General features: G+C 47.1%; 46 protein-coding genes (1 of these 46 only partly in view). 22 read left to right on the top strand and 24 right to left on the bottom strand.

Annotated elements, in window-relative coordinates:
- Window positions 1-57: 57 nt before the first annotated feature.
- Together ACYVGR_RS15805 and ACYVGR_RS15800 are read left to right on the top strand one after the other, a co-directional pair.
- Window positions 58-1,500: a glycoside hydrolase family 125 protein gene (locus tag ACYVGR_RS15805; protein ID WP_460958433.1), complete on the top strand. Its 1,443-nt coding sequence runs from the start codon at window positions 58-60 to the stop codon at window positions 1,498-1,500.
- Window positions 1,501-1,556: 56 nt separating this feature from the next.
- Entirely contained in the window at window positions 1,557-2,084 is a 528-nt protein-coding gene (locus tag ACYVGR_RS15800; protein WP_460958301.1) for an ABC transporter permease, read from the top strand.
- Between the two features lie 93 nt (window positions 2,085-2,177).
- Here the strand turns inward: ACYVGR_RS15800 and ACYVGR_RS15795 are convergent, their stop codons facing one another.
- On the bottom strand, window positions 2,178-3,113 hold the full coding sequence (locus tag ACYVGR_RS15795; RefSeq protein WP_460958299.1) for a sugar phosphate isomerase/epimerase family protein: 936 nt from the start codon (window positions 3,111-3,113) through the stop codon (window positions 2,178-2,180).
- 27 nt (window positions 3,114-3,140) lie between these two features.
- On the bottom strand, window positions 3,141-3,971 hold the full coding sequence (locus tag ACYVGR_RS15790) for a ThuA domain-containing protein (RefSeq protein ID WP_460958297.1): 831 nt from the start codon (window positions 3,969-3,971) through the stop codon (window positions 3,141-3,143).
- Window positions 3,972-4,181: 210 nt separating this feature from the next.
- Between ACYVGR_RS15790 and ACYVGR_RS15785 the strand changes: the two genes are divergently transcribed.
- A complete protein-coding gene (locus ACYVGR_RS15785) occupies window positions 4,182-4,535 on the top strand; it encodes a PadR family transcriptional regulator (protein ID WP_460958295.1) in 354 nt (117 codons plus the stop codon).
- Between the two features lie 7 nt (window positions 4,536-4,542).
- Window positions 4,543-7,233: an ABC transporter permease gene (locus ACYVGR_RS15780; RefSeq protein ID WP_460958293.1), complete on the top strand. Its 2,691-nt coding sequence runs from the start codon at window positions 4,543-4,545 to the stop codon at window positions 7,231-7,233.
- A gap of 47 nt (window positions 7,234-7,280) precedes the next feature.
- Here ACYVGR_RS15780 and ACYVGR_RS15775 read toward each other — a convergent pair whose 3' ends face one another.
- The 5 genes from ACYVGR_RS15775 to ACYVGR_RS15755 all read right to left on the bottom strand — a co-directional run bounded on the left by ACYVGR_RS15775 (window position 7,281) and on the right by ACYVGR_RS15755 (window position 11,797).
- The gene (locus tag ACYVGR_RS15775; protein ID WP_460958291.1) at window positions 7,281-8,096 is read right to left on the bottom strand and encodes a helix-turn-helix domain-containing protein; all 816 of its coding nucleotides are present in this window, start codon (window positions 8,094-8,096) and stop codon (window positions 7,281-7,283) included.
- A gap of 279 nt (window positions 8,097-8,375) precedes the next feature.
- Window positions 8,376-9,416 (bottom strand): SDR family oxidoreductase, encoded by a 1,041-nt coding sequence (locus ACYVGR_RS15770; RefSeq protein ID WP_460958289.1) that lies wholly within the window; start codon window positions 9,414-9,416, stop codon window positions 8,376-8,378.
- A gap of 267 nt (window positions 9,417-9,683) precedes the next feature.
- Window positions 9,684-11,291, bottom strand: coding sequence for a PepSY-associated TM helix domain-containing protein (locus ACYVGR_RS15765; RefSeq protein WP_460958286.1), 1,608 nt, complete (start codon window positions 11,289-11,291; stop codon window positions 9,684-9,686).
- Between the two features lie 6 nt (window positions 11,292-11,297).
- The gene (locus tag ACYVGR_RS15760) at window positions 11,298-11,579 is read right to left on the bottom strand and encodes a hypothetical protein (protein ID WP_182460584.1); all 282 of its coding nucleotides are present in this window, start codon (window positions 11,577-11,579) and stop codon (window positions 11,298-11,300) included.
- On the bottom strand, window positions 11,579-11,797 hold the full coding sequence (locus tag ACYVGR_RS15755; RefSeq protein WP_460958284.1) for a hypothetical protein: 219 nt from the start codon (window positions 11,795-11,797) through the stop codon (window positions 11,579-11,581). Before ACYVGR_RS15755 ends, ACYVGR_RS15760 begins: the two co-directional genes overlap by 1 nt.
- A gap of 166 nt (window positions 11,798-11,963) precedes the next feature.
- On the opposite strand from ACYVGR_RS15755, the gene ACYVGR_RS15750 reads away from it, so the two are divergent.
- Complete coding sequence (locus ACYVGR_RS15750; RefSeq protein WP_460958282.1) at window positions 11,964-14,288, top strand: TonB-dependent receptor; 2,325 nt, start codon at window positions 11,964-11,966, stop codon at window positions 14,286-14,288.
- A gap of 6 nt (window positions 14,289-14,294) precedes the next feature.
- On the top strand, window positions 14,295-15,599 hold the full coding sequence (locus tag ACYVGR_RS15745; RefSeq protein ID WP_460958280.1) for a hypothetical protein: 1,305 nt from the start codon (window positions 14,295-14,297) through the stop codon (window positions 15,597-15,599).
- A 106-nt stretch (window positions 15,600-15,705) separates the two neighbouring features.
- On the opposite strand, the gene ACYVGR_RS15740 is transcribed toward ACYVGR_RS15745, so the two are convergent.
- Window positions 15,706-16,455, bottom strand: a complete 750-nt coding sequence (locus ACYVGR_RS15740; protein ID WP_460958278.1) for a LytR/AlgR family response regulator transcription factor — start codon at window positions 16,453-16,455, stop codon at window positions 15,706-15,708.
- A 12-nt stretch (window positions 16,456-16,467) separates the two neighbouring features.
- The gene (locus ACYVGR_RS15735) at window positions 16,468-17,628 is read right to left on the bottom strand and encodes a sensor histidine kinase (RefSeq protein ID WP_460958276.1); all 1,161 of its coding nucleotides are present in this window, start codon (window positions 17,626-17,628) and stop codon (window positions 16,468-16,470) included.
- A 64-nt stretch (window positions 17,629-17,692) separates the two neighbouring features.
- Between ACYVGR_RS15735 and ACYVGR_RS15730 the strand changes: the two genes are divergently transcribed.
- The 4 genes from ACYVGR_RS15730 to ACYVGR_RS15715 all read left to right on the top strand — a co-directional run bounded on the left by ACYVGR_RS15730 (window position 17,693) and on the right by ACYVGR_RS15715 (window position 20,638).
- Window positions 17,693-17,875, top strand: coding sequence for a hypothetical protein (locus ACYVGR_RS15730; protein ID WP_460958274.1), 183 nt, complete (start codon window positions 17,693-17,695; stop codon window positions 17,873-17,875).
- Window positions 17,876-17,879: 4 nt separating this feature from the next.
- Entirely contained in the window at window positions 17,880-18,221 is a 342-nt protein-coding gene (locus tag ACYVGR_RS15725) for a hypothetical protein (protein WP_460958272.1), read from the top strand.
- Between the two features lie 187 nt (window positions 18,222-18,408).
- Complete coding sequence (locus tag ACYVGR_RS15720) at window positions 18,409-19,863, top strand: Gfo/Idh/MocA family protein (protein ID WP_460958270.1); 1,455 nt, start codon at window positions 18,409-18,411, stop codon at window positions 19,861-19,863.
- Window positions 19,864-19,930: 67 nt separating this feature from the next.
- Window positions 19,931-20,638, top strand: coding sequence for a hypothetical protein (locus ACYVGR_RS15715; RefSeq protein ID WP_460958268.1), 708 nt, complete (start codon window positions 19,931-19,933; stop codon window positions 20,636-20,638).
- On the opposite strand, the gene ACYVGR_RS15710 is transcribed toward ACYVGR_RS15715, so the two are convergent.
- Window positions 20,628-21,158, bottom strand: a complete 531-nt coding sequence (locus tag ACYVGR_RS15710) for an RNA polymerase sigma factor (protein ID WP_460958266.1) — start codon at window positions 21,156-21,158, stop codon at window positions 20,628-20,630. The genes ACYVGR_RS15715 and ACYVGR_RS15710 overlap by 11 nt on opposite strands.
- 244 nt (window positions 21,159-21,402) lie before the next feature.
- Here ACYVGR_RS15710 and ACYVGR_RS15705 point away from each other — a divergent pair, with 244 nt between their 5' ends.
- From ACYVGR_RS15705 to ACYVGR_RS15695, 3 genes are all read left to right on the top strand, one after another.
- Window positions 21,403-21,708 carry a (2Fe-2S) ferredoxin domain-containing protein gene (locus ACYVGR_RS15705; protein ID WP_182460577.1) on the top strand — a complete coding sequence of 102 codons (306 nt, stop codon included), beginning with the start codon at window positions 21,403-21,405 and terminating at the stop codon, window positions 21,706-21,708.
- Window positions 21,709-21,787: 79 nt separating this feature from the next.
- Entirely contained in the window at window positions 21,788-22,477 is a 690-nt protein-coding gene (locus ACYVGR_RS15700; RefSeq protein WP_460958431.1) for a YjjG family noncanonical pyrimidine nucleotidase, read from the top strand.
- Window positions 22,478-22,573: 96 nt separating this feature from the next.
- Window positions 22,574-23,353 carry a 3-hydroxyacyl-CoA dehydrogenase gene (locus ACYVGR_RS15695; RefSeq protein WP_460958264.1) on the top strand — a complete coding sequence of 260 codons (780 nt, stop codon included), beginning with the start codon at window positions 22,574-22,576 and terminating at the stop codon, window positions 23,351-23,353.
- 170 nt (window positions 23,354-23,523) lie between these two features.
- Here ACYVGR_RS15695 and ACYVGR_RS15690 read toward each other — a convergent pair whose 3' ends face one another.
- From ACYVGR_RS15690 to ACYVGR_RS15670, 5 genes are all read right to left on the bottom strand, one after another.
- The gene (locus ACYVGR_RS15690; protein WP_460958262.1) at window positions 23,524-24,801 is read right to left on the bottom strand and encodes a GDSL-type esterase/lipase family protein; all 1,278 of its coding nucleotides are present in this window, start codon (window positions 24,799-24,801) and stop codon (window positions 23,524-23,526) included.
- A 186-nt stretch (window positions 24,802-24,987) separates the two neighbouring features.
- Window positions 24,988-27,939, bottom strand: coding sequence for a TonB-dependent receptor (locus ACYVGR_RS15685; RefSeq protein ID WP_460958260.1), 2,952 nt, complete (start codon window positions 27,937-27,939; stop codon window positions 24,988-24,990).
- Window positions 27,940-28,296: 357 nt separating this feature from the next.
- On the bottom strand, window positions 28,297-29,163 hold the full coding sequence (locus ACYVGR_RS15680) for an FKBP-type peptidyl-prolyl cis-trans isomerase (RefSeq protein WP_460958258.1): 867 nt from the start codon (window positions 29,161-29,163) through the stop codon (window positions 28,297-28,299).
- A gap of 56 nt (window positions 29,164-29,219) precedes the next feature.
- Window positions 29,220-30,227 carry an FKBP-type peptidyl-prolyl cis-trans isomerase gene (locus ACYVGR_RS15675; protein WP_460958257.1) on the bottom strand — a complete coding sequence of 336 codons (1,008 nt, stop codon included), beginning with the start codon at window positions 30,225-30,227 and terminating at the stop codon, window positions 29,220-29,222.
- A gap of 109 nt (window positions 30,228-30,336) precedes the next feature.
- The gene (locus tag ACYVGR_RS15670) at window positions 30,337-31,293 is read right to left on the bottom strand and encodes a fasciclin domain-containing protein (protein WP_460958255.1); all 957 of its coding nucleotides are present in this window, start codon (window positions 31,291-31,293) and stop codon (window positions 30,337-30,339) included.
- Between the two features lie 249 nt (window positions 31,294-31,542).
- Here ACYVGR_RS15670 and ACYVGR_RS15665 point away from each other — a divergent pair, with 249 nt between their 5' ends.
- The 4 genes from ACYVGR_RS15665 (at window position 31,543) to ACYVGR_RS15650 (ending at window position 36,486) form a co-directional block, all read left to right on the top strand.
- Window positions 31,543-32,280, top strand: a complete 738-nt coding sequence (locus tag ACYVGR_RS15665) for an isoprenyl transferase (RefSeq protein ID WP_182460571.1) — start codon at window positions 31,543-31,545, stop codon at window positions 32,278-32,280.
- A 109-nt stretch (window positions 32,281-32,389) separates the two neighbouring features.
- A complete protein-coding gene (gene bamA / locus ACYVGR_RS15660; RefSeq protein WP_460958253.1) occupies window positions 32,390-34,981 on the top strand; it encodes an outer membrane protein assembly factor BamA in 2,592 nt (863 codons plus the stop codon).
- Between the two features lie 154 nt (window positions 34,982-35,135).
- Complete coding sequence (locus ACYVGR_RS15655) at window positions 35,136-35,708, top strand: OmpH/Skp family outer membrane protein (RefSeq protein WP_182460569.1); 573 nt, start codon at window positions 35,136-35,138, stop codon at window positions 35,706-35,708.
- 109 nt (window positions 35,709-35,817) lie between these two features.
- Window positions 35,818-36,486: an OmpH/Skp family outer membrane protein gene (locus tag ACYVGR_RS15650; protein WP_460958250.1), complete on the top strand. Its 669-nt coding sequence runs from the start codon at window positions 35,818-35,820 to the stop codon at window positions 36,484-36,486.
- A gap of 308 nt (window positions 36,487-36,794) precedes the next feature.
- Here the strand turns inward: ACYVGR_RS15650 and ACYVGR_RS15645 are convergent, their stop codons facing one another.
- Entirely contained in the window at window positions 36,795-42,458 is a 5,664-nt protein-coding gene (locus tag ACYVGR_RS15645; protein WP_460958248.1) for an SdrD B-like domain-containing protein, read from the bottom strand.
- A gap of 1,024 nt (window positions 42,459-43,482) precedes the next feature.
- Here ACYVGR_RS15645 and ACYVGR_RS15640 point away from each other — a divergent pair.
- Complete coding sequence (locus tag ACYVGR_RS15640; RefSeq protein WP_460958246.1) at window positions 43,483-45,069, top strand: hypothetical protein; 1,587 nt, start codon at window positions 43,483-43,485, stop codon at window positions 45,067-45,069.
- Window positions 45,070-45,138: 69 nt separating this feature from the next.
- Here ACYVGR_RS15640 and ACYVGR_RS15635 read toward each other — a convergent pair whose 3' ends face one another.
- From ACYVGR_RS15635 to ACYVGR_RS15605, 7 genes are all read right to left on the bottom strand, one after another.
- On the bottom strand, window positions 45,139-46,068 hold the full coding sequence (locus tag ACYVGR_RS15635) for an aldose 1-epimerase family protein (protein WP_460958244.1): 930 nt from the start codon (window positions 46,066-46,068) through the stop codon (window positions 45,139-45,141).
- Between the two features lie 25 nt (window positions 46,069-46,093).
- On the bottom strand, window positions 46,094-46,561 hold the full coding sequence (rpsG, locus tag ACYVGR_RS15630) for a 30S ribosomal protein S7 (RefSeq protein ID WP_182460562.1): 468 nt from the start codon (window positions 46,559-46,561) through the stop codon (window positions 46,094-46,096).
- A gap of 137 nt (window positions 46,562-46,698) precedes the next feature.
- Window positions 46,699-47,130 (bottom strand): 30S ribosomal protein S12, encoded by a 432-nt coding sequence (gene rpsL, locus ACYVGR_RS15625; protein ID WP_460958242.1) that lies wholly within the window; start codon window positions 47,128-47,130, stop codon window positions 46,699-46,701.
- Window positions 47,131-47,275: 145 nt separating this feature from the next.
- Window positions 47,276-47,599 (bottom strand): DUF3467 domain-containing protein, encoded by a 324-nt coding sequence (locus tag ACYVGR_RS15620; RefSeq protein WP_460958240.1) that lies wholly within the window; start codon window positions 47,597-47,599, stop codon window positions 47,276-47,278.
- 59 nt (window positions 47,600-47,658) lie between these two features.
- Window positions 47,659-48,048, bottom strand: coding sequence for a DUF4870 domain-containing protein (locus tag ACYVGR_RS15615; protein ID WP_460958238.1), 390 nt, complete (start codon window positions 48,046-48,048; stop codon window positions 47,659-47,661).
- Window positions 48,049-48,268: 220 nt separating this feature from the next.
- On the bottom strand, window positions 48,269-49,507 hold the full coding sequence (locus ACYVGR_RS15610; protein ID WP_460958236.1) for a TlpA disulfide reductase family protein: 1,239 nt from the start codon (window positions 49,505-49,507) through the stop codon (window positions 48,269-48,271).
- 115 nt (window positions 49,508-49,622) lie between these two features.
- Complete coding sequence (locus ACYVGR_RS15605; RefSeq protein WP_460958234.1) at window positions 49,623-53,072, bottom strand: pyruvate carboxylase; 3,450 nt, start codon at window positions 53,070-53,072, stop codon at window positions 49,623-49,625.
- A gap of 474 nt (window positions 53,073-53,546) precedes the next feature.
- Between ACYVGR_RS15605 and ACYVGR_RS15600 the strand changes: the two genes are divergently transcribed.
- On the top strand, window positions 53,547-54,200 hold the full coding sequence (locus tag ACYVGR_RS15600) for a DUF1345 domain-containing protein (protein ID WP_182460557.1): 654 nt from the start codon (window positions 53,547-53,549) through the stop codon (window positions 54,198-54,200).
- 1 nt (window position 54,201) lies between these two features.
- Here the strand turns inward: ACYVGR_RS15600 and ACYVGR_RS15595 are convergent, their stop codons facing one another.
- Entirely contained in the window at window positions 54,202-54,372 is a 171-nt protein-coding gene (locus tag ACYVGR_RS15595) for a hypothetical protein (protein ID WP_182460556.1), read from the bottom strand.
- A gap of 388 nt (window positions 54,373-54,760) precedes the next feature.
- On the opposite strand from ACYVGR_RS15595, the gene ACYVGR_RS15590 reads away from it, so the two are divergent.
- The 3 genes from ACYVGR_RS15590 to ACYVGR_RS15580 form a co-directional block, all read left to right on the top strand.
- Complete coding sequence (locus tag ACYVGR_RS15590; RefSeq protein ID WP_460958231.1) at window positions 54,761-55,474, top strand: ferritin-like domain-containing protein; 714 nt, start codon at window positions 54,761-54,763, stop codon at window positions 55,472-55,474.
- Between the two features lie 15 nt (window positions 55,475-55,489).
- Window positions 55,490-56,236, top strand: coding sequence for a ferritin-like domain-containing protein (locus tag ACYVGR_RS15585; protein ID WP_460958229.1), 747 nt, complete (start codon window positions 55,490-55,492; stop codon window positions 56,234-56,236).
- A 248-nt stretch (window positions 56,237-56,484) separates the two neighbouring features.
- On the top strand, window positions 56,485-57,671 hold the 5' portion of the coding sequence (locus tag ACYVGR_RS15580; RefSeq protein ID WP_460958227.1) for a neutral/alkaline non-lysosomal ceramidase N-terminal domain-containing protein. The gene runs 169 nt beyond the window's last position; the window shows 1,187 of its 1,356 coding nt (coding positions 1-1,187); it begins with the start codon at window positions 56,485-56,487; its stop codon lies beyond the right edge, outside the window.

Below are 57,671 nucleotides of genomic sequence, written 5' to 3'. Positions count from 1 at the left end.
GCGAAAACTCCGTTTTTTCGCAGGCATCTTACCCTAAAACTAGTCATCCTCGTGTCGATATCCCGCCGTCAGTTTATCCAGCAATCTGCTGTAGGAACTGGCCTGCTATTGAATAACCAGTCGTTATGGGCAACACCCACAGCGGCTTTTCCTGTCGTTCGCACAGCCGCCAGCCAGCGAAAATTTACCAGCCCTTTGGTTGAGCAAACCATCGAGCGAATGCACAAAACCATTCGCGATCCAGAACTGGCCTGGCTCTTTGAAAATTGCTTTCCCAACACGCTCGATACAACTGTTCAGGCCAGCACTGTAAACGGCAAACCCGATACATTCGTTATTACGGGCGATATCGATGCGATGTGGCTGCGCGACAGCACCGCGCAAGTTTGGCCTTACCTGCCGTTGACGAAGTCTGACCCAGCCCTACGCCAACTCATTGCGGGCGTAATCCGGCGTCAAACGCAGTGTATTCGCTGGGACCCTTATGCGAATGCGTTTTATGCGGACGATAAAAAAGTAGGCGAATGGAAAAACGATCAGACAACCATGAAACCGGGTCTTCATGAGCGTAAATGGGAATTAGATTCGCTCTGCTATCCGATCAGGCTGGCGTATCATTACTGGAAAACGACTGGCGATACCAGCCCGTTTGATGCCGACTGGGTGCAGGCCATGCAGCTAACGTTAAAAACCTGCCGCGAACAGCAACGTAAAACCAACCGGGGGCCCTATCACTTCAGTCGCGAAACGGCCTGGTCTACCGATACCGTACCGGGTAATGGCTACGGGAATCCAACGCGTCCCATCGGGCTAATCCATAGCATTTTTCGTCCCTCCGACGATGCAACGGTTTATCCGTTTTATGTGCCGTCAAACTGGTTTGCAGTCGTTTCGTTCCGACAATTGGCCTCGATGCTCGATCAGCTTTTTCCTAATCCGAATGCTGGTTTAACGACGTTTTCAAACGACTGCCGAGCCTTGGCCAGCGAAGTAGAAACGGCGTTGAAAAAGCACGCGATCTATACCCATCCGATCTACGGTAAAATCTACGCGCTGGAAGTGGATGGCTACGGCAATTACCTGCTTCAGGACGACGCCAACGTACCCAATTTACTCGCGCTTCCGTATCTGGGCGCCATGCCTGCCACCGATCCGATTTACCGAAATACCCGACGGTTTGTCCTTAGCGCAAACAACCCGTATTTCTTCAAAGGGAAAGCGGCCGAAGGAGTCGGCAGTCCGCACACGTTGATCAACAATATCTGGACCATGAGCCTGACGATGAGAGCCCTAACCTCTACGGATGATCCGGAAATTCTTGCCCAACTCCGTCAGTTGAAGAAAACCCATGCAGGGACAGGCTTCATGCACGAATCGTTCGACAAGGATAATCCAGCCAATTTTACCCGCAAATGGTTTGCCTGGGCCAACACGCTCTTCGGCGAACTCATTCTGAAAATAGCGGCAGAACGTCCGCATTTGCTGCGTAAAGAATTGTAGAAGATGAAACTTTTTATTTTTGTCATTCCGACAAAATCAACCTTACCTCTATTTACATGAAAAACGCTCTACTGTCTTGTCTCATTCTAACGCTCATTCCCTCCTTTCTTTGGGCTCAACAAGCCTATGATGTTCAACCCGGCAAACCCGCTCAACTGAATGGGATCGACTACGGCTTTGAGATCAGCAATGAACGGCAAATTGAAATTGGTAAGGAGAATTTTATGCGCTACGAAGTATCAGTTTACGCCACCAATCGAAGCAACTGCACCAAAATCATTTTCCCAAGGCAAACCTTTCTGAGCACCGACGCTCCCAATCTATTAGCTACGTTCGATTGCCTGAATGCCACGGGCAAACGACTAACCTCCAAAAGTGAGACGGTTGTAGCGCGTCCATTCACGATACCCTATCAACAAAAGATAAAGAACTCAGATGGGAAAGAAGTGACCAGCACAACCAATATTCAGGCAGGTTTTATGCTCCGAAATGGCGAAACAGTCAGCAATTCATTCATTGCCATCGTTCCCGATGGCGAACGTCCGGTTATGAAAGTTCGGATTAAAGACATCCCGGATTTGTAAGAGGGATATATGATATAGGGTGTATGATGTATGGTTGCGAGCTGGCCATACATCATACACCCTATATCATATATTTTACCTTTCTCAACACAGCTACGCCAATGAAACCTGAGCTTTAGTTGCCTGACTAATCACAAACTGTCGGGCTTCATCATATTCTTCGGGGGTGCGTAAATGCTCCAAAAGCAACGGCACTTCTTGTGGTAACGACGTCACATTACGGATGTACGTCACGTAGTCCAGACTTCCTCGCCCCGGCATTGTTTCCATAAAATGGCCGTTTTGGGGAGCAATATCTTTGGCATGAGCCGACACAATCCAGCGGCCTAGCTTCTGAAAGGTTTCGTTGATAAGGGCTTTGTTATTGTAATAGCGTGTCGGGCTGTTGATAATGTTCGCCATATCGATGTGAGCCCCAAAGGCCGGTCGGTCAATAGCTTTGATGAATTTCAGATAGGAATCCGGGCCATCGGGTAAACTCCAGCCCATCATTTCCAGCGCAAATTTGGCTCGTTTGGGTTTTACGGCATCAATCACCTTTCGGCAATTTTCGACTGTTGCATCAAAATACGTCTTGGTTAAATCGCGGGCGTCGGGACCATCCCAGCGGGTAGGATTATACGAACCCGCAATATCGACACACGTTCGGGCGCCAACGGCTTCAGCTAAGGCTAGCCTTTCGGTCACGTACTCCAGATTTTTTCGGCGTTTGTCAGCATCCTGATCCAACATATTGACCCAGGCTCCGACTTCGGCCAGAATCACATTCTGGCCCGCAAACGCTTTCTCAATGGCCGCAATTTTCGCACTGTCTTTCAACTCAACAGCCGGAACATAAGCCGAACTGTATTGCAGTCGTCTGTGCTCCCGCGCCAACTCCTCGGGGTCCTGACTTTTCAGGAAAATCGGTCCGCCTAAACGCAGCGGCTTCTGGACCGACTTTCTCTCTGGCAAATAAGAACTAACAATGGAAGTACTGGCCAGAATGGCTGATGATTGTAAAAAGCTACGCCGTGAAATGCGGTCCATGAGGTTGAGTTTTTAGGGGCGAACAGGTTATTTTTTACCGTTTCCTAACCACATCAGCGCGTCGATCAGGAATTTATTCTGCGTTTCATTGTCGAAGGTAAACGACAACTCTTTGTTCGTTTTGTTTTCGTAGTCGATATCGTTATGCCCCATGTTCGAATAAATCATTTTGTACTTCTTATTCGTCCAGACAACCGGGTAATAGCCACTGTGCCAGATTTCATGCGGTTTCGGGCCTGTGCCTAGTGGAAAACTGGTCGAGTCGATGGACATCAGTATGTCGATATCCGGATTTTTGGTCAGATCATTCGTCCACCTATACCATTCGTTCGGAGCCGTTTTGAAGGTTTTTGGTAACTGCTTTGTTGATGGATGTTTCCGGTCTTCAACTCGTAAGATGGCCGAAGTAGGTCGCCAGGTATTGCTTTTGTACGATCCCGACCCCAGAAATTCATTATGATACCAATCCCAGTTCTGCGGGTATTTTGAAGGCGTCAGGGCAAATCCGGCAAAATGGAACCCCATCCATCCGCCACCATTTTCCATGTATTTCTGAAAAGCCGCTCGCTGGGCAGGTTCTTCGGGCCGGGTATCCAGAAACAAAACGACCTGATAATTCGCCAGGAATTTGGCATTCAGGTTGTTCCAGTTATCTGTCGAATCATACACAAAATTGTACTTTGCAGCCGCCTTCGGAAACCACCGATTGGCTTCATGCACGTAACTAATGTGGGCTTTGTCGTTTTGGGCCGTATAGAAGGCAATTACCTTGAATTTGGGTTTCCTGCTCTGCGCCTGTGCGTTAGCTATGAAACAAAATAAGCAAATGACAAGAAGCGAAATTATCCGTTTAAACATGGGTTGGTACTGGCTAAAGAATGGTATTTACTAAAGCCACAAACCAAAAAGTCATACTACTTCATTGTCCGTCGCTGGACATTCATTCGTCCGTTTCTGGACAACTGCTTACGCCTATTTAGGCCAATCTGCGCACTGAAGCATGTTTTTCATGGATGGCATAGGATTTGATTTAAAATATTGTATCTAATAGTTATCAGCTTCGTATTCATGAAAAAGACCATACTTGGTGAGTTGGAAGAACTGGTATTACTAATTGTGGCAACCAGCACAGAGGCTGTTTACGGAGTACCTGTTATGGAACAACTTCAACAGCAAACCGGCCGCGACTTCACCATTAGTGCTATACACACAACCCTTTATCGGCTCGAAGAAAAAGGGTTTCTATCGTCCTCGGTAGGTGGGGCCACGGCAGAGCGGGGCGGAAGGCGAAAACGTCTGTTTACCCTGACTGCGGCAGGTGGGCAGGTATTGCTGGATAGCCAACAGATACGCATCCGGCTCTGGCAGTCCATTCCTCAGGATAAACTTCAATTGCTTGGCTTACCAACCGACCTTTTCTGAACCTGCCATGAAAAAACAACGCAAGTCGCCATCTATACATCCGCCCCGTTGTGCAGACCGACTATTGGAATATTTCGTAGCCCCTCATCTACTGGAGTATGTACAGGGCGATTTACACGAAACCTTCTATAAACAGGTTACTCAGCTGGGGCTGGGCCGTGCCAAACGCAAGTATGTCTGGGCGGTATTGCACTGTCTGACACCTTTCTTTTTCAAACGACGAGAAACCAGCCCTGCCTGGACTGGGACCGCTTATAACCAGTATACTGAGTATCCTAAACCTTTCTTTACAGCCATGCTTTCAAACTACCTGACCATTGCTTTTCGCAATTTATGGCGGCATAAGGCATTTACTGCCATCAACATCGTCGGCCTGGCTACGGGACTGGCCACGTGCCTGCTAATCGTCCTTTTTGTGTTGCATGAACTGAGTTACGATCGCTACCATGCCAACGCCGACCGGCTATACCGTATGACCCTGATCAGTCAACTGGGGGAGGCCAATTTTCATTTTGCCTATACAAGCGAACCAGCTGGCCAAGCCTTACTCGACGAATGCGCTGGCGTGGAGGCTGTTACCCGGCTGCGCGACGATGGGGATATGCTGGTCAAAAACGATCACGACACGTTTAAAGAAGAGCGAGTTGCCTTCGTCGATTCAAACTTCTTCTCCTTCTTCTCACTTCCAATTCTGAAAGGCCATCGGATACGTCCGCTCGTTGATCCTAAAACGCTGGTTCTTACCGAAACCACTGCCCGGAAGTATTTTGGCAAGGCTGACCCCATTGGCAAAACGCTGTCGATGGGAAATCTGGGGCTTTTCCGCGTAACCGGCGTTTGTGCCGACGTTCCCTCGAACACCCACTTTCATTACGATATGTTCGGCTCGTTTCGGTCGGTTAATCAGGGAACGAAATGGGTAGCCAGCGGGGCCTACATTTATCTACGACTTCGTGAGGGCTATTCTATCCGGCAAGTAGAAGCCCAAAGTCAGGGATTTATTCGCAAATACGTAGCACCAGAACTAAAGGAGTTTTTCGGGCTGACTCTCCCTGAGTTCCTGCAAAAAGGCAATCGCATAAGCTTTAGCTTCCAGCCCGTAACCGACATTCATTTACACTCTAATCTGGATGATGAAATGGAGGCTAACAGCGACATCAAATACGTGTACATTTTTTCGGCGATTGCGCTATTTATCCTGTTGCTGGCCTGTATCAATTTCATGAACCTATCCACTGCCGGATCAGTAGGCCGTGCCAAAGAGGTTGGTATCCGGAAAGTGCTAGGCTCTGTTCGGAAGCAACTGGTCAGTCAATTCCTGACCGAGTCGGTTCTACTGACTACGTTGGCGCTCTTGCTAGCATTGGGGCTTGTAGTCCTGTTATTACCTGGCTTTAATGCACTGGCTGGCAAGCAGTTCACCGCCAGCACCATTTTCAATGGGCAGATACTTGCTGGTGCGGTCCTGGCCTGTCTGGTAATTGGTCTATTGGCTGGCAGCTACCCTGCCTTTGTACTCTCCTCATTCAAACCCATTACGGTGCTGAAAGGCAAGCTACAAGTCGACTTACGAAGTGGCTGGTTGCGAAATATCTTAGTAACAGGTCAATTTGTGGTATCGATTGCGATCATTATCGCCACAATTGTCGCCAATCAGCAGTTGCGATTCATACAAACCAAGAAAGTTGGTTTCGACAAAGAGCAGGTACTGGTCTTACACGATACGCAGGTGTTAGGGTCAAAATTAACGGCCTTTAAAGCTGAATTGGCCAAGTTATCATCCGTTAATCGGGTAGCGCTGGCTGGTTTTTTACCGGCTGGGACATCTCGACAGAGCCAGGATGGCATTCGGTTTCGGGATGGATCGCGAACAGGGAATCACCTAACGAAAAGTTATTTTGTCGACGAAGATTACCTGCCTACGTTAGGAATTAAGATGGCGCAGGGACGTAACTTTTCGAAGGCGTTCCCTACCGATAACACAGCCGCTCTACTCAACGAAGCCGCCGTTCGGGCCTATGGTTTCAAAAATCCTATTGGTCAACAATTATCGACGGTGGGTGATGGCGAACGCACTTATACAGTCATTGGCGTGGTAAAAGACTTCCATTTTGCCTCCATGCACCAGCGCATTGCACCGTTAATTCTATTTTATGGGGGCGATAATGGGCAATTAGCCTTACGCATCCAGACGGACGATATTCCTCGTCTTCTAAGCACTATCGAACAGATGTGGAAAGCCGAAACCGATAACCCGTTTGTCTATTCATTCTTAAACGAACGATTCAATACCATGTACCAGGCCGATCAGCGCATTGGCCAGCTATTTGGCATTTTTGCGGGATTGGCCGTGCTGATTTCCTGCCTGGGTTTATTGGGGTTGGCCGCTTTTACAACCCATCAACGCACCAAAGAAATCGGGGTTCGGAAAGTGCTGGGGGCATCCGTAGGTGGTATTGTTCGAATGTTACTCTCCTCCTACCTGAAGCTGATTCTCATTGCATTGGTGATTGCGTCACCTATTGCGGGCTACACCATGAGTCAATGGCTTCGGGATTTTGCCTACAAGATTGATGTGGAATGGTGGGTATTTGCGCTGGCCGGTGGAATGGCTACGATCGTCGCTATTCTGACCGTCAGCTATCAAGCCATTAAAGCGGCCATGATGAATCCTGTTAAAAGCCTTCGTTCCGAATGACCAATTTACGGCATGGCTTTACGCGCTTACAAGCCGTAAAGCCATGCTCAATGCTCCACCTGCATAAGCTGTCGGTTTTCGCCTAGCTGGGTCGGGGCAACGCCAAACATTTTTTTAAAAGCAAATGAAAAATGAGAAAGGTTTTCAAAACCTACTTCCAGATAAATATCAGAGGCTTTTCGCCCCTTTTTATCCAGTAAAAAATAGGCTTCCTGAAGTCGCTTTTTTTGCAACCATCGATTCGGCGTTTCCCGAAAAATTCGCTTGAAATCCTGCTTGAAAACGGTTAAGCTACGCCCTGTTAAATAGGCAAATCGTTCCAGATTGACGTTGAACCGAAAGTTGCGATTCATAAATGATTCCAGATCGACCTTTTCGGGCGTTGTGAAATCGAAGAAAATACCGGCTAACTCCGGATTCTTTTTCAATAGAATCAACAATAGTTCAGTCCGTTTCAGATCAAAAAAATCAGTGTCGACCGTCCCCGCTTCGGTAAAGTAAACCGCCAGCGATTGAATAAAATTATCGACCAATGCATTCTTACCCGGCCGAATGATGGCATTAGCCGATTGAGGGTGTTCTAATGGAATTTTATACCGTTCGTGGAATGCTTGTAAAAAGGGTTGGTCAAAGATCACAACAACCTTCTCAAACTTCCCATCGACAGGTTGTTTATTGTATTTGGCCAGATGATTTCGCCGAGCTATGCCGTACTCACCCGGTTTCAGTTTATGCTCTTTGCTTCCGTCATAAACCGTCAGGATTCCAGCCGTCAGATACAGGAAGAAATGCTCCGAAATAAACTGTTCGGGTGAAACCTCAGGGCCAATGTAACAGGACTTGATCGCGGTTGCTTTCATCATAATCTGTTCACTTAATGAACGTGAATAATGGAGGATTTACGAATAGAATTATACTAGTTTTTGTCATTCCGACGCCAGGAGGGATCTTCGGCAACTGGTTATTTACCGAAGATCCCTCCTGGCGTCGGAATGACAAAAACTAGTATAATAAATAACTGATAATCAGTCAATAATTTCAGATTTTATCCATTATTCACGTTAATGAATTATAGATATTGACTAATGTACAATGGATATCATTTGACAGTACCTACTATGCCGGGCAAATTGCTGAACTAGTTAGGCATCCGTTTTAAGCTGTCCAAACTGAATCAGGCTATTAGCTGTAGCCAGTAGTGCTTCCTCATTGCTCCGGGGATTCCAGCCGAGTAAGCGTTTCGCTTTTTCGTTACTAGTGGTTCGGTAACGCCCTAACATGGGTACTAGATTCCGCGCGATTGGACTAAACAGCGCAGCTATCCGTACACCCCAGTCTGGCATTCGTTTCGTCGAAATGTGCTTGAGCTTATCGCCCAGTCGGCTTTGTATTAACAGCGCAATTTCGGGCAAGGTCATGATATCACCCGCAATGGCCAGAAATCGCTGTCCTCTGGCGGCAGGACTGGTCATGGCCCGAATGTGTAAATCAGCCACATCCCGTACATCTACAATACCCAGCGTCATGTTCGGAACTCGTTTCATCGATCCCTCCAGTACCCGTTTCAGCAGCTCGAAGCCACTAGACAGGTCAGGACCCAGAGCGGGACCAAAAATACCAACCGGATTCATAACCGACAGTTCGAGCTTACCGCCTTCTTTAGCCATAAAATCCCAGGCGGCCCGTTCGGCCAATACTTTCGATTTATTGTAGGCCGACAAGCCAGGTTCGTTCGGATCAGTCCAGCTTTCTTCGGTAATCACCTGTGTCGTATCAGTATGGCTATACCCAACAGCGCCAAAGTTAGAGGTCATCACCACTCGTTTGACGCCCGCATCACGGGCCGCACGCAACACCCGAACAGCCCCCTCCACAGCGGGGCGAATCATGTCGTTTTCGTCTTTGGGAACACTCAGTCCAATAGGCGAGGCAACGTGAAGCACGTACTCGCAACCCTTCACAGCTTCATCCCAGTTGGCATCATTGGTTAAATCCGCTTCGATAAATGAAAGGTGGTTGAAATCCGTAAGGCCGCCGTTTCGAAGCATAGTCAGGACCTCTTCTTTTCGTTTTAGCGAGCGTAAGGTCGTCTTGACCGAGTAGCCTTTTTGGAGCAATTGCAAAATGCAGTGGATGCCTACAAAGCCCGTTCCACCCGTTACCAGTACGGTTGTATTTGCCATTTTTCTGAATTTTTTACGAAGCAAAGTTCTACTTCAGACTGGCCAATCACTTTGTTGAAACGTCTTTTTTTGCTTTGTTAATTCGTCTGTTTTATAGGGTGCTGGGGGATTCAGGTAGTAGAATTTTACCATATTTACCCCAACCCCTCCCCTGCTTTTTCAGGGAAGGGGCTAAAAACCGACTCCACACCCCTCTCCTGAAAACAGGAGAGGGGCCGGGGGTGAGGTAAAAATAAACTCGCTACCAAAAGAACACAGGCAAACCGATTAACCTATACTCACCTGATCCTCTGCTTGAAGCGACTTTTCTGTTGGTGCCGTTGTCCGATTTTTAAGAATAGACCCATAAATTACTAGTGCGGCCAGACCCGTAAGCAGCCAGTACAGATCTGTTCCCAACACATATTGCTTTCCTTCGCTTAGCGTGTTCCAAATCCAGTCGTGGGTTTGAATGCCATTCGTGACCGGCACCAGCACAGAAAGTATACCACCCGACAACAAGAAGAAACGGGTTTGTCGAGCTTCCGTTTTCATAAATAATCCGGCAACGGCAAAGAGCAGCCACGACAAGAAGAAAACAGTGTTTACCTGAGAGGAATGCGCAACGCTCTGGCCCGGAATCGCCAGTTCGGCAATAAACAAAAGGGGAACCGCCGGAAACAAACCCAGGCAAATGGCCAGATAGATCATGGTTACCCGATGGTGAAACCGCTTCTGCTTATCAGTATAGTTTTTCTTGTTTCGGGCTTCTTTCCACAGCAAAACGCCACTGATGATTACGAAGCAGGTGAATAAGGCGAGTAGGAAGTAGATGCCTTTCAGGAACAGCCCTCCAAATCGAGCAAAGTGCACACGAGCGATGCCATCCACAACCGACTCAACATACTTCTTGTGCCCCGGAATCACCTCCACTGCTTTCTTCCCGTCTTTCATGTAAACAGATACAATTCCATCGCCAGTGAACGACTTTTTATCCGTAATCCGGGCCGACACGAGTGCATCTACCCGATTCAAATTACCAACTTCCAGAAAGGTGATTTCATACCCAGGGTAGTCGGCCTCAATGCTGGAGACAACAGCCGCTATCGATTTATTCCCGTTCGTCATGGGCGCTTTCTCGTCCAGTTTAATCGCTTCATTGGGCCGAATGAGCGCGTATATTTTTTGCTGATCGCCCCCGTACAGCACCATCACAGCTGGAATCAGAATCAGCAAGGTGAGCAGGTAAAACGCCCCCGTAACGGCATACATGAGTTGAAATGGTAGCCCGATCAAACCAAAAACGGTGTGGGCATTTGTCCAGAATTGCTTCCTGGCGCCTTTCAACGAAAAGCCGTAGAATTTGGTCACTATATTCCGCCAGTGAATGAGCACGCCCGTAACGCTGGCAAACAGAAAAAACAACGCGACAAAACCAGCAATCCAACGCCCGGCATACGGCAATTGGTCCAGAAAATGCAGCCGATAGAGCGTCTCGCCCGTTGTCGTGATGTATGGATAGTTGCGCTGTAGCTTTCCAGAAACCGGGTTGTACAGAAACCCGACGAACTCCGATTTCCCCTTCGGTTTAGCCAGTGTACCGTAGATGGACAATAGCGGTTCTTCTTCACTGGGCGGGCTGAACCGGATTTCTTTTCCCTCTTCAAAATTGGGATAAGCCACTTTTATCTGCCGCATGACAGCCTCATAATCAATAGTTTTCACCACCGGAATGCGGGCAGTAGGATTCTCCCATTGATAAAATTCATCCTTAAAAAGCGTAAACGCCCCCGCAAAGAAAATGATGTATAAGGCCACACTAATCACGATACCAGACACGGTGTGGGTATGGAACATGATGTTGTAGACCCGGTTTCCTAATCCGTTTAATTTCATGGCTGTTTATCGGGCGAAATAGATGATTCCAGAAAATACGACGCTGCTCAACAAATAAATGCCCCAGATTTTCCAGCCGTTTCGCGCTAAAAAGGCAAGAATCATCAGGCCTGCCCAGCATAGAAAAAAGGTGAATGTAGACGACAACAGGATTTGTTCACGGAAGGGCGTAACAACGGCCAGCAGCAGGTGCAAACACGCCGACAGGATATAACCACCCAAAACTCCCGCCGATATTTTCAGAGCACGCTGCCCCGAAGTGGTGAGGTATTCTTTCTTAGCTGGCATCAGAACAAGAGGTCAATTAGTACCAAACCATGCGCCAGAACCACCAGACTATAGAAGTAAGGCTTGCCCAAAACGGCCGCAAACTGGATCAGCATTAGTGCCAGACTCAGCGCACAAACTGCCAATAGCATACCACTTACCCAGCCTTCCTCCCGAACAAAAAGCCCGGTGGCTATACCGAACAAAGCCAGCGCTAACCACGGCAACCAGGGTGCCATAAACTTATAAAGGCCAGCAGGGAAATATTTCGACTGGCAATAGTACAAATAGACTCCGATTAAGAAGAGGTAGAAAGGCACCATAAAAATATTTTTTTGCAAAGTTGCGTTTATTTAGATTAAATACAAATAGCTTTGCGAAGAATTTCTCACCTGCTCCAAATCAATGAATTTGACGAAATATCTACTCCTGGCATTCCTTGCCATAACCGCAAGTGATGCGCTAGCTCAACGTTTCACCCTACGAGGGTCGGTTCGTGATGAGCTTGGAAAGCCATTACCGTCTGTAACGGTTTATTTGAAAAATACAAAATCGACTACATTAACCGATAGCGCCGGGCAATTCTTACTAGCTAAAGTTGCCCCTGGAAAACACCGGCTGATCGTTAGTCATCTCGGTTTTACACCGGTTGAAAAAGAGATCGACATCCACCAGAATACAACCCTCGAAACCATTGCACTGATAAGCACAACCAAAGACCTAGAGGAGGTAGCTGTACGAGCCGAAAAGCAGACGAAGGTTCAGGAAACCAAGCCCATTACCATCAGCAGTATTCAGATCAAGGACGTTGTGGCGCAAAATGTTCTGCTGACCGACGTTGTGGATCGGTTATCGGGTGTACGCATTCGGCGGTCGAGTTCGCTGGGCGACGCATCCGACATTTCCATCAATGGTATTCGAGGAACCGCCGTTCGGGTGTATATCAATGGGTTACCAATGGAGTTTGTCTACCCACGGTTCGATATTTCAACGCTTCCTATCGGGAATGTAAAGCGGATTGATGTGTACAAAGGGGTGTTGCCTGTGGAAGTGGGGACCGATGCTATGGGTGGGGGTATCAACCTAATTACCGAGCAGAAAACCTATAACTCGCTTCGGGCTTCCTACAACGTTGGCTCGTTCAACACGCACCTGGCCGATTTTTCGCTGGGACTGGCAAATGCCAAAAACTACTTCGTCACGATTTCAGGTGCCTACAACCATTCGGACAATAATTACAAAATGAATGCGCTGGTTTTTGAGAAAAACAGGGTGGAGAAAGTTCGGCGCTTTCATGACAGATACCAGATGCTTTTTGGCGGCATTACCGTTGGTGCTCACAGCAAACCCTGGGCCGATGAGGTAGCCCTGACCCTCAACCTGTCGGGGGGCTACAAAGAATTGATGAACGGTGCCCGTGTGACGAGCACCGCCATTGGCGAGGCCGTTTATCATGCCAACAATCTCTCCTCAACCCTGAAATACGAGAAGGCATTCCTGAACGAAAAGGTGCAATTGAGCACCGTCGCCAATTACAGCCGCGAGCATATCAATTACGTTGATACCACCCGGAACGTATACAGTTGGAGTGGCGCTATTGTTGGGCGAAAAAGCACACCGGGCGAATACAGCTATGCCTATTCCGATACGTATACCGACAGTTGGGTGAATCGGAGTACGTTGTCCTTCGCGTTGGCTCAAGGCCATAAGCTCCTGGTTTCTAACCTATACGCCAAGCAGAAAATCGTCGGCGAGAACCACCTGGAGCAGCCAGCCGATGATTATATGCGGATACCGCAGTACCTAACCAAAAACATTGCCGGACTGCAATACGAGGGTCGGTTCAACAAGTTCACGTTGACAACCGCCGTAAAACGGTTTGATTATAATCTGGATGGGGCCGAAAATCTTACGCTTAAACTTGTCACCAAGAAAGACGGATTCTGGGGTTGGAATGCGGGGCTAAAGTACGACATAAATCCAGGCCTATTCGTCCGAACGTCCTTCGAAAAAGGCTATCTGATTCCGCAGTTCAATCAGTTTGTGGGCAATGGGGCTGATATTCTGCGCAACACCGATCTGATTCCCGAAAGCAGCGACAACTTGAATCTGGGCCTAACTATAGATCGGCCACTTTCGCCAACCTTCCGAATCGCAAGTGCGGTCAATGGATTTTACCGGAATCAACGTGACATTATCTTCTTAGGGAACACGATTTTCAGACGCTACGAAAATGCCGATGAGGTACGGACCATTGGCGTTGAAGGCGACGTTTTACTAACCTACAAAAACGCCTTCTCCCTCAAAACGAACGTTACGTTTATGCGGAAGACCTTCTCCAAAGTACAAGGTGTAGAGAACCAGTTTCTGGTGGGAGCTGCCTTCCCTAACAACCCGAATTTCTTCGCTAACACCGAGTTTTCGTGGCAAAAAAGCAACCTGTTCAACGGCAACGACCAGTTCCGGGCCTATTTGTTCTACAATTACATAGCCACCTTCAATTACATCCAGGTAGGCAAAGACAACAGCCCGAGCAAAACCCCTACCGCTTATGTACCCGTGCAGAATCGGGTCGATGTGGGCGCTTCTTACAAGCTGACAAAGAGCGGATTAACCACATCGCTCAACATTCTGAACATCCTCAATGCCGAACTGTTCGACAACTTTTTAGTGCCTCGGGCAGGCACCAGCTTCAACGTTAAAGTCATCTACGAAATCGCCAATTTTTAATTAACTATGAAAACCAATTTACTACTTTCTGTAATCCTTGCCGGTACCCTCCTTTCCTGTAAAAAAGACGATGATACTCCCATTGCCGACTCCAAATATCAGGAAGAAGGCTATGTGATGGCGTCTATCTCGCAAACCTCAGCCAGTAACACTTTTTACGCGGGCTACTTCCCTACTCTTCCATCAGGGAATATCGACCTGACGACCAAATCGAGCTACTCTAATTTTTACCCCAGCGCCATCTGGAAAAACTACATGTTTGGCCAGCCACTAGTTAGCGACAAGAAATTGTCTAAACAGGCTATTGTGAAGGCAACCGGCGCTATTGAGGAAGTAGCCAGTATTCCATTAGTCGACTTTATATCCAGAGTTATTATTATCAACGACCAGTTGGGGGTATACTCTACGGGAGGCAATCGGGCGCTGTTTATGTTTAATCCAACCACCATGGAAAGTCTTGGGCAGATCGATATGTCGTCGGCTCAGAATTTCCCGGACAATGAGACGAATATCTATGCTAACCTCACGTACCGGGCTAGCGACAACCGGCTGTTTGCCGCGCTGTTTACCAACAGTTCTAAAACCGGTCAATTTTATGATGCCCAGAATGTGTATGTAGAGGTCATTAATCTGACCACCAAAAAATGGGAAAAAACGGCGATTTATGAACAGGCGACGTATCCGTTTACTCGTGGCTCCGAAAACGGAATTGTAGACGAAGCCGGGAATGTCTATATCATCACGCAGGGTCAATACGGCCTTGACGGCCAGCTTGGTCCGAATGGTGCCAAACGCTCTAAACCTCAGATTTTGAAAATACCAGCAGGCAGCACTGATTTCGACAAAACATACAGCTTCAACCCAGTGAATGCCGCCGGATTACCGAACCTCATGTTTCAATTGCTGCTAGGCGGTGTTTACGACGCCAACGGGGTCATGTATGCCTGCATATCTGGTCAGCAAGATTCAGCCCGGTTACTGGAGTTGATCGCTAAGCTAGCCACCAATACCATTACTGCCACTGAATATCAGGAACTGTCGAATCTGGCTTTTTACGATGCCAATCAGCGTTGGGCAAAACTGGATTTGAATGCCAAAACAGCTACGTTCATTCAGGACATACCGCTGACCGCTGGTTATGCCTACCCCATCACCTACAAATACGACGGCAAAATCTACATGCCCGCTTACAATTCGGCATTAAAGCTAAATGGATTGTACAGCTACGACCCTTCGACCAGTAAGGCTACCCAACTAAACTCGGTGACGGCCGGTGGCCTGATCACCCACTTCTATAAGCTGACCAAGTAACAAGTGAACTGGTAAATGGATAATGTAAAACCAATAATGGACAACGATAAATTGCTGACTATCAGATATCACCCATTATTCAGTTTACATTATCCATTCGCTTTTACTACTCCATCTTCAACACCCGTCCTACTTCTTTGTGATATAACCGACCAATGGGCAATTCCTGCCCGGCCACATCAACATGGGTTGGCGTATAGGCATTTATCTTATCAACGGCGACGACAAACGAGCGGTGAATCCGCAAAAAGCCAGCTTCGGGTAGCATGTCTTCCAGTGAACTGATACTCTGTTTAACAACTAATGGCTTGGACGACGTGGTAACAATTTTGACGTAATCCTTCAGGCTTTCTACGTACAGAATGTCGTGAATAAACACTTTCACCATTTTACGGTCGGCCCGGAAATATAGGAACGTATTCTCCGAAGGTGCCACCGGTTGTTTCTCAACGAATTGACCAGGCAAAACGTCGGTTGGGATGGTGTTGAGCAGACTATGTCCTGAGCGCATCACTTTAGAAACCGCCCGTAGAAACCGTTCGAATGAAATTGGTTTAAGCAGGTAATCAACTACATCCAGTTCGAAACCATCCAGCGCGTAATCGCGATAAGCGGTCGTAAAAATGATTTTGGGCGGCTGACGCAGACTACGAACGAAATCGGTACCCAATAGTTTCGGCATTTTAATATCCAGGAACATCAGGTCAACAGGTGTGGTTTGCAACATACCAAACGCCTGAATGGCGTTATGACATCTGCCCACGATTTCCAGACCATCGATCATGTTGATGTGCGACTCAATGACAGCCAGCGCAGGAGGTTCATCGTCAACGAGCAAACAACGTATTGCAGACATAGTGGTAATCAATCAGGCAGTTTCGACGAGTTGTTGGGCTGGCTTCGTAACCAGTGCCCGTGTAGGCATCAATTCCAGGGTCAGAGAAATCATAAATGTTTCTTCTTCTGCCACGATTCGCAACTCATGACGATTGGGATACAATAACTGAAGTCGTTTCTGTACGTTCTGCAAGCCAATACCACCACTATGCGTACTCTCGGTTGCCATTGGCTCCCGGCTGTTTATGACTTTAAATTTCAGCTGATTTTCCTGAACCGACAAGTCAATGTGCATCCAGGCCTGGTCAACCTGTTCGCTGGTACCGTGTTTAAAGGCATTTTCCAGAAATGGAATCAGTAGCAAAGGCGCGATTAGTTTATTTTGATAATCGCCAGAAATAGTGACCGACATATCCAGTCGATCACCATAGCGAAGTTGCTCCAGCCCAATATAGTTGCGCATAAACGCAATCTCTTTCTGTAGCGGCACTTCCGACGCATTGCACTCGTACAACATGTAACTCAGTAATTCCGACAGCTTCAGCACAACGGCGGATGACTGATCGGATTTATGAAGCGTAAGCGCATACAAGTTATTCAACGTATTGAACAAAAAATGTGGATGTACCTGCGACTTCAGTACCTGTAATTCGGCCTGTAACTTTTCCTTGTCGATTTGCTCGTAGGCCTGTTGCTTCAAATACCAGATTTTCACCAGTTTAATGGCTGCGGCAAACCCACCGATGGTCGTGGCACCACGCATACCAGCCATCATGGCAAAAAAGAACGAGTTTCCTGAATACCGCCCATGCACCATCATCCGAATCGGGTAAACAACAAACTCGGCTAATACAGCAGAAATAAATGAGGTCGCAATAATCAGAAGAATAACATTGATAAATGCCCATCCATAACGTCCGGTAAGTACATAACGAGGTATCAAAAAATACATCAGACTATAAGCCAGGAACATATGCGCGGGCATAAACAGCACCGAGTCGATACTTGACATCAGGAACCCCTTCAATAAGGCCATTGGCCAGGTCATTCCTTCACTAAGGAAGTAGTTGACAGGTAAAAAACCGTAGGTAAGTGTAAAAAATAGATACCAGGCCAACCAAAATAATCCATGGCGCGCTAGTCGTTGACGCGGTTGGTTTGAGAAGACAAATTCCTGAGTCAGAAGTTGCATAAGTCGGTTGATTACTTACTCGAAAATAGATAAACAGATCAGGTTTGCCTACGAGTTAGCCCAATTGTCGACAGACGACAGTCTACCGTCGCTGAATAACCCAATTCAGGCAAAAATGGCGTTGGTAGACAGTAGCACGACGTATACGGCCGAACGCATGTTACCCAGCGAAATTCCGGGCGAGCTATTGTGTGTGTTTCTACTTTTGGTCCAGTTAACGACTGAACGTAAACACACAAACACGTAAAACAATGAACACTATTTCACCACTTCGCCTGGCTTTCGTAGCCCTCCTTTTTACCACAGCTTCATTCGGCACGCGGGCCCAAACCAAACAAGAGCAACCCGTTGCCAAAGACGGTTTCTGGGTCGTTGAAACAGCCCCAAAAAGTCAGCAAAGCATCGTTCGCTTTTATACAAATGAGCAAACACTGATTTACGAAGAAACTGTAGAGCGCAACCTGAATATTGCCCGACTACAAACCAAACGTCAGCTCAATGTGGCTCTGGAACAAGCCATGTTTGTCTGGAATGCTACTCACAAAATACCAACCGATCGCCAATGGGTAGCGGTGCAGTTTGAAAAGAAGTAGGTCTGGAAACGATTCTTAGAAATTGACTTAAAATTAGTTTTTGCCCAGCCCTAAAAACCCCTAAATCCCCTGAAGGGGATTTAGGGGTTTTTAGACAGGCTCTCTGTGGCTCTGTGTTTACTAAACTCTTACAGGTAAATCATGCCTAAAAGTCGCTTTAGCTAGTATACTAGAAACCCTCATCTCTATGCAAGCTAACAGACGCAAGTTCATCAAAAGCTTATCGGCGGCTTCGGCACTCGTGGCCACCGAGAGCCTTGCCAAACCATTTGGTTTTCCAGCCTACATTCCCAACCTGATGAAGGTAAGCCCCAACGATAAAATCCGTTTTGCCACGATTGGCATGGGTATTCAGGGAAACTATGATACCATGGCCGCCCTACGCAACCCCGATGTCGAACTGGTGGCCGTAGCGGATTTATATACTGGTCGGCTTGAACACGCGAAAACAGCTTTCGGGAAAGATAAGGACCTCTTCACCACCCGCGATTATCGCGAAATTCTGGCTCGTCCGGATATTGATGCCGTACTCGTTGTTACACCCGATCACTGGCACGATCATATTACCATTGCAGCTCTCAAAGCAGGTAAACATGTTTACTGTGAGAAACCGATGGTGCAACACCTGAACGAAGGTAAAGCCGTTATCGATGCCTGGAAAAAGTCGGGGAAAACGATGCAGGTGGGCAGTCAGCGCATTAGCAGTGCTGCCTTTCAGGAAGCCAAACGGCTCGTTGAAGCGGGGGACATCGGTGCCATTAACTACATCGAATCCAACAACGATCGCTTCAACGCCATTGGCGCCTGGAATTATTCGGTTCCACCCGATGCCTCTCCCCAAACGGTTGATTGGGATCGTTTCCTTGGCGATGCTCCCAAACGTCCTTTCGACGCGAATCGGTTTTTCCGCTGGCGTAACTACCGCGATTACGGCACCGGCGTTGCGGGCGATTTGTTCATTCACCTCATCACGGGCGTCCACTTTGTAACGAACACGCTGGGGCCAACACGAATTTTCTCATCCGGAAACCTGGCCTACTGGAAAGAAGGTCGCGATGTGCCCGACGTGATGACGAGCCTCATGGACTACCCCAAAACAGACAAGCACGAAGCGTTCCAGATGGTATTGCGGGTAAACTTTGCCAACGCGGGTAAAATCAGTAACGTAACGCGTATCATCGGCAACGAAGGTCAGATTGAGTTTTCGGAAGATAACCTGATCATGACCAAAAAGAAACTCCCACTAGCCCCCGGCTACGGCAACTACGATAGTTTCTTTACCTTCACAGAACCTGTTCAGCAGGAGTTTGTGAAGCAGTACGACGCCAAATATCCACCCGAAACCCGCAAGGCAGAGCCGGTAAAAGAAGTGAAGTTTGAAGCACCCAAAGACGACGATGCCCACGCCAAACATTTCGGCAACTTCTTTGAGAATGTTCGAAAAGGAAGCCAGGGAACAGTCGAAGACCCCGTCTTTGGCTTCCGGGCAGCGGCTCCTGTACTAGCCTCCAACGAAAGTTACTTCGAGCAGAAAGTTGTGTATTGGGACCCCGTTACCATGACCCAGAAAAACCCATCGACGGCATCTGCTCCAAAGAAAAAAGGTGCTGTCGCTTCCGCAAAGCCAGTGGCAAATAAGTAGCTATCAGCACTATTTAACGTGATGTCGGTTATTAGTAACCGACATCACGTAGCCTTGGTATATACCTTTGACAACATTGACGGCAACCCACACTCCTACTCGATCATCTAAACTAACTCGCCGGATTTGGTCAGGCGCATTAGTGGCTCTAGTAATCTGGATTGTTGTGGATTTGTATGTACCCCGAAAGAACAGCCTTCGGCAATTCGACCCGGCAGAAGTCGCTCATCTGGAAACAGCCATGTGGCGCTCCTACTATGAAAAGAAGCCAGTGCTTTTGTTCTGGCAACTGGCCAGCGGGCTCCGACAGCAATTTCATGCTCCTTTCTGGCGATCATTTGTATTAGGATTTCAGGCGTCGAAGGCAGCTTTTGACTTTAAGAAAGGCCACTCCCGAACAGATTACCAGCGCACCATTCCTGAGCTGGTAGCGTATTATGAATCCATTCAATCACTCAGCATCGAGTCATTTGATGTAGCTAAAGTGGCCAAACTTGAGTTGGAATGGTGGATTGTTCACCGCCAGCGGGAGCGCTACTCATATACCGATCTGGCGAACGCTTTAGTCCAAACGTCGGCCGCTTTGTACAATCAGCCGGCCTCTTCCTTTACCACCTACGGACGTTTACGGGCAAATGCCATGCACTTATGCGATGACGTACGAACCCATCCGGGTGGTGCTATCGAAGCTGATTGGGAACACATTCAGGCGGAGTTATTTCGGGCATGGAGTGCGTTCCATAAAGCAACTCAAATACAGCCCCTTACCCCTTAGGTGTGTTGCGCAATTGCTGCATAGCAAACCGTAATTGCTGACGAACCGTTTCGACGGGTAAGCCTACTGAAGTAGCCGCTTCTTCGGGTGTACAGTTCTTAAAAAGAATTGCCTCGATGAATGTTTTCCACTGAGGTTCAGCCGGTTCTATTCCTGATTTTGAGCTATTTTGAGGCCAGTCGGGGCGAATTACTTTTCCGTCGCCAGTAAGCTGAATAGAAACCGCCTTTGCCTTTTGACGCTCTTTAAGTGCTTCCTGGGCTGTAGTTCGGGCGATTTGAAACAGCCACAAAAATAAGGGCTGTTTACCAGGGCGAAACTCATCTATTTGCTCCCGAATACATGTAAAGGTTGTTTCAAGAAGGGCTATTGCTTCTGTTTTATCTGAAATAATCTTCGTGATAATACCCAGCAATATGGCGGCATATCGGTCATACAATGTCGAAAAAGCAAGCTGATTATTGGCCTTTAATCCACCCAATAACTCCTGCTCCTCAAGCGCAGAATTTGGCGTATTCATAACAATTTAATTGGGTAGAGTTTGCTTACTTTTAGCGTAGCATCAAGTAATTTCTCTCAGATAGTCAGCTGTTCTGAAATCTTTCTCAGCTTGTGTATCCAGATGATAACCCGAATGAAGACATAGAGTTTATCCGATTTTTTATTCGGTCTGTAATTTAACCCCAACTCGCTCGTGATCATGCAGTGAAATGACGGGAACGTCAGGTTCGTTCGTACCTTTGAGAACGAATTCTATTAACTATATGAAATATAAAAAGCACGTTTTCATCTGCAACAATCAGAAAGCCGCTCCTAAAAAGTCCTGTGGCGAAGCGCACGGTAACGAACTGGTCGATGCCTTCAAAGCCGCTCTCGCTGAGCGTGGTCTATTAAAAGAAATGCGCGCCCAACGAACGGGCTGCCTTGATGCCTGTGCGTTTGGTCCGGCGCTGGTCGTTTATCCAGAAGGTACTTATTACGGCAATGTTCAGTTGTCAGATGTTGCCGAAATTGTGGATAGCCATCTTGTCAACAATCAGCCTGTTGAGCGGCTTAAACTAGAGTTTTAAAGTCATAACGTTATAGAGTTGTTAAGTGCCGAACCTGCAACTTGACAACTCTATAACGTTACGGCTCTACAACTACATGATGTACAAACACCTCTTTTTTGACCTCGATCACACACTGTGGGATTTTGACCGAAACTCGGCGGAGTGTATTACCGAATTGTTCGACACATTCCGACTGTCCGAAGCTGGTATTCCATCCGCAGATGAGTTTAGTCGTCATTTTATTACCATCAACCACCAATTGTGGGCCGATTACGACAAAAACCTGATCGAGCATAGCTACATTCGGAAACACCGATTTCCGCTGGTATTCAAAGCACTAGGAATCGATGAATCGGCCATTCAGGCTGACCTAAACGCCGAATACTTAAAATTGCTGCCTTATAAATCTCATTTACTGGAATCAGCGCGTGAGATCCTGGATTATTTGAAAGGCCGTTATACGATGCACATCATCACGAATGGCTTTGCCGATATTCAGGCTACGAAGATGAATAGTTCCGACATAGCACACTATTTCACGCACGTTGTGACCAGCGAAAATGCCAATGCGAAAAAGCCCAATCCGCTTGTATTTCAGTATGCGATGGAAATCAGTGGTACAACGGCGGCCGAAAGCATCATGATTGGCGATAATTACGAAGCGGATATTCTGGGCGCTAAGAGCGTCGGCTTAGATACCATCTTTTACAACCCCAAAGGGGTAGTAGTTGATAATAAACCGACCTACGATATCAGGCACTGGAACGAACTAATGACCATTTTGTAAGTTTTTCTATTTGTTTCAAGTTTGTTGTTCCAGGTTTCATGTTCATTTCATTAGCTGGAACATGAAACCTGGAACAACAAACTTGAAACAATAAACATGAACATAGCGAACGCAACAGCAATTGTTACGGGTGGGGCTTCTGGTTTAGGCGAAGCAACGGCCCGAATGTTGGTATCGAATGGAGCCAACGTCGTTATTCTGGACATGAACGACGAGCGGGGCAATGCACTCGCCGAAGAATTAGGGAGCAAAGTTCGCTTTGTGAAAACCAACGTGACCGATGAAGCCGATGTACAAACGGCTATCAATATGGCTATTGGCACGTTTGGTAGTTTGCATATCAACGTCAATTGCGCGGGTGTTGCCGAAGCCCGGAAAACGGTTGGTAAGGTCGATGGTGTTTACGGCGCACACTCACTGGCGGCTTTCCAGAAAGTTATTTCGATCAACCTCATCGGCACCTTCAATGTAATCCGACTGGCGGCTTTAGCGATGGAGCATAATACGCCAAACAATGAAGGTGAACGGGGTGTCATTATCAATACCGCTTCCGTAGCTGCTTACGATGGCCAAATCGGTCAAGCGGCTTACTCGGCCTCGAAAGGAGGAATTGTAGGCATGACCCTTCCCATTGCCCGCGATCTGGCTCGCTCGGGTATTCGGGTTATGACCATCGCGCCCGGTTTATTTGAGACGCCATTACTGGCAGGCCTACCCGAAGAAGCTCGCCTGTCATTAGGCCAACAGGTGCCTTTTCCGTCGCGGCTCGGTCGGCCAGCGGAATATGCTATGCTGGCAAAAAGCATACTCGAAAATCCGATGTTGAACGGAGAAGTGATCCGACTCGACGGAGCTATTCGAATGGCGCCGAAGTAAGCTGATTAATACGTTCTAGTGCTTTGGCCAACTAGTGCTCGTCCAATTTAGATTCTATCGATTCTTTGGATTCTATCGTCCCTGATTATCAGCACACTAGAATCGACCGCGCGGGCGGCCCCGAGAATCGATAGCAACTAAATGCAACCAGTATTAGGTTATGTCCTTATTTAGTTGCCCAGAACCTCTCCAATAACTAAAAATTGCCCGGCATAGCAATCCTGAGGCTCATAGGGCTTTGGGTCTGTTATGGTTATATTGCGTTGCTTCAGGATAGCCGCTTTGTCGAGTTTTTGTGCATCGACATATAACTCAACCGTATGCACACCATCTGCCAGGACTGGTAACAGAAAATAATTTGATCGATAGTAAGTGCAAAACCGGTCGAATCGAGGAAATAGTTTTGTCTCTTGGCCATCTATAACCACTCGAAATTGTCCACAACCGGGGCCCATCACATCATATAACCCAAAGTGAGTGCCTCGAAAACGTACCTGAATCCGTTCGCCCGGAGTTGTTGCTTTTAGTAAAAACGCGAACCGATTAGACAACTTTCGGGCTACCGAATCAGTAGTCGGTGTGATTTCGAGCCAGCCTGCCGAACGGGTACTCTGTTTCGCGCTGATCATTTGGGCGCGCTCCCAGTTATTGGCGAATAAAGGCTCTTTGAGTTGTTTTTTGCGCTTCGTCCCTGCCGTTTCCAGTACGTTGAAAGCGCGCGCCAACGCTTCCGTATAAAGTCGATGGCCAGTTTGCGGATAAGGATGTACATTATCGGCCGAGAAAACTAGCTTGCCCGGAAATTCACCCAATTTCCCACTAAATACCAGCTCCCCCTTTTCGGCCAATCGCACCACTTCCAGACCAAGATGGATAGACGGGATGGCATAATAATTGGCAATTTTTTCCATCGTAGATGCCGACCTTGGAAAGTATCCTTTGGCCAGCGAGGGAGCCATCCCCGCCGTTAAGGTATAGACAAAGCAGATATCGGTGTGGGAGCTTGCTCGCCAGATTTGCCGAACAATACCTTCCATCGCTACGGAAATCTGTTCCGGATTTTTCCCGTCGTCGTTGACCGCAAATTCAACGAAAACCAAATCGGGCTGGAAGTTTAATACCTGTTCTTTTAATCGAAACACACCCAGATCGGAGCCCGTGCCTCCTATAGCAGCACTTACTTGTTCAATAGACGCTTTAGGATACTGTTGCCGAATCCAGGTCAATGACTGCTCGCGCCAACCGCCTGCTGCTTCGGTAATGCTGCCCCCCAGATAGGCAATTTTCACCGCCTGTCCAGCTTTCACTTTGGCAAAGAAATACGGCAAGCCTCCTCGTACACTACACTCTTTAGCGGGCACTAACAGGGTATCTGACTGCGCTTTACTGAGCATAGGCGTATCCAACATAATCGTCAGCAATACAGAAAACGAAAAGATTTTGAACATACCGGACTTGGCTTTTTAGAAATTCTCAAGAGTTGTCGGAATAGGCGAAACCACGCCATTTATCATCCAACGCTCTTGAGAAGAGAACTATTTCTAAACAGGCTACTCATTTGGGGCTCGTTTTCTTATAAAAAAAGAGTCGCCCGATTAGAGCGACTCTTTTTTTATGAATAAGTGTCTTGATGGTTAGAAGTTCACGCTAACCCGGCCAAATACATAGCGACCGTTGTAGCCACCCTGGTTAGGCTGATACAGGAAACGACCCCGGTTCGAATTGTCGCGGCCCGACGTATAATCGGTGCTACCCAATGCATTTCGGGGATCAATATAGATTTGATCGGGATACACATCGAAAATATTGTTAGCCCCGAGCGTAATACCGATCTGCTTAGTTGCCCGGTAAGTTACAATCAAGTCAGTAATCCAGACTGGTTTGAATGTCTGATCAATGTAGGCATGACCTGTCTCATCACGGGCAAACTGTGTGTTCCAGTACGTACCATCAGCTTTTTTAGCATCCGGGTCGGTGGCCGTTTTAAACTTCACTTCGCCAAATCGTACCGTACGGGCCGAAATATCAAATTTACCAATGGTATAGGTCGCACTCAAATTCCATTTGCTACGAGGCAAATAATCTTCGATGATCGAGATCTGGTTGCGGTCGAACAAAGACGTACGATACCAGGTACTTGGGTTGGCATCGGCAGGGTTGTTTTTCGGATCATCGATTAATGGTGTGCTGTTGATGGCAGTAACTGTATTTTTGTTGAAATTCAGCGCAGCGCTCAAGACCAACTGCCCTTTTCCTAGCGTCAACCGCTCTGACCCAACAATATCGAGCCCCTGCGTACGGGTATTGACAGCATTGGCAAAGAAACGAACCAGGTTTACACCTGGATAATCGGCTGACGAGAAGCCCAACTGCGCGCGAGTGAACGAACCCGAATACACAATTCGGTTGGTGATATCGATCTGGTAAGCATCCACCGTCAGCGTAAACGCCCGACCAGCGCGAGCCGTTATACCCGCAGCAAGGTTTACCGACGTCTCGGGCTTGAGAGCGTCTACACCAATCACATTTCGAACAATTGGGCTATCGTTATTCAGAGTCAGCGTGTTAGATGGCAAACCGTTAACGAACTGGGTGCTCGTATTCTGAAAATAACGCTGGTGGAGCGAAGGTGCCCGAAATCCGGTACTAGCCGAACCACGCAACGCGATAGCGGGCGTTATCTGCAACCGAGCGGTCAACTTACCGTTGATCGTCGAGCCAAAGTCACTATAATGTTCGTATCGACCAGCAGCCCCAATCAACAGACGACCTTTTTCACCTTCCAGATCAAGATAAAGCGCCTGACTCTGCCGTGATTTATTAATAGCATCTGTTGGCTGGTTACCAGGGAATACCTGCGAACCTGGAGCGGCAACCACCGTACCCGATAACGGAGGGGCAATTGGCACTACGCGAGTTGGGTCGCCCGAATACGAAGCCGATTCACCTGCCTTGATCTGGAAATTCTCGAAACGGGCTTCAGCACCGTAAGCGACGTTAAGCGATGCGCTGTTAGCGGCCACAAACCGACGGTTAAAATCCAGATTAACTGTATTTTGGAGAAACGAAAGTGAGCCTGCATCGAATGTCGTTTGGGGCGTATCACTAGCCGGAAGCGACGCATTGGCTGAATTGACAATTGTGTAAGCAATCGAGTTCCGGCCAATAACGTTACTAACCTCTGCATTCCATTTGCCCAACATGGTTTTATACCCTAAAATCAACGACTGATCGTTGATACTTGGCTTAATACCCGGCAGAAAACCATCTGGATAATAAAGTGACCCGTCCAGTTTCAGGGGTTGCTGGTTGCGCGAGTTTGGTACGCGGTTGTTGCCATACCCTGTACCTGAACGGTGCGTAATACCGCCCGAGAAATAAAATTCCGATTTCGAGTTCGTTGGAACACCCCCATTGATGAATAACCCGATGTTCTGGGCATTTGAGTTACCCACAATCATGTTATGGCGATCATATCCTCGTTGCTGAATAATAGCCTGATCCTGAGCAATCAGACTCTTCCGGAACGTAGTTGCATCCTGCCCCGTGGGCGTAGCTGGAAAACTACCCGCCGAGCCAACATAAATCGTTGGCGCGTTGTCGTCTGCACTCCGATTAGTCCGATCGTGGTTATTGTACTGACCACTTACCGATAACCGGCCCTGACTGCCTAACCGAAAGCCTTTCGTAAAGTCAAACTGAATTAAACTACCGTCGTTAATTTTCTGAGTTTTCTGATCTGATCCGCCGTTAATATTCGGAATCATATACTTCATGGTGGTCATATTTTGACCTCCTGTCAGTGATGCAGAGAAACCTGTATAGTTTTTCTTTAATACTACGTTGATTACCCCCGCGATAGCATCGGTGCCATACTGGGCTGCTGCTCCATCACGCAGGACTTCAATCCGCTCCACTGCCGAAACCGGAATGACGTCCATATCGGTACCAACCGAACCTCGCCCTACTGATCCGTTAATATTGACCAGAGCCGTCGTATGTCGACGCTTGCCGTTTACCAGAACCAGCACCTGATCGGGTCCAAGGCCCCGCAACGAAGCCGGGTTGATATGGTCAGTCCCGTCGGTTACCGTTTGTCGATTCGAGTTGAACGATGGAGCCACATAGTTCAATACCTGACTAATATCTACCTGAGGAAATCCCTTCAATTCCTTTGTGGTAATAACATCGACTGGGGCGGGGGTTTGTACGTTTGTTCGGGAAGTTTGCGAACGCGATCCAATTACAACCACTTCGCTCAACGCCGAAGATGTTTCTTTTAGAGAAGCATTGGCAACGGCCTCACCATCGCCTACGTTAACAGGTACACTCAGTGTTTCGTAACCCACAAAACTTACGCGCAAGGTGTAACTTCCCGGATTCACTTTTAGCGTATAGTCTCCATTCGCATCGGTAGTAGCGCCAAGGTTTGTATTGGCCACAACAATGGTAGCACCAGGAATAGCGGCCTTAGTATTCAGGTCGATTATGCGCCCTCGGATACCCTGAGCCAGAACGGCAGTGAGCGTTAGTGCCCAAAAGGCCGCGCTCAACAGAAAACGATTCAATTTGTAGTAAGTACACATAGGTAATAGTATAGATGAAACAGCAAACTTAATATAAAATATTGCATTTTGTATATTTTAAAATATATTATTATGTATATATAACCATTTACAAAATAAACAACAATATATCATTCTATAATACCGAATTAACTCGTTCATATTTACTATTTTTAATTTTCTTGACTAGTAACCATCAAAATCGTTATAAATATATATTTTCAGTAAATTTTGACACATATACATATATCGAGAAGTATGCCTTTTCAGCCCCACAAAACGTTGCCACTCAATCAAATCTTTAATGATAAACCATAAAAAAAGCGCCCCATGAATTCATCATGAAGCGCTCTGAAATGACCTAAACTGGCGTTTTCCTTACTGGGCCGAAACCAGTTCGATATCGAACCGTAGGGGAGCATAAGCCGGAATGACCTGATAGCCCGTTGAGCCGTAGCCAAGTTTTGATGGAAAAACAATCGTTGCCTTTTCACCAACCCGAAGTTTAGCCAAGCCTTCGGCAAAACCCGGTACAAACTGACTAGCCAGAGCAGAATAAGTACCAGTTCCAGTACTATCGAAGGCAGATGTAGATCGCAGCAACTTCCCTTTGTACTTAATTGTCAGTGTCTGCGTAGGTGTTGTTGTGGCCCCTGCTGGGTTTTCGAGCGTTCTAACAAACCGTAATCCGGTTGTTGTCACTTCGGTCGGAGTCATCTTGTTGGCCGTCAGATACTCATCAATCTGTTGATCTTCGCTACGGGTCCGTTTCAAGGTTACATCCAGCCGAACAGAGGCATTGGCAGGAATGACTCCATTACCTGCACCAGTTCTGCCAAATGCGTAATACGATGGCAGCAAAATTTGAGACTGATCACCTTCCTTCATCCGGATCAAGCCTTCGGTCACACCCGGTGTATTGTCAACGATGTAGATATAGCTGGACTTAGTAGCGTACGTCGAATCGACAAACGTATCGATCATCGCATTAGCGCTGTTCCGAGATAACACATACAATTTATAATTAAACTCCACTTCCTGACCAACAGCCGGAATCACCGAAGAACCACTAGCTTTGGTTAAGGCATAATAGACCCCAGACGCAGTCATTGATCCTCCTAATCCTTTGGCCGCGGCATAGCTAAGAATATCGGCTTTATTGGATTCCAGAATCTGATCATCGGTAAGACCGATATCTTCCTTTTGGCAAGAGAACAGCCCACCGATTAGCAGAAGGCCAGCCATACATACAGATAGATTACGCATGAAAAAGAGAAATACAACTAATTGAACTTACTGATTTATTTGGCCGAAACCACTTCAACATCATAACGCAGGGGGGCATAAGGGGCAACTATAAATACGCCAGTACTAGTACTTGCATCAATAAGACCCGTGTCTTTATAACCAAGTGCCGATGGGAATATAAATGTTGCCTTCTCGCCTATCCTTAACTTTTTCAATCCAGTAGCCAGTCCTGTTACAAGGCTAGCCACATTTGTTGAGGTTATGCTTACGCCATTGATACTAGCAAATTGTACGGCTGTTTTAGCATGAAGCAGTCTAGCCACAAAGTTTATAGTCACGGTCTGGCCTTTACTTAAGGCGGAGTCTACAAGCATAGCTGTTGCATTGGTTGTTGTCCTATAAGTGCGTAGACTATCTGCCGTTTTCTCGGTAAGTGTTAAACTACTGGGTGCAGCCGTAACATAATTATCAACATACTCTCTTATTTGCTGGGTTTCGGTCCGGGCTCGGTTCAGCGTTATATCATACCGCACTGGCGTACTGCCAGGCACTACACCATCTGAGCTACCAGCCTCACCAAAGGCCAAAATCGAGGGCATCAGTAAAACAGCCTTATCACCTTCGTGCATGAGTAACAGGCCTTCTTCCACGCCTGCTTTTAGTATGCCTTTCTTAAACGGAATAAAAAGTGGGTTTTTCGAATAAACGGTGTCAACAATTTTGGCTGTAACAACTGTAGTGCTTATAGCCGTTGAGCTAGTCGTAGAAGTACCTACCGTAGTACTCAATGACGAAAGCGTATAGGTAAACTCAAGCTCTTGTCCATAAGCGGGGCTTACGGTCGACGAAGGTGGTTGTGTCAGTGCAAAATAGAGACCTGAATTCGAAGTCACCGCTGTAGGTGTTGTTGACCAGGGCTGAGAGGCAATGTATGTATCGATAGCGCTTCTATTAGCTGTATAGGTTGCGGCTTTTGAAGCGGCATCTACATCCTGCATTTTGCAGGATGCAATCCCACCCAAAAACAATAGACCAAGAATTATTAACTGAAGTTTACTCATGAAAATGACTGAACAAACATACCTTATACGCTAAACGACCCCTGATTGTGGCAATGCGTTGGTAGGCTGATGAAAATTTCTGCTTTTTTTGACGATTATGGCTGAGTCCCTACGGCTGTAGGACCTGGTCGATAATGTGAATAACCCCGTTAGTAGCCGTAATATCAGCCTGTTTCACAAAGGCTGCCGTTGTGTTTTTATTGCCCTTTACTGAAATCTGAGTCCCTGTTACAATAACCGTGACTTTGTTTCCACTGAGCATCGTAGAGACTGTACCCGACTGAAACTGGTTGGAAAACGTTACGCCCGGTAAAACATGGTAGAATAACGTATTGGCCAGTGTTTGCGAATTCGCCGATTCGATAGCGGCCAGCGAATAATAGACGTTATCGGCCTTAAAAGCAGCATCGGTTGGCGCAAACAGCGTGGCCGTATTCGTAGCCGAGGCATTATCTAATGTCGACAATAAGGTTGGGTTACTGGTCGCAATACGTTTGATGGCAGCCGATAAAAAGGTCAGATTTGGATTCGCCTGAATGGCCGTCAGCAAATTGCCGGTTGCGGGAATCAGCACCCGATCAATAATGTGGATATAGCCATTTGCGGTACTGATATCGGTTTGGGTCAGTTTGGCGCTATTGATATAAATCGTTCCATCGGTGGTTTTATTAACGAAGGCAATGGCACTGCTGGAGGTGACCACCGAATTACTTCCTGATGGAATGGCAGCAGCAGCAACCCGACCGTTTAGCACATGGTACATGACCAGGCTCCGCACCTGCTCCTTCGACATCGCCCGGATAGCCGCTTCAGTAGATAAGCCCGCTGCCTGAAAAGCGGCATCGGTTGGCGCAAACAATGTCAGGTTCCCCGCCTTCAGGGCATCACTAACGCCCCCATACGCCATAGCTATTCGGAACAGCCCGAACTGGCTATCTTCCAGAACACGATCGGTAATTGTTTGAGGGCTTGCAACGGCATCATCCCGTTTCTGGCAACCCAACAACATAACCAGCAAGACAACAACTGATAGCTGGCTCAAGAATAACGAAAACGACTTAGTCATTTAAAGTGCTTAGTGAAATAATAGGTTCGTACAAAAAAAACGTACCGACCTTATTTATGTTTTCTTCCGGCAAAGATACCTAACAATGAGTGAAAGAGTGAAAGTGCGCAAGAGTGGATACTACCCGGTTGTTATTTCGCTCTTTCACTCATCCACTCTTTCGCTCTTTCATTCATCCCTTCCCCATAACTGACTAAATTTGCGTATCTTCGCGGTCTTGTTAAATACTGTTAAAACTCCTCCTTTGGAATGAAGGAACACATTGACTCGGGCAATCTGCCTCAGCACATAGCCGTTATCATGGACGGAAACGGCCGCTGGGCTAAGCGTCAAGGGGCAGCCCGGGTGTTTGGCCACCGCAACGCCATCAAGGCTGTACGCGAAGTAACAGAAGGATGCGCCGAGCTAGGCGTAAAGTATCTGACGCTCTACGCCTTTTCAACTGAAAACTGGAATCGTCCGAAATTTGAAGTAGACGCGCTCATGACGTTGCTGGTTCATACCATTCGGGGAGAAATTAAAACATTAATGGACAACAATGTACGGTTAGGAACCATTGGTGACACGAATAGCTTGCCCGCCGACTGTCGGCGTGAGCTGGCTGAGGCCATTCGGGAAACCAGCCAAAATACCGGCCTGACTCTACTTTTAGCACTTAGCTATAGTGGCCGATGGGATATTTTGCAGGCTACCCGCCAACTGGCAGCCGATGTACGCGATGGAAAGATTACCCCCGAGCAAATTGATGAAACGTTGTTTGATCAACAGCTGGCTACGGGCGGCATTCCAGATCCCGAACTAATGATTCGCACCAGTGGCGAAATGCGTATTAGCAACTTTATGCTTTGGCAATTGGCTTATGCCGAATTATACATGCCTGATGTACTCTGGCCTGATTTCCGAAAAGCACATTTGCACGAAGCTATTGTAAATTATCAGCAACGCGAACGCCGATTTGGCAAAACCAGCGAACAATTAGTTAAATAAAGTGAAATCGGTTGTGAGGCTCAGTCAGGTAAAAAATAAGTTACGTATCTTTCAACCCTGATTACCCAAATTGGGTCCAGACAATCAAACAGTTAACACGCATTACAACTTGGAACACCGTATAAAAGTATTATTAGGAACTACTCTCCTGCTCATTAGTTTGTTGCCCACCAGGCTTTGGGCACAAGTACGCGTGGGCGTAGGGCGTGACAATACCCCTGCCGTAGAAAGTAATGATTTACTCAATTACGCCAGCCCAAAAGAATATGAAATTGCCGGATTAACCGTAACAGGCACCCGTTATCTGGACCCGAACTCGCTTGTGTCGCTGGCTGGTCTGAAAGTAGGTGATAAAATCCGTATTCCAGGCGAAGTTGTTGGATCTTCTGTTCGTAAATTGATGGAATCTGGCCTGCTGGATAACGTTGAATTGTTTGCCACCAATGTCAATGAAAATAAAGTTTCGCTGATGTTCCGGGTACAGGAGCGGCCTCGTCTTTACCGGGTTAGTTTCATGGGCGTAAAAAAAGGCGAACAGGATAACCTGAAAGATAAAATCAAACTTAACCTGGGTAAAATCGTGACCAATACGATTACGAAAAACACCCAGATGGCGGTGCGCAAATACTTTGTCGACAAAGGCTTTTTGAACACGAAGGTTAAAATAACCACCATTCCCGATAGTACACGCAATAACGCCACCATGCGCGTATTGGTTGACAAAGGCCAGAAAGTTAAGATTGCGAAAATCAATTTCGAAGGCGTCGACGAACTGGATGAGACTGCGGTTCGGATGAAAATGAAAAGCACGAAAGAACAGCGATTTGGTCGTGTGTTTACCCCGTCGAAATTTATTCCTAAGAAATACGAAGAAGACAAAAAGAAGCTACTTGATTACTACAATAAACTCGGCTATCGCGATGCCATTATTGAACACGACACGGTAGTACATAATGGTGGTAATGCCATTAGCATTAACATGAAAATAAGCGAGGGTCGTCAGTACTACTACCGTAATATTGATTTCTCGGGCAATTACCTCTATACAGCTGCTCAGCTTCGTCAGGTGCTAGGTATCACGAAAGGTGATATTTATAACCCAGAGGATTTAGAAAAGCGGATGAACGGAAACCCTGGTCAGGATTTAAGTTCTCAATACATGGATTTGGGTTATCTGTATTACAACGCGCAACCCATCGAGAAAACTATTGAAGGCGATTCTATCGATCTTGAAATCCGCATCTTTGAAGGAAAACAGGCTACAATCAACAAGGTTATTCTGAACGGTAATACCAAAACCAGCGATCACGTGGTAATGCGTACCATTCGGACATTACCGGGTCAGAAATTCTCTAAAACAAACCTGATTCGTACCCAGCGTGAATTATCGACGCTCGGTTATTTCGACCCCGAAAAAATCGGCATCAACCCAATTCCACAAAGTGATGGAACGGTAGATATCGAATATACCGTCGAAGAGAAACCGTCCGACCAGATCGAATTGTCAGGTGGTTGGGGCGGCTACGTAGGCTTTGTCGGAACACTTGGTTTGACGTTCAACAACTTCTCGGCTCGTAACATACCGAACTTTAGTGCCTGGAGACCACTCCCTGCTGGTGATGGTCAACGTGTTCAGTTACGCTTCCAGGCCAACGGTAGTCAGTATCAGGTATACTCGCTGTCATTCACCGAACCCTGGTTAGGCGGCCGCAAACCCAACGCCTTGTCGGTAAGTGCCAGCCATACGGTTTACCGGACATTCTATGATCCTACGAACCCATACAGTATTTACCAAAGCTTACAGGGTCGTACGCCAACGGGTTCGTATACCAATACAGCCATTACGGTTGGTTTAGGCCGTCAGTTAAAAATACCTGATGATTACTTCTCGTTGAGTAACTCGATTTCGTACCAACGGTATGACCTCAACAACCTCGATTTGTTCTACATCGGCTATAAAGACGGTATTTCGAACAACATTACGTTCAATACGACGCTATCGCGGAACAGTATCGATAACCCACAATTCCCACGGAACGGGTCGTCGTTTACATTGAGTGGCTCGTTCACTCCTCCGTATTCGGCTTGGCGTACAACAACGGCAACCGAGGCTCCGAAGGATAAATACAAGTTTGTTGAGTACCACAAATGGATGTTCGACGCTAGCTGGTTCCAGACGGTGTTTGGTAAATTGGTATTAAACACTCGGGCTCACTTAGGTTTCCTGGGTAGCTATAACAAACGTACAGCCATCGGGCCATTCGAACGCTTTATATTGGGTGGTTCGGGCTTAGCCGGACAAGGTCAGTTTGCCTTGGCTCAGGATATCATTGGTCTTCGTGGGTATGATGACCGTAGCGTTTTCACTGCCGACTACGACCGTGCTGTTGATCAAACGTCTCGCAGCCAGGGTGGGGTTGTTTACAACAAATTCGTTGCAGAACTCCGCTATCCTGTTTCGCTGAACCCATCGGCTACCATCTTTGTACTGACATTCCTGGAGGCCGGTAACAACTGGGCCAGCTACAAACAGTACAATCCGTTCGATCTGAAACGGTCGATGGGCTTTGGGGCACGTATTTTCATGCCTGCCTTTGGGTTGATTGGTATTGACTATGGTTATGGCTTCGACAAAATTCCGGGTGTGAAAGACCATGCATCGGGTCAGTTCCACTTCACGATTGGTCAGCAGATTAGATAATGGATTTACGAATTACGCGTTACGAATTACGAGTTATAGACACGGGCAATCTTCCGGTTAAACTATCGTAATTCGTAACGCGTAACGGGGCCGCCCGCGCGGTCGTGAATGACTTGCTATTCAATCACTTCCTGCAAATTTTGACTGGTTCCTAATGAAAAAAGCCCTATTTATTGTACTTTTGTGCTCCGTTTGGGCAACCATTCCTGCTCAGGCCCAGAAATTCGGCTACATCGATACAGAGTACATCTTTAGCAAGATGCCTGAGTATCAGAAAGCACTTAGCGAAATCGACAAGTTTGCCGATAAGTGGTCTAAAGACATTCAGGACAAATACGTTGAGATTGAGAAGCTCCAGAAAGCCTATCAGGCCGAAGAAATTCTGCTAACCGAAGACATGAAACGCGACCGGCAAAAAGCCATTAGCGATAAAGAACGCGAAGCCCGGGATTATAATAATAAAGTATTTGGTTATCAGGGCTTGTTATTCGAAAAGAAGAAAGAGTTAATGAAAGCGCCAATGGAGCTGATTAACCGAGCGGTTGAAAAAGTATGTCTGCAGAAGAAACTGAACTTTATGTTCGACAAAGCCTCTGACTTTGTTATGCTCTATACAGACCCACGGCACGATTATTCAGACTACATTATGGAAGAATTAGGGTTAGACACTAAACCAACGGCGACCAACGGCAATCCAACAAATAAAACAACCACAAAACCTAAGTAAATACATGAATAATGTAGAATGAATAATAGATAATGATAAATCCAGCACGGTCATTATACATTTTACATTAGTCATTATTCATTAATTTAATACAAACAATCAATTCGAGATGAAGAAAAACCTCGTCATGGCGTTTGCAGCAGCCCTCTTAATGGGTGGTTTAAACGCACAGGCACAAGCCCCAACCGCAACGCCTGCTACGACCACCGCAGCTGGGCCGCTGAAGTTAGGCTATACGAACATTGACTACGTTCTATCGCAAACGCCCGAAGCAAAAGATATCCAAAACCAATTGACCATTCAGCGGACCCAGTCGGAAAACGAACTGAAGCGGATGCAGAAGGAATTGGAAGACAAGTATAGTGCTTATGAAAAAGGCGCTGCTCAGATGTCGGACGTGATCAAGAAAGACCGCGAAACCGAATTGCAAAGTCTGCAAGCCCGGATTCAGGAATTTAGCCAGACATCGCAGCAATCGTTGCAGGCTAAATACCAACAATTGGTAAACCCAGTCGTACAGAAGATTCAGAAGGCGATTGACGCTGTTGCTAAAGAAAATGGCTACCAATACGTATTCAATCTTGACGCTGGCGCCAATACCATCCCCATTCTGCTGGTTGCTCCGGAAGAAAACAACATCACGGAACTGGTATTGAAAAAGATGGGTATCGATCCTGCTAAAGCCGCTGCTGCTAAACCAGCAACAACCGGTGGAAGCGCTCCGGCCACAACGAAGCCTGCAACACCAGCTTCGGGTACAGCTCCTAAGAAAAATTAATCCGATAGGCTTCAATCTATTTGTAAAAAGCGGCACTTCCCTGAGTAGGGAAGTGCCGCTTTTGCATTAGAATTTACCGATTTTTAGCTAATCCAGCTTAGTATTTATGAGGCTATAAACTTCCCAAATCTCATTAAAAACGAGTCTCTATTGCATTATATAACCCTTGTAAATAATACCCGAAAAGCCCTAAAATTATGTTATCGATACCTCAACCGTATAAGTCGACTGGCTTGTAAAATAAAAGCATATCCTGTTAGAGTATGCTTTTACTTACTAGATAGGCTATGCTAAATCTTTCGTGGCTACTAACGAACTCGCTTCACGACAAAAGGGACGCACTTAGCTGGCGGACACGTGCATACTGTCTGAGATAAATTCACCACTACATCTTTAGAACAACCGAGTCCGTTAGTAATACGTACTGTGTAAGCCTGGCCGCTCGTTGTCGTTGGGTTTGGTAAATTAGCGACCAGAACACCATCGACAGGTACTGGCTGAGCTGCCCCGCCCGCCACGATATGAGCCGCATCGAAACTGTTGCCAAGAGAGACCTGATAGTAATAACTTGCCGTGTCATTAACACTTAGCCTCCAAGCACTTACCAAAATCCGGCCATCTGCATTAGCTGACGATAAGGTAGCCGAACTACAGGTTGGACTCTGTGCATTCGCCTGATAAAGAGCGATCGAATCTTCCACAATTACGACCGGGCAGCAAGACCCATCAGGACACTGGCCAACGACATTACCATTGACGACCACGGAATAACTGCCAGCCTGGGTAGCAGTGTAAGAACTTTCGGTAGCCCCAGTGATGGCCACTCCATCCCGATACCATTGATACGTACCTAAACCAGCTGTTGTACTCAAGCCGATAGCATAGTTACTGCCTTTGCAGACATGAACAGGCGGCTGACAGGTAGCAACGGTACAGCTTTGCGGAGCCGTATAAGTCGTGCTACGCTGGCCACAGTTGCTCAAGTTAGCTGTAACTGTATGAACGAGTCCATCCGAGCTAATACCTGTCAGTGAGAAGACAGCCGTCGACTGATTCGCGGTGATGGTCAATACGGTCGATACACTACCATCGGTGATGGTCAAACTACCGACTCCAGCATTCGTCAAGCTCACCGTGCCCGTTAAGGTATACTGATTCGTAGCCGACGTACAAGAGCCAGGTGTTACCTGGAGTGCTAGTTGGCAAGCCGGAGTCTGGGTAGTCACCGTAACGAAAGCAGCAGTCGTACAGGTCGGACCCGTTGTACAAGTAGCGGAATAGACATTGGTTGGATTAGCTGGCGTCACAGTGACACTTGAGCCACTATCTCCCGTTGACCAGGCAATGGTGCCGACACAACCAATGGCTGACAGGCTCACCGGAGTCCCTACTGTTACAAGTGTACTACTAGCACTTAGGCTTAATACGGGTTGTGCCAATACCGTCACCGTCCCTACAGCCGTCGTGGTTGATCCTGCCACCGTACAGGTAGCCGTATAATTGGTGGCTTGGGTCAAAGCGGGTGTAATTAATGTGGTTCCCGTAGTGCTGTTGCTCCAGGTTACAATACCTGTACAACCACTAGCTACCAGCGTAGCTGAACTACCGTAGCACACGGTCGCTGATGTGACTACAATGCTGGCAGGTTCTGCTATTGTTACACTGGCCGTTGCGGTGGCGGTACAACTACTGCCATTACTGACAATCACCATGTAGGTAGATACCCCAGTTGTAGCGACTCCCGGTACAGTGAGGCTCGCCACTGTCGTAGCTATCGGTGTAGTTATGCCGGGTCCACTCCAGGTGTACGTTGTTGTGCCCGATGTCGTACCTGTCGCTGTCGCATTCAGGCTAATCGTGCTTCCTGTCGTGGCATTCGCTGGCGTAGCGGTAGCACTCACATTGGTTGGCGTAATACAGTTGCAATCTGTATAAGGCAACAAGGCCGTCACAGTCGTATAGCAACAGGGGCCATTATATATAACAATTGTATAACTCTGCCCACCAGCCGTGGCAGGATTAGCTAAACCCGTAAACGAAACGGCGGAAGCCGAGATAGTTTGACTACCCGTAGCCGTGTAGGAAGGAATCGGACCGCTGGTAATTAAAAACGCTTTGTCAGCATTATTGATGCCCGTTAGGGAAATTTGGCCGTTAGCATTAGCGGTGTTATTGGCCACATTACAGGTCGCGGGAGTTACGCTTACACTGGCAACCGTGGTGGGTACACAAATGAAGCCCGCATCGAACGTATGATTAACACTACCCAACGTGCCCGTCGTTACCGAAATACCGGGGGCTGTAGTCCCGGCTATAGTCGTCAGTTGGATATCGGAATCGTTTTGGTCATTAGCCAGTCCACCCGTAGCATTGGCTACGGTAATGCTGAAACTACCCAACAATGTGCTTAAGACACCACTGGCAAACTGCCCACTTGTACCAAACAGGAGTTGGTAAGCAGTGTTGGGTAGCAAGGTCGTATCGGCGCTGGCACCAGACCAGGTACCCGTGCTGAGTTTGCTCTTGCTGGAGAAATAATATTCACCATTCTCATCCGTTTGGGTGATGGCAATCAACGTTGTGCCTTTGTATAGGCTTACATTTACACCACTCAATACCTTCTCGCAAGCGTCCTGAATACCATCTTTATTCGTATCGATCCAAACTCGATTGCCGATTTCAAGGTATGTGGGTGTTGAACAGTTCAGGACTGCATCGCCTAAACCCGTTGCCTTACCAAATATACCAGCCCCCGAAGCAGATGAGTAAACCACATAGGCGCTATTGACCTGTCCATTAAAATTGTTCATATGCCGTACCCCTCCCGCCTGGAAATAAGGTCCTGCATTGCTGGTTCCATCAGGTACATCCAATGGGTCCATCGATACTGATACGACTTCGCCACTGCCCGGTAGCAAGGCTAACCCTCCCACACTATTTTCGGCATGCGTAAGGCCTCCGCCACCACCGTTGATAAAGTTATCGTTATAAAATTCGCCAAAACCGGGACCCTGTCCATTGTTAACGCCAAATCCGGTTGTTGGTCCTGCTTTGGCATTATTTTCCAGAATATACGACGTTCCGTTGCTGTAGGCTCGTAAAATGTCGCCACCAACAATTCCACTATAAAGCTCTTCGAAACTTGGATTTGGGTTGGTATTGTCAGGAGCCATATTAAAATAGCCTGTTTGGATACCGGTTCTATCTCCAAAAGCCAGCACCATTGACCCATCGACATCAAACTCAATTGATGAAAAAATAGGCTGCGGATAGATCAGGATTCGATCAAATCCAATTTTGATGGCCCAATCATCCGTCCAGGGAAACCAGCCGGTTCTGCTCGGAGCAGCTCCGTCTAAAAATCCTTTGGGATACGTTAGGGGGAAATCAAAGGCAGTACTAACCGTAGTTCCATCCAGTTCCTGAACGTAGGCACGCAAATCGGATTTGTTCTGTGAAACAGCAGCATCGCAAACCAGACCGACATACACTTTTCCTTTGTGAACTTTAACCGCCCAGGCATGTAAATTACCACTAGGGCAGCTAAGCCCATTGGCCATATCATACGACTTAACATTGGCCGAGGTTGGTAATGTACCGTTAGTGTTGTAAGCTGTAATGTCTAGTTCATATAGTTTATTATCGAACAAATTCGTGAAATAGAGTTTGTTACCATCCGATGATAGATCCATCCCGCCAATTCCTAGTTTACCTGCAGCCGCGTATCCGGAAGGGTCGGCACTTGGTTTTGTCGGATCACCCACTAAACCACGCGCGGCATTCGTAGGAATACTTCCCACGTTGATACCCAACGTCGTAACGTCTAACCAGGACGATGTAACTGGTGAATCAGGGTCGCTCAGGTCAGAAATATAAATACCGCCCAGTCCTAAAGGGCCAAGACCCGCGTGACGCTTGACAGTAGCCGACAGGAATAATTTTCTGGTAAATTTGTTATAGGCCGTTCCCCAGGTAGTACCAACTGTTGCCGCATCCGCTACGGCTGTCATGACGGAATGGTCATTTAAACCCGAAGTCGAGTAATTAAACCCAACAACGGCATCGCGCGTTCCTGATGTCGACCCATTTAAAGGATCGCCGTAAACGTAACAGGGAACAATAATTTTCGGATTCGATTGGCAATAATCATTTGGGTCTAAAACTCCCAAGTCGATGCCACAGGAAGGAGCCGCCACAAATTGAGTGGTGGTGCCTCCATCAGTTCCATGGAGTGTTCCATTGCTGGCATAGGTCGGTAGCGTAGAGAATTCCACTCGAACGGGATAGTTTGCGGCAGGAATATCCAACACATATTTTCCGTACGTATCGGTCGTTGTTGTATAAACTTGTCCATTGCAATCAATCGCCTTGACGGTTACGTCCGCTAAACCAGTGGTTTCGCCCGTATTGAGTACACCGTCCGCATTATAATCGTTAAAGACGGTTCCACCTGTTTGATTAGCCGTGGCGTTGCAGGTTGTTGGTGGGCAAGCAGCCGGAGCGGTATACGTTTTTGTATCCGAACAAGCCGTACTATTATCGAAGGAAGCGGTAATTGCCCCTCCTGCATCGGGCAGATCGATTTCAAAGGCAACCACCTGAGGAGAAACAATAGTCTGACTATGACTGCCGATGTTATAACCATAGTTCACCTGGATTACACCCGGCGTGATGGTACGGGTCTGTCCGCCCAGCGTAACGGTAATATTACCACTTGGCGCGTTGCTCCAGGACACTTCCACACTGACGGTGGCTTTACTCATTCCACTAACCGAATAACAACCTGATACGGTCGGTTTGAGGTTAATGGCGCAAACCGGCGGTGTTGGACAGGTAATATCCGAACACAAAAACGCCAGCGCTTTCGCCCGCTGTAACGTAGTCTGTGAGTTATCATACGGAACATATACACTGGCGGTAGAGCTGCCCGGGTCAACCTGATACACACAGGCTGTCGTTGCACCTGAGCCCACATATACTTTGTTGTCAGGCCCAATGGTAATCGCCCATAACGGGTTATCGGGCGCGCCAGCATTGGCAGCGGGCGCGTTCGTGCCAATGCTGCTGCCAATTATATTCCCCGTAGTGGCATCCCGATGCTCTACGGTATTGTTATTAACTACCCAAAGACTGCCATCCGACGCTACAGTAATACCCGCAAACAGTGCAGGAAACTTACCTACATTGACTAATGTACTATTGACCCCTAACGTAATTGGGTTAACCGACAGGATTCGCGTGGTGGAATTGGTGGCTCCACCATTCAAAAAATCGGTAGGGTTCCAACCCGTCGTTACATAAAGTTGACCATTCGTTGGACTTACACTAACGCCCCATAAATAATCGGTCGATAAGCCTAAGGTGCTGTTACTGGCAAAACTGACGTAGTTACTCGGGATACCTAAACTAACATCATACCGGTAAAGACCATGCTGGGCGGCTACGTACAGATTGTTCCCTGATGGGTCCACAGCTACACTGAGTGCATAGTCGGAAGGTAGGTTAATGCTTCCCTGCAAGCCACCACTGGTGTATACGGCGATTTGGCTGGCTCCCAGAGTAGTGACATAGATTCGTTTGTGAGCGACATCAACGGCGACACCTTCCGAGGCATCGGTATCAATCCCAGGTGCACAGCCATTGGTCGCATAAGTTGGCGAGTTGCCCGCGCCTGTATACGGGAAGTCGAAAATGTGCAGCGTACCCGAAGAAGCTCCCTGCGGATAATCAGCCACAAACAGAAACTGATTACCCGTACAGATTGTACTAGCCACCGTTCTTGTGGGTTGGATCGTACTGGCATTAGACAAGCTAGATTCTGAACGGTATCCCTTATACGACGACAACCCAGTAAGCTTGTCGTATTGATGCGCTAACCAATCATAGGCAGTTGACGAATCCCCATTGGCTGAGACCCTATCGACTCCGATAAAAATGATCAGTAATACCGCACACACCAGGGGAAGTGGCAAGCGAGAAGGAACTAGTGAGCGAGCAGTAGCGAACCGCGCTCTGCGAGTAGTACAATTGTTTTTCACAAAAACTATAGTTTACGGTGGCGGTTAAAATAGTATAAGCCTTACTAAATTATGTCCAGATATTGGCCTAAACATCAACTACAAACTGCTTACGAACAGGCTCATAACTGCCAAAAATCAGATGAATAAGAGCCTAAAGAAACTATGCAGGTTTACAGTCAAGGCAATAGCAAGCCTCCCTACTAAATCTTAGTAGTTCATATTCCTTAAAGCTGATTGACTAGATCGATATAGGCTTATAGAGGCTAATCAATTGCCGAGCTATTTCGATAAAGTTGTTAATAGTGCCCAGACTAACTGGTATGGATATCGGGCGGGCTGTGTTTACCTGTTGGGTCGCCTAAATCAAAACTGAGGGAGAACATCGTCGGGATCATTTTTTTGCAAAGTAGATGTATACACGTATGATATATGACTAAAAGTCAATTTTATCAACTCTTATGTTTAGTTCGTGACAAGAAATATGCCATAACATTACAGTGAATATGCCAACATGTAAAAGCACAATTTTTCTCTTTTAAGTAAATAGAAACAGGTCTGGATACTATATATACGATTTAATCAATTTTAATGCCATCATTTAAAAAAGTGGCAATTAAATATACTATTTAATCCAAAAAGATTATTTTTAATAACACAAGTTGAATCTATCAAGAAACTAAAAAGGTTATTTGTACCATATATGTATATACTAACAAAAGCTTGCCTCTTTTAGCAAATCTGCTACCACCTACCCCGCTTTGGTGTCAACCTACCGCGTATCAACCCATATGCTACTCTAAAATTTACGTAATTAATCACGCCAACAGGTATTACTTTATGTCGGAAAAATATAATTATTACTAACTAAAGAGTCGAAATGAATAAGAAAAATCTTAAAAGCGCACCATAACATCAGGCAGACGAAATCTTAGTCTTATTTTTACGTTTTTTAACACAGACACCTTCGACTCTACTTATGACCCGAACTGCCGGTATAATTGCATGGCTACTACTGATCACAACGGTCCTTAGTACCTACGCGCAGGACTCCAAACCACTACAACTTGTATTTCCCAGCCAAACGAACTGGAACCATGTGTCCGAAGGAAGCCCAATTCGATTTGATCTAAAAGCAATCGGCTCTCTGGCTGATACCGTAGTTTTCTCCATTCGAAACGAAATACCAGATGGCATTCAGTTCGATTCCCTTGGGCATTTTAATTGGACACCCAGCTTCGATCTGGCCGATCGAATTCAAACCGTAAGAACTATACCGGTAACGTTTGAAGCGCGCAATAAACGTGGCCAGTCTGTTTCGCAAACCATCGACTTCAAAGTGGCCCATGTTAATCGTCCGCCTGTAGTTGGCGAATTGCAGCCATTTTACGTCAGATACCGAACACAGAATACCTATAAAATTGACCCACAGGTGGTACACGATGACGATGGCGATCCAATCGTATTTATCCCCATTGCCGACCAAATGCCCGAAGGCAGCAAACTGTCATCGCAAGGCGAACTCACCTGGACCCTTTCGCTCAACCAATTTAATCGGTTAAAACAGGCGCCCCAATACCTTGAATTCTGGGTAGAAGATCAGCCTGCAAAGACACGCACAAAAGGAAGGCTCAAAATAGAGGTTACGGCTATGGATTTGCCACCTGACATTCAGGTTATACCCAAAGCAACGCATTACAAATTGCGCGAAAACGCAACCGTAGACCTAAAGTTTTACTTATCAGATCCCAACGGGGAGGACGACATCTCTACATTTGGTTTCCTGTCTGATAACCAACTAATTCCGAAAACAGCCTTAATTAAGAATACAGAAAATCAGTACGAATTTATCTGGCAACCAACTTATGATTTCGTAAAAGACCCGTATGATTCATTAAATGTTCAGATTACATTTTACGCGTTGGATAAAGCGCAGAATCGGGCAGAACAGCGGATTACGTTTACAATTCTAAATACGGTTAACGAGGCAGAGAAAGACCGGTACTATTATAATCAATACCGTCAGGTGTTAGTCCAGGCATGGGGGCTGATCGAGCAGTTAAGCGATAAAGAAGGGCAACTCAAGGATGACTACAAAAAAGCGAAAGGAGGCAAACGTAATCGTTCGGTAGCCAATGCCTCATTGGGAGCTGTTACAGGTGTAACACCAGCCGTAACAGGTGCAAGTACCAGCCCAGCTGCTCAAAGTAATGGCCGTATTATTTCGGCTGTGGGTGGTACTGCTGTGCTAACAATGGGCACGCTCGAAGCAACTGAAGTTATTGGTAAGTCGATGAAGGATTTGCTCGACCGTTATAACTACGTATTGGGCAAACGAAGTGAACTACAAAACAAAGGCGACGTATTTGCCCGCGAGTTTGCGTTGAAATCGACTCGTCGTACTGGAGATTTCGTTAAAAAGTTAGATGATTTCCGAAATTCAATGAGCTTGAGTGGTTTAGTAGCCCTTGAATTAGATGCCAACTGGCAAAACAAAAAAGAAGCTACTGATAAAGCCATCAAACGGACGTTCAAGGATTTTACGCCACTAGAAGAAACGCAATAGGGATTCACGGTATTCAGTTTATGGTTTACGGTGGCTGGCGCGTAAACCATAAACTGAATACCGTGAACCTTATTTCACGTCAATAGTAAAAGCAGCTTCAAATACCTCTCCCTCTCCTACCTGTTGAATAGCTTCTTTTTGTTGAATAGGTTTTAGCTCACCCTCGCTATCTGCGCAACCCAACCAGGGTTCAATACACACGAATGAAGCACCGGGCTTGGCCCACAAGCCCAGATAAGGAAACGACGGAAAACTCACCGTTACGGCATGGTCATGTTTATCGCTTCGAAGCGATACGCTCCGCGAAGCCAGATTTTTGAAAACCAGTGCATCTTCGTCAAACAAATGCTTTGTTAACGGCAGGCGATGACCTTCAGTTGGCACTGGTTTCGTTTCGCCAGTAAAATAGCCTCCCGCCGAAAGCATGTGTGTTTCTAAGTCTTCTGCCTCTTCAAATTCAATGAAATAGTCTTCGAGGGTTTCATTGACGAAGAATGGAGCCGCAAAGGCCGGGTGTGCGCCCACGGAGAAGAAAATGGTCTTCTCATCCTGATTAACAACTCGATAAGTAACCATCAGGCGAGGACCATCGAGTTCATAAATTATCTGAAAGTCAAATTCATACGGGAAATGTACGCGCGTTACGACGCTGGATCGCAAGGAAAATATGGCATGAGTCGTTGTCGATTCTGTTGTTTCGAATAGCGACTGGCGCGTAAAACCGTGGCGCTCCATTGGGTATGTTTTTCCATCAATGAGCACCTGATTGTTCAGGCACCCACCTACTACTGGAAACAGATTGGGAGCATGCCACCCCCACACCGATGGGTCGGCTTGCCAGAGATGTTCTACACCGGTAGGTTTATGAAAAATAGACGTCAGTTCGGCCCCTTTCGGACGAATCGACACGCGGAGATGGTCGTTTTCCAGAATTGTCATAGGGCCAAAAATAACAAAAGCTCCCCAATGTTGGGGAGCTTTTGCAAATTCAACGGCCATCGGGACTTTGGCGCGTTTGGTTGGTTTAGAACCGGAAGTGCGAGAACGCCTTGTTGGCTTCTGCCATACGGTGCGTATCGTCCTTCTTTTTAACAGCTGCGCCTTCACCTTTTGCGGCTGCGACGATTTCGGCTGCTAACCGGTCTACCATAGTTTTTTCACCCCGCGAACGAGCATACTTAATAAGCCATTTCATGCCTACCGCGACTTTTCGGTCTGCCCGTACTTCGGTTGGCACCTGGAAGGTAGCCCCACCGACGCGACGACTTTTAACTTCAACTGATGGCATTACATTGTTCAATGCCTTTTTCCATGTATCCAGACCGCTTTCGTTGGTGCGTTTTGCAACTACATCAAGTGCGTCGTAGAAGATGGAGTACGCCAGGCTCTTTTTGCCTTCGTACATCAGATTGTTAACAAATTTGGTTACGAGGATTTCCTTATACTTAGGATCAGGTAATACGTAACGCTTGGGCGGTTTCGCCTTTCTCATGATTTCTTCAGATTTTTGATCTTACTCTGAACGTAGTCTTTCCAGCGTCCAGTCGATTGATTTACAAATTACGAGGTACGATTTTGGCTGACGCATACATTAAATCGTAAGCCGTAAATCGAACATCGTAAATCACTTTATTTCTTTTTACCTTTTGCTGGTGGTGCACCTTTGCCACCTTTTACTGGAGCCTGACCTGGTTTCGGACGTTTGGCACCGTATTTCGAACGGCTTTGCAGACGACCGTTAACACCAGCCGTATCCAAGGCACCGCGAACGATGTGGTAACGTACCCCTGGAAGATCTTTCACACGACCACCCCGAATCAGTACGATTGAGTGTTCTTGCAGGTTGTGACCTTCACCTGGAATGTAAGCGTTAACTTCCCGACCGTTCGTTAAACGAACCCGGGCAACTTTACGAAGAGCCGAGTTTGGCTTCTTCGGCGTGGTCGTGTACACCCGTGTACACACACCCCGACGTTGTGGGCAGGCATCTAAAGCTGGCGACTTTGACTTGTCGATCAGCTTTTCGCGGCCTTTACGCACTAATTGTTGTATAGTAGGCATTCTTGATTTTGTTTATAAAAAAACAGTCTTCCCGAATTTTGAGGTGCAAAGGTAATAAAAATTTGCGAATTACGATTTGTGATTTACGATTTATTGTTAATGCTGGGAGTAAATCGTAAATCACAAATCGTAGCTCGTCAATCAATTACGCTTGTCCTACTGGGCCACCGAAGCCACCCGTTGGGAATCGAAAAGCATCGTTGGGTTCGTTGATACCGCCGTGTGCCTCTTCATACCGACTAATGTTTTCCCGTAGGGCATCTAACAATCTTTTGGCGTGTTCAGGAGTCAGAATAATGCGGGCTTTTACTTTTGCCTTAGGCACGCCCGGCATCAGGCGAATAAAATCCAGGATAAATTCACTGTTTGAGTGAGCGATCATCGCCAGATTTGCATAAACGCCTTCGGCAATTTCTTCACTTAATTCGACGTCAATAGAACCTTCTGGATTTTGTTGTTGCGCATTCATATTGTTAAAATTGTTATCTGTCCGTTTACCAGCCACCCTTACTTGATGTTGATAGTGATTTATTTAATAAATCGAATTGCTATCGGATACCGATAATACTCTCCATTATTGGCTTTAATGCCGGCAATGATAGTGAAAACGAGCCAAACAATACCTACCACCCAAATCAACACAAATCCGATCAACACAAACATGAGCAGAATCGATAGGCCCGTTGCAATAGCGATCGTAATCTGAAAATTAAGGGCTTCTTTTCCATGATAATCGACAAATGCTGACTTGTCTTTCTGGATTTGCCAGATAACCAAAGGTGCCACAACGCTTCCTACAACGAAGAACGAACCCGGCAACGCACTCAGATGAGCCAGCATGGCCCACAGTCGGGCATCAGCTTCACTAAACGAGGCTGGTGTGGGTGGCATAGGCGGAATGGGCGGTTGATTTTCCATAGTCAAGAAGTAAGTTGGTTACAGCAGTAAGTTGCGATAAAACTTTGACTGGCACAATGTTAAGCCTATAAATTAACCTCTAGAGCAGCTCCTGGCTTTTATTAACCTGCCTGGGCCAATTTCAACTGAATTGGAAGATGTGTATCGGATGTAAACTAGGCCATAAAAACAAAGCCACTGCGTCATTGCAGTGGCTTTGAGTAAGTACATAAGTTAGCAATTATTTATTGAGTCGTTGTTTCGTTTCGCCCGAAGATGTCTCATTGATCAGGTGATCCATTTCGGTGTTGAATTCCTTTACAAACTCTTCGTAATACTGCCCGGTCGCGGGGCCCGAATAGCCTGTATGCACTTTAGCTACTTCGCCATTCCGTCGAACGAAAATCGTTGTGGGGAAAACCGCCACTTCGCTCAACGCGGGTAATGCCTCTGAAGGATGTTTACCATCTAAAAGGCCTGCAAACAGAATATCATACCCAATTTGATACCGTTTTTTCATGGGTTCAAGCCGGGCTTTGGCAAAGGCTGGATCGTTTTTATATTCGAACGCCAAGCCAATAATTTCAACGCCCCGTTTCTTATTGGCTTCGTACCAGGGCGACAGAAGGGCCGCTTCGTCCATACAGTTGTGGCACCAGCTTCCCATAATGGTCACAATAACTACTTTATCCTTATACTTCGGATCAGTTAACGATACTGGCTTACCTGTAAACGCATCTGGAAATGTAAACGCAAAAGGGACGCCTTTTTTCATAGTTGTCAGGCTATAAGCGTCGGGCAAAGCAGCCTGTGCATTTCGGGTGCCCGTAATAGGCTGTACAGCCCGCGCACTGGCCTGTTCACCAATTAGCTGATTGCCACTAACTTTTCCCTTAAACAATTGTGGATTGGACCCGTCAAACGCCGATAAGGCGAAACTATCCGCCTGCACCACACCTTCGTAATAGCGGAGGTCGCCACCTGTACTCAGAAACGTACCCGTCAGGCGGTTGGCGCGTTGCTCAAATACGCCGATCAACTTGGTTTTGTCGTTAATAACCACATCCCATTTCCCCTGTAAACTAACCGAAGCGGGGGCCGGATGCTCCACAAAGCGATACTTTTTACCATACTCGGCCCGAAATGGTATTGGCTTAACGGGTGTCGAGGTTCCCAGGTAGTTAAACGTTCCTACCAACGTTCCATCGTTTTCAATTTTGGCTGCCAGTAGCCGATTGTAAACATCGACCGGAATAAACAATGAATCGGCTCGTTGATGGACGCCTGGAAGTTCGAATCGCTCCGTTCCATTGATCAGGTAAGCCGATTTTCCCTTCAGTTCGAAATTGAAAGGGGCTTGCAGCCCGCCCGCCATTGTAAAAACTCCTCGCCAAAAGCCATCTTTTGGTTTTGTTTGTGCCTCGCTACTAAAACCGGCCAGCAGACATCCAAGGGCAAGGACTAGTTTTTTGAGAGTCATAAGATGTGATTTGTAAGTTTAGTCGTGATGAATTTGTTGTAAAAAACGGTGGATTCGTTTGACCTTATTGACTGGCAATCAGAATCAAATGAATCCACCGTTTTAAAACGTAGTACTACGCAAGCTCTAATACACAGTCGTCTTGTTCAACTGTTGTACTTTCTTTCAGGACAATTTTACTAACTGTTCCTGCCTTCTGAGCGGCTACGATACTTTCCATTTTCATGGCTTCAATAACGAACAGCGGTTGGTTTTTCTTAACCGTATCTCCTTCTTTCACCAGAATTCGCGTTAGTCGTCCCTGCAACGGAGCACCTACATCGCCTGCTTTGCTCACTTTAACGTGATGCGACTTCTCCACTTTCGATGCCTTATCACGCACCTTCACCTGCCGGCTCTGGCCGTTTAGTTCGAAGGTGATCGTCCGCATACCGAACTCGTCTGGCTCCGACCGGAATAATAACCGAACCAGGATATTCTTCCCTTCTTCGATGTTAATCAGGATTTCTTCGTTTTCTTTTAGACCATAGAAAAACGCAGGTGTCGGAATGATGCTAACGTTACCATACTGCTCATTCGCTTTATAATATTCGTCATAGACCTTCGGATACATCTGGTACGACAGATAATCCAGGAAGCCATCGCAAAGCGGGTATTTTGCTTCGAACTCCTTGAAATCAGCATCGAAGTCGATGGGTTTCAGGTGCTTATTAGGACGATCTGTAATCGGTTCTTCTCCTTTCAGCACAACCTTCTGGATGTCTTCCGGAAAACCACCAACGGGCTGGCCCAAAATTCCCTTCATCAACTCTTTTACCGATTCGGGGAAGGATAAAGAGTCTCCTCGTGTCAATACATCGTTGGCGGTGAGGTTATTGGCTGTCATGAAAATCGCCATATCGCCAACCACTTTCGACGAAGGTGTTACTTTCACGATGTCGCCAAACAATTGGTTCGCCACCGAATAATTCTTCTTCAACGTCTCGAATTTATCGCCCAGGCCCGTAGCAATAGCCTGTGGTTTTAAGTTCGAATACTGGCCGCCGGGAATTTCATTTTCATACACCTCGGCGCTGCTCGCTTTCATGCCCGACTCAAACGGATAGTAATACTCCCGAACATCTTCCCAATAGTTGGAGTAGGCGTTAAGCGAGGGCAGATTCATTTTGCATTCGCGCTCGTGTCCTTCCATCATTGCTACGACCGAGTTGAAGTTCGGTTGTGACGTTAAGCCCGATAACGCACCCAAAGCACAATCGACAATATCTACTCCCGAGTCAATCGCTTTCAGGTAGGTAGCCGCCTGAATACCCGCCGTATCGTGCGTATGCAGGTGAATTGGAATACTCACGGCTTTTTTCAGCTCCCTGACCAGTACCTCTGCCGATAGCGGTTTCAGCAAACCAGCCATGTCTTTAATGGCCAGCAAATGAGCGCCTTCATCTTCGAGCTGACGCGCCATGTCGAGGTAATACTGGAGCGTGTATTTGTGCTGATTTGGCGATAGAACATCTCCCGTGTAACAAATAGCGGCTTCACAAAGGGCATCAGTACGCTCACGAACAGCCCGAATGCTCACTTTCATGGCCTCAACCCAGTTGAGCGAATCGAAAATGCGGAAGACATCGATACCGGTTTCCCACGATTTCTCAACGAATTTTTCGATCAGGTTATCGGGGTAAGCCGAATAACCAACCGCGTTGGAACCCCGGAACAGCATTTGCAACAGCATGTTTGGCATGGCCTCACGCAGGGCTTCCAATCGTTTCCAGGGACTTTCGTAGAGGAAACGCATAGCGACATCGAAGGTCGCACCGCCCCAGACTTCCATCGAGAATAGTTCTGGATGGTTTTTCGCGAATCCTTCAGCTACTTTTTGCAAATCCTGGGTTCGAACCCGTGTTGCCAGCAACGACTGGTGCCCATCGCGGAACGTCGTATCGGTATAGAGGACGCATTTCTGATCTTTCACCCACTGCGAAAACTTCTCGCGGCCTAGTTCTTTCAGGCGATCCCGGTTCCCGGCTGGGTAAGCCCCGTAGGTATCGAAAGCCGGAACAATGGGCGTGCGGAATAGTTTGCTGTCGTCTTTCTTTTTTACTTCCGGATTGCCGTTTACAATAACATCGGCCAGGTAGTTCAGTACGCGCGTTGACCGGTCCTGTGGTTTACGAAGGTTAAAGAGTTCGGGGTGCGTTTCAATGAACGATACCCGTGCCTCGCCCCGCTGAAAAATCGGGTTGCTAATTACATTCTGTAAAAAAGCAATATTGGTTTTAACGCCCCGAATCCGAAACTCCTGCAACGCCCGCATCAGGCGTTGGGTAGCGCCTTTGAGCGTCCGTCCCCGCGCCGAAACTTTCACAATCATCGAGTCGAAGTAGGGCGAGATTTTCATGCCCGCATAGCTACTTCCCTCATCTAAACGAATACCAAATCCGGCCGCATTTCTATAGGCGGTGATGGTGCCAAAATCGGGTTTAAAACCGTTCGACGGATCTTCAGTCGTAATCCGGCACTGAATAGCGTAGCCGTTCAGCGGAATATCTTCCTGCCGATTGATGTAAATGCCATTGTCGGAAAGCTGGTACCCCATCGCAATCAGAATCTGCGTTCTGACGATATCGATACCAGTTACTTCTTCTGTTATTGTATGCTCAACCTGAATCCGTGGGTTTACTTCAATGAAGTAGATATTCTCATTTTTATCGACCAGAAACTCAACGGTTCCGGCGTTGGAGTATTCGACGGCCCGGCCCAGTTGAAGCGCGTACGCATAGAGTTTATCCTTGGTTTCCTGCTTCAGGCCAAACGATGGCGCTACTTCGACAACCTTCTGGAAACGTCGTTGCACCGAGCAGTCCCGCTCATACAAATGAACGATGTTTCCATGCTGATCACCAAGCAATTGAACTTCGATATGCTTGGGCTCTTCGATGAATTTTTCGAGGAAAATCGTGTCATCACCAAACGCATTGCGTGCTTCGTTTTTGGCTTCAGCAAAGGCTTTTTCAAATTCTTCGGCCTGCCGAACGACCCGCATCCCACGGCCACCGCCACCCGCTGCGGCTTTTACCATGATCGGGAAACCAATTCGCTGGGCTTCGGTCAAGGCAAATTCGGGACTCATGTTCTCTTCCCGAGAATCGGGAATGAGCGGAACACCGGCACTGGTAGCCAGATTTTTAGCCCGAACTTTATCGCCCAGCGCATCCATTGCTTCGGGCGATGGGCCGATGAAGATAATTCCCTCTTCGCGGCACCGTCGGGCCAGCTTTACGTTCTCCGACAGAAAGCCATAGCCAGGGTGTATGGCATCGATTTTATGACGTTTAGCCAGTAAAATAATACCCTCGACGTCTAGATACGGTTTCAGCGCATCTTCATCCCGACCAATCTGATACGCTTCATCGGCCTTGTAGCGGTGGAGCGAATAGCGGTCTTCATAGGTGTAAACAGCAACGGTGGTGATGCCCAATTCGGTGGCAGCGCGCATGATACGGATGGCAATTTCGCCCCGGTTAGCGACAAGCAAACGTTTGATGGGTCGGATGTACTCTTTCATAGATTCTCAACAAAACGACTTCTGGCTATAAGATCGTCAAATGACAAGGCAAGATGGTTGAAAATTTCGAAAAAGCCCTCCTGTACCGTACAATCATTGGAAAAAACAGATTTTTCCAAGAATATTCCACAAACCATTCAGACAGGTGTCGTTATGATTTAGGGCTATTTACTACCTAATAATCTGATCCAACTGCGCTTACAGGCATACATGACACTATGTAACTTATTTCAGACAATGAATTTTCCCCATCAAAGAAACAATACAGAAAGCCTATATTAGGTAGAAAGTCCCTATTGTCGCTAGCGTGACCAATTCAGGTCTGTATCTATTTACAACACAATTCTAAATCTATTTTTAATCTCGTCGAATACGCTTACGCTCACCTTTATGCTATTCGTTCAGCGCCTGTAAATTTGGGCAACAACAGACGGATGACTTATTTAGCGGCCAGCTTGTCTTTCCGGCATTTCCATGATCAATAAATTGATTCAGTACGTTTCCCGATTCGATTCGCACCATCGGCTTATGATTGCCCTGGCTGTATCAGGAATCGCCTATTTCATTGTTCCGGAGAGTTATAATGTTCCTGCTCATGTCACGGCTGTCTGGGTAGCCTTTGCCATGACGATATTAGGGCTAGCCTGGACATCTTTGCTGGTGGCACATCCCCGCGATTTACCAAAACTGTCTCGTCTTCAGGATTCAAGTCGACTCTATATTCTGGTTTTTGTTGTTGTAGCCGCCGTTGCCAGCTTGTTCGCGGTTGTAGCGCTACTCAATTCGATGGATAACAATCGAAGAGAGCATCTGCTGCTACCTATTCTGGCGGTTGCAAATGCCTGGATTTTGGTGCATACGGTCTTTACAATCCGTTACGCACATCTCTATTATGGCAATGATACCCGATTGAGCAAGCGCCCCAAAGGCTTGAATTTTCCGGATGAGCCCGAACCTGACTACCTAGACTTCGCCTACTTTTCGTTCGTTATTGGCATGACTAGCCAGGTTTCCGACGTAACGATCAGTTCAAAAAGAATGCGTCGAACCGCGCTGGCTCACGGTGTGCTTTCGTTCGGTTTCAACGCGATTATCATTGCGTTGACGATAAGCGGCATCTCCAAATAGATTAGCCAGCGTTTCTAGTCTGCTTCTTCGCTTTTTCGAGTTGTTCTTTTTCGTAAGACTCCCGTTGACGCTTATCGGCAATCAGCGTTCGATAAAGGCCATTTAGTACGTATAAATCATCTACTTCATCAATGAGACGATGGAGGTGTTCGCGCACTTGCGTAATGTTCATATTAATTCGTTGGATGCGTTGGTTGTTATGGGCTCCCCTGATTAGGCCGTAACGAAATTACAATCGGCGACCGATTTTCTCCCAATCTTCACCGACAATAAACGCTCCAGGTAACCCTTTTTAATTTGTCTTAGCGCTTTACCACCTTGTCAATCAACAGGTAGCGGTCATTTTTGCGGACTGTAGACTCCTCTAACCCTATTTCTATCAGGCATTTTGTACCGATTCCAACAAATTTGGCATCAAGATGTTAAACACCAATAACAGCCCGTTTTTAGCACTTAATGCTGTTTTTATAGAAAGCCCAAATCCAAATTTCATCCGCAGTCGTAAGTGTTCCTAAATAATACGAAACGGCATTCTTTCGCTGCTTTTTAATGAATACGTTATGAAAAAACAGGACAATGAATCGGGCCTTACCATGCTACCAGGCCAGTTAGAACCGGTTAAAGTAGGTCGCCGGTTATTTCTCTACTATGCAGGCGCCTTAACCGCCGGAGGAGCTATGTTGGCCGCTTGTGGCAATGAAGAAAATCCAACAACAGTAATGGCACCTGTGGATTTAGGCACGGGCGACATCGGGATTTTGAATTACGCTTATGCGCTGGAGCAGTTAGAAGCGGCTTTTTACACACAGGTAATTGCTACGCCCTACAGTGGAATGACTGATGCCGAAAAAACGCTATTGAGCGACATCCGCGATCATGAAATTGTTCATCGTGAATTTTTGAAAGCGGCTCTAGGCACGAATGCCATTGCTGGCTTAACCCCAAATTTTGCATCGATCAACTTCACCGACCGGGCTAGTGTTTTGGGAACAGCCAAAGCGTTTGAAGATCTTGGGGTATCGGCCTATAATGGGGCTGGTCCGCTCATTACAAATTCAGATTACCTGGCAGTAGCCGGAAAGATTGTATCGGTTGAAGCGCGTCATGCAGCAGCCATTCGTGATCTACTCAATCCGAAATCGGCTGACTTTGCTGGCGATGATGTAGTGGCTCCTGCTACGGGTCTCGATGTATCGAATCCGCCCGCAACGGTGTTGCCTATCGCACAGAAGTATGTAAAAACAACCATTACGGCCACCAATCTTCCCAAGTAAACCTGACACAACGCTATGAATTTATTTAAATTAATATCTGATATTGAGAAGGTTGATCCCGAATTTAGTGATCGTTATAGCTTTTACTCTCGCCGGAACCTCCTCAAATTTAGTTCAAACCTGATCGCTGCGGGTATTCCGGCTATCGTTGCGGGTACGCTCAATAAAGCACTGGCGCAAAGCACAACGACGCCTTCGCAGGCGGCTATCGATGTAGCCAACTTTGCTCTTACGCTCGAATATCTGGAAGACGAATTTTACCGCACCGGATTGGGTACATCAGGTTTGGTGCCTTCTACCGATACCACTGTCATTACACAGATTAGCAAGCACGAAGCTGCACACGTAGCGCTGTTAAAATCAGCCCTGGGCGCGGCTGCCGTAGCGAAACCAACGTTTAAATATCCAGCCGGGACATTTACGAGCTACGCTACATTTTTAGCTACAGCGCGTGTACTGGAAGATACCGGTGTTCAGGCCTACAAAGGTCAGGCTCCAGCGCTGATCAATGATAAAGCTATTTTGGGAGTAGCCTTACAAATTCACTCGGTTGAAGCTCGACACGCGTCAGAAATTCGCCGGATGCTGGGTATGAAAGGATGGGTTTCGGACGCCACACAGACGACCTTTACGCAGGGTACGGTGAATCTTAAAACACTGCCAAACGTATCGGGTATATCGGATGACAATTTCCGGGGTGCTTTTGATGAACCACTGACAAAAACACAGGTATTGGCCGCAGCAGCGCCATTCCTGAGCTAACAAATCATAATATAGGGAGGCCGGGAAACCGGCAGGGTGACGGAAGGCATCGGAGATTTTCTCCGGTGCCTTTTTTTGTCAAGAGGTGTCAGGTGTGGTCAAAAGTAGTCAAGCGTGGTCAAAGATAGTTAGGCCTGAAAATTCCCTCATCATCTCCTACTCATTCTTGACAACCTCTGACTATTCCTGACCACACCTGACAACTCTTAACTACTTTTAACGAAATTCGCCAGTCTAAGCGATAGTACATGAAATTCGTCCGTATTCTTCTCAAAGTTCTTCTGGGGCTGGTTGTTTTTATTCTACTCTTTCTGGCTGTCAGTCTGGCGCCGGTTGATGAGACCCCTTACCAGCAAATGCCCTACTATACCCAAACGAAACAACGGCTGGAGCAACTCTCGGCACCAACCCCGGCTAAAGATCCTTTACAGGCAGGTTGGGCAAAAGTGAATATCACTCCTCCCTATGATACACCCACTGGCGGCTATGGAGCCCGCCGTGGCAAGCACTGGCACGTTGTTGCCGATTCTATCTTTGTTCGGGCTATTGTGCTGGATAACGGTAGTACAAAAGTCGCCATAATTGGTTTAGACCTCCTCATTACGCCCCCTACTGTTATGGAAGCACTCAAAAAACGCCTACCAGAAGTCGGTTTACGGTGGGAGAATGTCTATACGGGCGCTATTCACTCACACAATAGCATTGGTGGCTGGGCACCCGGTCTGGTTGGTCAGCTGATTGCGGGCGGGTACGATGAGAAAATTGTGACCCGTATTACCGATGGAGTCCTGCAGGCCATTCGGAATGCGCAAACCAATATGGCTCCGGTTCAGGTGGGTTTTGGACAAGCAGATGCCAGCGACCACATCTACAACCGAATTGGAAGCTCGGGACCAACTGGGCCACTTGATGGTATGATTCGCTTGCTAAAGCTGAAAAAATCGACGGGTGAATCGGCCTTGCTCTGCACCTTTGCTGGCCACGCGACCTTGTATGAAGATGATATGTGGAAATACCTCAGTCGCGATTATCCAGGTTCGCTCGTAGATCGGCTGGAAAAGAAATCGGCTGACTTTGCCGTGTTTATGGCCGGGGCCGTTGGCAGCACAGGTCCGCAGGCGCGAGGCAAGACCGATTTTCAGGAAATCCGGAATTACGCTGGCGATCTGGCCTTACGGATCGAGCGAACTGTTCCCCAAATCCAAACGAAATCCGACAGTGCATTAGCCATTCTTACCTTACCGCTGGGTTTGCGCGAGCCACATCCGCGCGTAATCGGAAACTGGCGGGTGCGTCCCTGGTTATTCTACGCCATCTACGGCGACTACCCATCCGATCTGAAAGCTTTGCGCATTGGCCAAACTGTGCTGCTGGGTACCCCCTGCGATTTCTCAGGTGAATTTGTTGCCGACTTCAAGCCATTGGCAACCCAAAA

It is taken from the genome of Spirosoma litoris (genome assembly GCF_054776755.1).
This window is presented reverse-complemented; position numbering and strand designations above follow the sequence as displayed.

What these genes read in the sequence shown, in the direction of transcription:
- ACYVGR_RS15590 (WP_460958231.1), top strand. Translation starts at nt 54,761, where the DNA reads ATGAAAAAACAGGACAATGAATCGGGCCTTACCATGCTACCAGGCCAG.
- ACYVGR_RS15775 (WP_460958291.1), bottom strand. Translation starts at nt 8,096, where the DNA reads ATGATGAAAGCAACCGCGATCAAGTCCTGTTACATTGGCCCTGAGGTT.
- ACYVGR_RS15785 (WP_460958295.1), top strand. Translation starts at nt 4,182, where the DNA reads ATGAAAAAGACCATACTTGGTGAGTTGGAAGAACTGGTATTACTAATT.
- ACYVGR_RS15735 (WP_460958276.1), bottom strand. Translation starts at nt 17,628, where the DNA reads ATGCAACTTCTGACTCAGGAATTTGTCTTCTCAAACCAACCGCGTCAA.
- ACYVGR_RS15725 (WP_460958272.1), top strand. Translation starts at nt 17,880, where the DNA reads ATGAACACTATTTCACCACTTCGCCTGGCTTTCGTAGCCCTCCTTTTT.
- rpsL (WP_460958242.1), bottom strand. Translation starts at nt 47,130, where the DNA reads ATGCCTACTATACAACAATTAGTGCGTAAAGGCCGCGAAAAGCTGATC.
- ACYVGR_RS15760 (WP_182460584.1), bottom strand. Translation starts at nt 11,579, where the DNA reads ATGCCAGCTAAGAAAGAATACCTCACCACTTCGGGGCAGCGTGCTCTG.
- ACYVGR_RS15635 (WP_460958244.1), bottom strand. Translation starts at nt 46,068, where the DNA reads ATGGCCGTTGAATTTGCAAAAGCTCCCCAACATTGGGGAGCTTTTGTT.
- ACYVGR_RS15650 (WP_460958250.1), top strand. Translation starts at nt 35,818, where the DNA reads ATGAAGAAAAACCTCGTCATGGCGTTTGCAGCAGCCCTCTTAATGGGT.
- ACYVGR_RS15765 (WP_460958286.1), bottom strand. Translation starts at nt 11,291, where the DNA reads ATGAAATTAAACGGATTAGGAAACCGGGTCTACAACATCATGTTCCAT.
- ACYVGR_RS15675 (WP_460958257.1), bottom strand. Translation starts at nt 30,227, where the DNA reads ATGAGTAAACTTCAGTTAATAATTCTTGGTCTATTGTTTTTGGGTGGG.
- ACYVGR_RS15700 (WP_460958431.1), top strand. Translation starts at nt 21,788, where the DNA reads ATGTACAAACACCTCTTTTTTGACCTCGATCACACACTGTGGGATTTT.
- rpsG (WP_182460562.1), bottom strand. Translation starts at nt 46,561, where the DNA reads ATGAGAAAGGCGAAACCGCCCAAGCGTTACGTATTACCTGATCCTAAG.
- ACYVGR_RS15640 (WP_460958246.1), top strand. Translation starts at nt 43,483, where the DNA reads ATGACCCGAACTGCCGGTATAATTGCATGGCTACTACTGATCACAACG.
- ACYVGR_RS15710 (WP_460958266.1), bottom strand. Translation starts at nt 21,158, where the DNA reads ATGAATACGCCAAATTCTGCGCTTGAGGAGCAGGAGTTATTGGGTGGA.
- ACYVGR_RS15720 (WP_460958270.1), top strand. Translation starts at nt 18,409, where the DNA reads ATGCAAGCTAACAGACGCAAGTTCATCAAAAGCTTATCGGCGGCTTCG.
- ACYVGR_RS15665 (WP_182460571.1), top strand. Translation starts at nt 31,543, where the DNA reads ATGAAGGAACACATTGACTCGGGCAATCTGCCTCAGCACATAGCCGTT.
- ACYVGR_RS15615 (WP_460958238.1), bottom strand. Translation starts at nt 48,048, where the DNA reads ATGGAAAATCAACCGCCCATTCCGCCTATGCCACCCACACCAGCCTCG.
- ACYVGR_RS15795 (WP_460958299.1), bottom strand. Translation starts at nt 3,113, where the DNA reads ATGGACCGCATTTCACGGCGTAGCTTTTTACAATCATCAGCCATTCTG.
- ACYVGR_RS15585 (WP_460958229.1), top strand. Translation starts at nt 55,490, where the DNA reads ATGAATTTATTTAAATTAATATCTGATATTGAGAAGGTTGATCCCGAA.
- ACYVGR_RS15705 (WP_182460577.1), top strand. Translation starts at nt 21,403, where the DNA reads ATGAAATATAAAAAGCACGTTTTCATCTGCAACAATCAGAAAGCCGCT.
- ACYVGR_RS15680 (WP_460958258.1), bottom strand. Translation starts at nt 29,163, where the DNA reads ATGGCTGGCCTTCTGCTAATCGGTGGGCTGTTCTCTTGCCAAAAGGAA.
- ACYVGR_RS15745 (WP_460958280.1), top strand. Translation starts at nt 14,295, where the DNA reads ATGAAAACCAATTTACTACTTTCTGTAATCCTTGCCGGTACCCTCCTT.
- ACYVGR_RS15800 (WP_460958301.1), top strand. Translation starts at nt 1,557, where the DNA reads ATGAAAAACGCTCTACTGTCTTGTCTCATTCTAACGCTCATTCCCTCC.
- ACYVGR_RS15790 (WP_460958297.1), bottom strand. Translation starts at nt 3,971, where the DNA reads ATGTTTAAACGGATAATTTCGCTTCTTGTCATTTGCTTATTTTGTTTC.
- ACYVGR_RS15685 (WP_460958260.1), bottom strand. Translation starts at nt 27,939, where the DNA reads ATGTGTACTTACTACAAATTGAATCGTTTTCTGTTGAGCGCGGCCTTT.
- ACYVGR_RS15655 (WP_182460569.1), top strand. Translation starts at nt 35,136, where the DNA reads ATGAAAAAAGCCCTATTTATTGTACTTTTGTGCTCCGTTTGGGCAACC.
- ACYVGR_RS15620 (WP_460958240.1), bottom strand. Translation starts at nt 47,599, where the DNA reads ATGAATGCGCAACAACAAAATCCAGAAGGTTCTATTGACGTCGAATTA.
- ACYVGR_RS15610 (WP_460958236.1), bottom strand. Translation starts at nt 49,507, where the DNA reads ATGACTCTCAAAAAACTAGTCCTTGCCCTTGGATGTCTGCTGGCCGGT.
- ACYVGR_RS15755 (WP_460958284.1), bottom strand. Translation starts at nt 11,797, where the DNA reads ATGGCACCCTGGTTGCCGTGGTTAGCGCTGGCTTTGTTCGGTATAGCC.
- ACYVGR_RS15780 (WP_460958293.1), top strand. Translation starts at nt 4,543, where the DNA reads ATGAAAAAACAACGCAAGTCGCCATCTATACATCCGCCCCGTTGTGCA.
- ACYVGR_RS15770 (WP_460958289.1), bottom strand. Translation starts at nt 9,416, where the DNA reads ATGGCAAATACAACCGTACTGGTAACGGGTGGAACGGGCTTTGTAGGC.
- ACYVGR_RS15600 (WP_182460557.1), top strand. Translation starts at nt 53,547, where the DNA reads ATGATCAATAAATTGATTCAGTACGTTTCCCGATTCGATTCGCACCAT.
- ACYVGR_RS15750 (WP_460958282.1), top strand. Translation starts at nt 11,964, where the DNA reads ATGAATTTGACGAAATATCTACTCCTGGCATTCCTTGCCATAACCGCA.
- ACYVGR_RS15740 (WP_460958278.1), bottom strand. Translation starts at nt 16,455, where the DNA reads ATGTCTGCAATACGTTGTTTGCTCGTTGACGATGAACCTCCTGCGCTG.
- ACYVGR_RS15670 (WP_460958255.1), bottom strand. Translation starts at nt 31,293, where the DNA reads ATGACTAAGTCGTTTTCGTTATTCTTGAGCCAGCTATCAGTTGTTGTC.
- ACYVGR_RS15595 (WP_182460556.1), bottom strand. Translation starts at nt 54,372, where the DNA reads ATGAACATTACGCAAGTGCGCGAACACCTCCATCGTCTCATTGATGAA.
- ACYVGR_RS15690 (WP_460958262.1), bottom strand. Translation starts at nt 24,801, where the DNA reads ATGTTCAAAATCTTTTCGTTTTCTGTATTGCTGACGATTATGTTGGAT.
- ACYVGR_RS15695 (WP_460958264.1), top strand. Translation starts at nt 22,574, where the DNA reads ATGAACATAGCGAACGCAACAGCAATTGTTACGGGTGGGGCTTCTGGT.
- ACYVGR_RS15605 (WP_460958234.1), bottom strand. Translation starts at nt 53,072, where the DNA reads ATGAAAGAGTACATCCGACCCATCAAACGTTTGCTTGTCGCTAACCGG.